Annotated in this window: 49 protein-coding genes (2 of these 49 cut by a window edge); 26 read left to right on the top strand and 23 right to left on the bottom strand. The window is 71.7% G+C overall.

Features of this window, described 5'->3' with window-relative positions:
• From ACWGJM_RS09640 to ACWGJM_RS09630, 3 genes are all read right to left on the bottom strand, one after another.
• Positions 1 to 1,923 carry the 5' portion of a SpoIIE family protein phosphatase gene (locus ACWGJM_RS09640; RefSeq protein WP_453411095.1) on the bottom strand. Its footprint begins 579 nt before the window's first position, so the window shows 1,923 of its 2,502 coding nt (coding positions 1-1,923); its start codon is at positions 1,921 to 1,923; the stop codon falls past the left edge of the window.
• Between the two features lie 180 nt (positions 1,924 to 2,103).
• A complete protein-coding gene (locus tag ACWGJM_RS09635) occupies positions 2,104 to 4,497 on the bottom strand; it encodes an MFS transporter (RefSeq protein WP_453411094.1) in 2,394 nt (797 codons plus the stop codon).
• 138 nt (positions 4,498 to 4,635) lie between these two features.
• Complete coding sequence (locus ACWGJM_RS09630; protein WP_453411093.1) at positions 4,636 to 5,079, bottom strand: SRPBCC family protein; 444 nt, start codon at positions 5,077 to 5,079, stop codon at positions 4,636 to 4,638.
• 179 nt (positions 5,080 to 5,258) lie between these two features.
• Here ACWGJM_RS09630 and ACWGJM_RS09625 point away from each other — a divergent pair, with 179 nt between their 5' ends.
• The 4 genes from ACWGJM_RS09625 (at position 5,259) to ACWGJM_RS09610 (ending at position 9,033) form a co-directional block, all read left to right on the top strand.
• A complete protein-coding gene (locus ACWGJM_RS09625) occupies positions 5,259 to 6,311 on the top strand; it encodes an Rv2578c family radical SAM protein (protein WP_453411092.1) in 1,053 nt (350 codons plus the stop codon).
• 135 nt (positions 6,312 to 6,446) lie between these two features.
• Positions 6,447 to 8,033 (top strand): alpha/beta hydrolase, encoded by a 1,587-nt coding sequence (locus ACWGJM_RS09620; protein ID WP_453411091.1) that lies wholly within the window; start codon positions 6,447 to 6,449, stop codon positions 8,031 to 8,033.
• 62 nt (positions 8,034 to 8,095) lie between these two features.
• Entirely contained in the window at positions 8,096 to 8,512 is a 417-nt protein-coding gene (locus ACWGJM_RS09615; protein WP_453411090.1) for a Rid family hydrolase, read from the top strand.
• 20 nt (positions 8,513 to 8,532) lie between these two features.
• On the top strand, positions 8,533 to 9,033 hold the full coding sequence (locus ACWGJM_RS09610; protein WP_453411241.1) for an N-acetyltransferase family protein: 501 nt from the start codon (positions 8,533 to 8,535) through the stop codon (positions 9,031 to 9,033).
• A 7-nt stretch (positions 9,034 to 9,040) separates the two neighbouring features.
• On the opposite strand, the gene ACWGJM_RS09605 is transcribed toward ACWGJM_RS09610, so the two are convergent.
• Positions 9,041 to 9,616: an adenylosuccinate lyase gene (locus ACWGJM_RS09605; protein WP_453411089.1), complete on the bottom strand. Its 576-nt coding sequence runs from the start codon at positions 9,614 to 9,616 to the stop codon at positions 9,041 to 9,043.
• A gap of 390 nt (positions 9,617 to 10,006) precedes the next feature.
• Between ACWGJM_RS09605 and ACWGJM_RS09600 the strand changes: the two genes are divergently transcribed.
• The 9 genes from ACWGJM_RS09600 (at position 10,007) to pssA (ending at position 20,965) form a co-directional block, all read left to right on the top strand.
• Complete coding sequence (locus ACWGJM_RS09600) at positions 10,007 to 11,812, top strand: 3-hydroxyacyl-CoA dehydrogenase family protein (RefSeq protein WP_453411088.1); 1,806 nt, start codon at positions 10,007 to 10,009, stop codon at positions 11,810 to 11,812.
• Between the two features lie 163 nt (positions 11,813 to 11,975).
• Positions 11,976 to 12,785 (top strand): TetR family transcriptional regulator, encoded by an 810-nt coding sequence (locus ACWGJM_RS09595; protein WP_453411087.1) that lies wholly within the window; start codon positions 11,976 to 11,978, stop codon positions 12,783 to 12,785.
• A 440-nt stretch (positions 12,786 to 13,225) separates the two neighbouring features.
• Positions 13,226 to 14,563, top strand: coding sequence for a crotonyl-CoA carboxylase/reductase (gene ccrA, locus ACWGJM_RS09590; protein ID WP_453411240.1), 1,338 nt, complete (start codon positions 13,226 to 13,228; stop codon positions 14,561 to 14,563).
• Between the two features lie 9 nt (positions 14,564 to 14,572).
• Positions 14,573 to 16,600, top strand: coding sequence for a protein meaA (locus ACWGJM_RS09585; RefSeq protein ID WP_453411086.1), 2,028 nt, complete (start codon positions 14,573 to 14,575; stop codon positions 16,598 to 16,600).
• Complete coding sequence (locus ACWGJM_RS09580; RefSeq protein WP_453411085.1) at positions 16,597 to 17,556, top strand: HpcH/HpaI aldolase/citrate lyase family protein; 960 nt, start codon at positions 16,597 to 16,599, stop codon at positions 17,554 to 17,556. Before ACWGJM_RS09585 ends, ACWGJM_RS09580 begins: the two co-directional genes overlap by 4 nt.
• Before the next feature lie 5 nt (positions 17,557 to 17,561).
• A complete protein-coding gene (locus ACWGJM_RS09575; RefSeq protein ID WP_453411239.1) occupies positions 17,562 to 18,089 on the top strand; it encodes a MaoC family dehydratase in 528 nt (175 codons plus the stop codon).
• A 3-nt stretch (positions 18,090 to 18,092) separates the two neighbouring features.
• Positions 18,093 to 19,298: an acyl-CoA dehydrogenase family protein gene (locus ACWGJM_RS09570; protein WP_453411084.1), complete on the top strand. Its 1,206-nt coding sequence runs from the start codon at positions 18,093 to 18,095 to the stop codon at positions 19,296 to 19,298.
• 169 nt (positions 19,299 to 19,467) lie between these two features.
• On the top strand, positions 19,468 to 20,124 hold the full coding sequence (locus ACWGJM_RS09565) for a phosphatidylserine decarboxylase (protein WP_453411238.1): 657 nt from the start codon (positions 19,468 to 19,470) through the stop codon (positions 20,122 to 20,124).
• A 22-nt stretch (positions 20,125 to 20,146) separates the two neighbouring features.
• Entirely contained in the window at positions 20,147 to 20,965 is an 819-nt protein-coding gene (gene pssA, locus ACWGJM_RS09560) for a CDP-diacylglycerol--serine O-phosphatidyltransferase (RefSeq protein ID WP_453411237.1), read from the top strand.
• Positions 20,966 to 21,523: 558 nt separating this feature from the next.
• Here pssA and ACWGJM_RS09555 read toward each other — a convergent pair.
• Complete coding sequence (locus tag ACWGJM_RS09555) at positions 21,524 to 22,642, bottom strand: glycerate kinase (RefSeq protein ID WP_453411236.1); 1,119 nt, start codon at positions 22,640 to 22,642, stop codon at positions 21,524 to 21,526.
• Positions 22,643 to 22,834: 192 nt separating this feature from the next.
• Here ACWGJM_RS09555 and ACWGJM_RS09550 point away from each other — a divergent pair, with 192 nt between their 5' ends.
• The 4 genes from ACWGJM_RS09550 to ACWGJM_RS09535 all read left to right on the top strand — a co-directional run bounded on the left by ACWGJM_RS09550 (position 22,835) and on the right by ACWGJM_RS09535 (position 25,753).
• Complete coding sequence (locus ACWGJM_RS09550) at positions 22,835 to 23,935, top strand: ADP-ribosylglycohydrolase family protein (RefSeq protein WP_453411083.1); 1,101 nt, start codon at positions 22,835 to 22,837, stop codon at positions 23,933 to 23,935.
• Positions 23,936 to 24,430 carry an NUDIX domain-containing protein gene (locus ACWGJM_RS09545; protein ID WP_453411082.1) on the top strand — a complete coding sequence of 165 codons (495 nt, stop codon included), beginning with the start codon at positions 23,936 to 23,938 and terminating at the stop codon, positions 24,428 to 24,430.
• Positions 24,431 to 24,565: 135 nt separating this feature from the next.
• The gene (locus tag ACWGJM_RS09540; RefSeq protein WP_453411081.1) at positions 24,566 to 24,955 is read left to right on the top strand and encodes an SseB family protein; all 390 of its coding nucleotides are present in this window, start codon (positions 24,566 to 24,568) and stop codon (positions 24,953 to 24,955) included.
• A 57-nt stretch (positions 24,956 to 25,012) separates the two neighbouring features.
• On the top strand, positions 25,013 to 25,753 hold the full coding sequence (locus tag ACWGJM_RS09535; RefSeq protein WP_453411080.1) for an SIR2 family NAD-dependent protein deacylase: 741 nt from the start codon (positions 25,013 to 25,015) through the stop codon (positions 25,751 to 25,753).
• On the opposite strand, the gene ACWGJM_RS09530 is transcribed toward ACWGJM_RS09535, so the two are convergent.
• Positions 25,750 to 26,235, bottom strand: coding sequence for a methylated-DNA--[protein]-cysteine S-methyltransferase (locus ACWGJM_RS09530; RefSeq protein WP_453411079.1), 486 nt, complete (start codon positions 26,233 to 26,235; stop codon positions 25,750 to 25,752). The two genes, ACWGJM_RS09535 and ACWGJM_RS09530, sit on opposite strands and share 4 nt — an antisense overlap.
• A 96-nt stretch (positions 26,236 to 26,331) precedes the next feature.
• The gene (locus ACWGJM_RS09525) at positions 26,332 to 27,801 is read right to left on the bottom strand and encodes an AlkA N-terminal domain-containing protein (protein WP_453411235.1); all 1,470 of its coding nucleotides are present in this window, start codon (positions 27,799 to 27,801) and stop codon (positions 26,332 to 26,334) included.
• On the opposite strand from ACWGJM_RS09525, the gene ACWGJM_RS09520 reads away from it, so the two are divergent.
• Positions 27,796 to 28,062 (top strand): hypothetical protein, encoded by a 267-nt coding sequence (locus ACWGJM_RS09520; protein ID WP_453411078.1) that lies wholly within the window; start codon positions 27,796 to 27,798, stop codon positions 28,060 to 28,062. The two genes, ACWGJM_RS09525 and ACWGJM_RS09520, sit on opposite strands and share 6 nt — an antisense overlap.
• Positions 28,063 to 28,080: 18 nt before the next feature.
• Here ACWGJM_RS09520 and ACWGJM_RS09515 read toward each other — a convergent pair whose 3' ends face one another.
• From ACWGJM_RS09515 to ACWGJM_RS09500, 4 genes are all read right to left on the bottom strand, one after another.
• A complete protein-coding gene (locus ACWGJM_RS09515; RefSeq protein WP_453411077.1) occupies positions 28,081 to 28,590 on the bottom strand; it encodes an O-acetyl-ADP-ribose deacetylase in 510 nt (169 codons plus the stop codon).
• Entirely contained in the window at positions 28,587 to 29,996 is a 1,410-nt protein-coding gene (locus ACWGJM_RS09510; protein ID WP_453411076.1) for a phytoene desaturase family protein, read from the bottom strand. Before ACWGJM_RS09510 ends, ACWGJM_RS09515 begins: the two co-directional genes overlap by 4 nt.
• Before the next feature lie 108 nt (positions 29,997 to 30,104).
• A complete protein-coding gene (locus ACWGJM_RS09505) occupies positions 30,105 to 30,962 on the bottom strand; it encodes an inositol monophosphatase family protein (protein ID WP_453411075.1) in 858 nt (285 codons plus the stop codon).
• Positions 30,963 to 31,065: 103 nt separating this feature from the next.
• The gene (locus ACWGJM_RS09500) at positions 31,066 to 32,877 is read right to left on the bottom strand and encodes a gamma-glutamyltransferase family protein (protein WP_453411074.1); all 1,812 of its coding nucleotides are present in this window, start codon (positions 32,875 to 32,877) and stop codon (positions 31,066 to 31,068) included.
• 234 nt (positions 32,878 to 33,111) lie between these two features.
• Between ACWGJM_RS09500 and ACWGJM_RS09495 the strand changes: the two genes are divergently transcribed.
• Positions 33,112 to 34,062: a glycoside hydrolase family 11 protein gene (locus ACWGJM_RS09495; protein ID WP_453411073.1), complete on the top strand. Its 951-nt coding sequence runs from the start codon at positions 33,112 to 33,114 to the stop codon at positions 34,060 to 34,062.
• Here the strand turns inward: ACWGJM_RS09495 and ACWGJM_RS09490 are convergent.
• Both ACWGJM_RS09490 and ACWGJM_RS09485 read right to left on the bottom strand, forming a co-directional pair.
• A complete protein-coding gene (locus ACWGJM_RS09490; protein ID WP_453411072.1) occupies positions 34,059 to 34,733 on the bottom strand; it encodes a response regulator in 675 nt (224 codons plus the stop codon). The two genes, ACWGJM_RS09495 and ACWGJM_RS09490, sit on opposite strands and share 4 nt — an antisense overlap.
• Positions 34,730 to 35,842, bottom strand: a complete 1,113-nt coding sequence (locus ACWGJM_RS09485; protein ID WP_453411071.1) for a sensor histidine kinase — start codon at positions 35,840 to 35,842, stop codon at positions 34,730 to 34,732. Before ACWGJM_RS09485 ends, ACWGJM_RS09490 begins: the two co-directional genes overlap by 4 nt.
• Before the next feature lie 166 nt (positions 35,843 to 36,008).
• Here ACWGJM_RS09485 and ACWGJM_RS09480 point away from each other — a divergent pair, with 166 nt between their 5' ends.
• From ACWGJM_RS09480 to ACWGJM_RS09470, 3 genes are all read left to right on the top strand, one after another.
• Positions 36,009 to 37,010 carry a carboxymuconolactone decarboxylase family protein gene (locus ACWGJM_RS09480; RefSeq protein ID WP_453411070.1) on the top strand — a complete coding sequence of 334 codons (1,002 nt, stop codon included), beginning with the start codon at positions 36,009 to 36,011 and terminating at the stop codon, positions 37,008 to 37,010.
• On the top strand, positions 37,007 to 37,843 hold the full coding sequence (locus tag ACWGJM_RS09475) for a class I SAM-dependent methyltransferase (RefSeq protein ID WP_453411069.1): 837 nt from the start codon (positions 37,007 to 37,009) through the stop codon (positions 37,841 to 37,843). The genes ACWGJM_RS09480 and ACWGJM_RS09475 overlap by 4 nt, the downstream gene beginning before the upstream one ends.
• A gap of 127 nt (positions 37,844 to 37,970) precedes the next feature.
• Entirely contained in the window at positions 37,971 to 38,642 is a 672-nt protein-coding gene (locus ACWGJM_RS09470) for a hypothetical protein (RefSeq protein WP_453411068.1), read from the top strand.
• 18 nt (positions 38,643 to 38,660) lie between these two features.
• Here ACWGJM_RS09470 and ACWGJM_RS09465 read toward each other — a convergent pair whose 3' ends face one another.
• From ACWGJM_RS09465 to ACWGJM_RS09425, 9 genes are all read right to left on the bottom strand, one after another.
• A complete protein-coding gene (locus ACWGJM_RS09465; RefSeq protein WP_453411067.1) occupies positions 38,661 to 40,199 on the bottom strand; it encodes an NCS1 family nucleobase:cation symporter-1 in 1,539 nt (512 codons plus the stop codon).
• A 116-nt stretch (positions 40,200 to 40,315) separates the two neighbouring features.
• Positions 40,316 to 41,335, bottom strand: coding sequence for a TIGR03842 family LLM class F420-dependent oxidoreductase (locus ACWGJM_RS09460; RefSeq protein ID WP_453411066.1), 1,020 nt, complete (start codon positions 41,333 to 41,335; stop codon positions 40,316 to 40,318).
• 11 nt (positions 41,336 to 41,346) lie between these two features.
• Positions 41,347 to 42,750, bottom strand: a complete 1,404-nt coding sequence (hydA, locus tag ACWGJM_RS09455; RefSeq protein ID WP_453411065.1) for a dihydropyrimidinase — start codon at positions 42,748 to 42,750, stop codon at positions 41,347 to 41,349.
• Positions 42,751 to 42,781: 31 nt separating this feature from the next.
• A complete protein-coding gene (locus ACWGJM_RS09450; RefSeq protein WP_453411064.1) occupies positions 42,782 to 43,624 on the bottom strand; it encodes a nitrilase-related carbon-nitrogen hydrolase in 843 nt (280 codons plus the stop codon).
• 155 nt (positions 43,625 to 43,779) lie between these two features.
• Complete coding sequence (locus ACWGJM_RS09445; RefSeq protein ID WP_453411063.1) at positions 43,780 to 45,354, bottom strand: PucR family transcriptional regulator; 1,575 nt, start codon at positions 45,352 to 45,354, stop codon at positions 43,780 to 43,782.
• Between the two features lie 47 nt (positions 45,355 to 45,401).
• On the bottom strand, positions 45,402 to 46,688 hold the full coding sequence (locus ACWGJM_RS09440; protein ID WP_453411062.1) for an aspartate aminotransferase family protein: 1,287 nt from the start codon (positions 46,686 to 46,688) through the stop codon (positions 45,402 to 45,404).
• Positions 46,685 to 47,527: a nitrilase-related carbon-nitrogen hydrolase gene (locus ACWGJM_RS09435; RefSeq protein WP_453411061.1), complete on the bottom strand. Its 843-nt coding sequence runs from the start codon at positions 47,525 to 47,527 to the stop codon at positions 46,685 to 46,687. The genes ACWGJM_RS09440 and ACWGJM_RS09435 overlap by 4 nt, the downstream gene beginning before the upstream one ends.
• 172 nt (positions 47,528 to 47,699) lie before the next feature.
• On the bottom strand, positions 47,700 to 49,346 hold the full coding sequence (locus ACWGJM_RS09430) for a hypothetical protein (RefSeq protein WP_453411060.1): 1,647 nt from the start codon (positions 49,344 to 49,346) through the stop codon (positions 47,700 to 47,702).
• A gap of 104 nt (positions 49,347 to 49,450) precedes the next feature.
• Positions 49,451 to 49,717 (bottom strand): helix-turn-helix domain-containing protein, encoded by a 267-nt coding sequence (locus ACWGJM_RS09425; protein WP_453411059.1) that lies wholly within the window; start codon positions 49,715 to 49,717, stop codon positions 49,451 to 49,453.
• A 32-nt stretch (positions 49,718 to 49,749) separates the two neighbouring features.
• On the opposite strand from ACWGJM_RS09425, the gene map reads away from it, so the two are divergent.
• Both map and ACWGJM_RS09415 read left to right on the top strand, forming a co-directional pair.
• A complete protein-coding gene (map, locus tag ACWGJM_RS09420; protein WP_453411058.1) occupies positions 49,750 to 50,517 on the top strand; it encodes a type I methionyl aminopeptidase in 768 nt (255 codons plus the stop codon).
• Positions 50,518 to 50,733: 216 nt separating this feature from the next.
• Positions 50,734 to 53,289: an ATP-dependent Clp protease ATP-binding subunit gene (locus tag ACWGJM_RS09415; protein ID WP_453411057.1), complete on the top strand. Its 2,556-nt coding sequence runs from the start codon at positions 50,734 to 50,736 to the stop codon at positions 53,287 to 53,289.
• A gap of 22 nt (positions 53,290 to 53,311) precedes the next feature.
• Here ACWGJM_RS09415 and ggt read toward each other — a convergent pair whose 3' ends face one another.
• On the bottom strand, positions 53,312 to 55,111 hold the full coding sequence (ggt, locus tag ACWGJM_RS09410) for a gamma-glutamyltransferase (protein WP_453411056.1): 1,800 nt from the start codon (positions 55,109 to 55,111) through the stop codon (positions 53,312 to 53,314).
• A 104-nt stretch (positions 55,112 to 55,215) separates the two neighbouring features.
• Here ggt and ACWGJM_RS09405 point away from each other — a divergent pair, with 104 nt between their 5' ends.
• Both ACWGJM_RS09405 and ACWGJM_RS09400 read left to right on the top strand, forming a co-directional pair.
• Positions 55,216 to 55,980 (top strand): hypothetical protein, encoded by a 765-nt coding sequence (locus tag ACWGJM_RS09405; protein ID WP_453411055.1) that lies wholly within the window; start codon positions 55,216 to 55,218, stop codon positions 55,978 to 55,980.
• Positions 55,981 to 56,096: 116 nt separating this feature from the next.
• Positions 56,097 to 56,850, top strand: partial view of a CocE/NonD family hydrolase gene (locus ACWGJM_RS09400; RefSeq protein WP_453411054.1) — the 5' end (the start) only. Its footprint extends 815 nt past the window's final position; only the first 754 of its 1,569 coding nucleotides appear in the window; its start codon is at positions 56,097 to 56,099; its stop codon lies off the right edge, out of view.

The following is a 56,850-nucleotide window of genomic DNA, read 5'->3' as shown; positions in this document are numbered from 1 at the left end:
GCACAGCACCAGCCGGTCGCCGGGCGAGACCCGGACGACGGTGGACTCGAAGGGGACGCCGCCCACGCCGATGGGGGCGCCGGTCGGCAGGTCGAGCAGTTCGCTGCGACCGTCCGCGGCGCGCACCAGGACGGGCGGGATGTGCCCGGCGTTGGCGAGGTGCATCTCGCCGCGGATCGGGTCGTACACGGCGTACAGGCAGGTGGCGAGGTAGTTCTCGCCGAGCCGGCGGGCCAGGTCGTCGAGGTTGCGCAGGAGTTGGGCGGGCGGGGTCTCCATGGCGGCCATGGTCTGTACGGCGGTGCGCAACTGGCCCATCATCGCGGCCGAGTTCAGGCCGTGTCCCATGACGTCGCCGACGACGAGGGCGGTGCGCGAGCCGGGCAGCTTGATGGTGTCGAACCAGTCGCCGCCGATCCGGCCGAGCCGGGTGCCGGGCAGGTAGCGGGTGGCGACGTCGCAGCCGGCCATGCGCGGGGCGACCTGCGGCAGCATGCTGTCCTGGAGGGTGTCGGCGACGTTCTCCTGGTACGTGTACATGCGGGCGTTGTCGAGTACGAGGCCTGCGCGGGCGGCGAGTTCGGCGCCCGTGGTGCGGTCCATGTCGTCGAACGCCGGGCGGTCGGGGCGGCGCATCAGCACCATGAAACCGAGGACGACGTTGCGTGCCTTGAGCGGCACGATCAGCAGGGAGCGGCCGGTGATGAGCGGCCTGAGGTCGCGCTTCTCGAACTCGCCGGAGATACGGCCCGCCAGTTCGTCGGTGACCCTCGGGATCAGGACCGGTTCGCCCGTGACCATGCACTTGTAGAAGGGGGTGTGCTCGGGGAAGGCGAAGGTCTCGCCGACCGGCACGGTGTCGTCCCAGCGGCCGGGTTCGTCGTTGTGCTCGACCCAGACGCGGTGCATCACGGTGTGCGCGTCCGGCGGGCCGTCCGGGAACCCCTCGCCCGCGAGGACGGCGGCGCGCAGATGGGTGCCGGCGAAGTCGGCGAAGCGCGGCACGGCGGCGCTGGTGACCTCCCGGATGGTCTCGCCGAGGTCGAGCGAGGTGCCGATGCCGGAGCTGACCTCGTTGAGGAATTCCAGCCGTTCGCGGACGGCCGCGTACTCCAGGTCGTGCTCGGCGCCGACGGGGACGGGGACGACGGCCACCGGCCGCCCCTGCGGGGTGGCCCCGGTCTCGACGGGGCGGCGTCCCGCGCGGCGCGGCACTCCCCAGTCGGGGGTCACGGGCACCCGGTCGTACTGGCTGAACTCCAGTACTGGATAGCCCAGTTCGAGGACCTGGGAGACGATGCGGCTGCTGAGGCCGGGGCCCATGTTGGGCAGGATCTCGGGCAGCCGCCGGGCGAGTTCGTCGAAGGCGGGGAGTTCGGTGTGGCGGACGAAGCCGGGCCCGATGCGTTCGGCGGTCTCGTCGTCGTAGCCGCGCTCCATGTGCAGCCGGGTGGCGTCGGCGGCGAGCACCAGGAGGCGGGCGGGCCCGGGGCCGACGAGTGGGTAGGCCCACCACAGGATGTCGAGTCGTTCGCCGCCGGTTTCCGGCTGCGCGGGCCCCTCGGTGTGCTGTCCGGAGAGCCGGGCCCGGCCCGCCGTCGGGTAGGCGGTCCGGCCGCCGAGCGAGGCCTCGAGGTCGGGGCCCAGCCCGTTGTATGCCTCGTAGGGACCATAGGCGTCCAGCAGTGGTTCGGTTTCGAGGCCGTCGGGCAGGGCGCCGGAGACCGGCAGCAGGTCGGCGGCGGGCCGGCCCACGGCCTCCTCCCGCTCGACGCCGAACAGCCGCCGGGCGCCCGTGCTCCAGTGCGACACCAGGCCGTCGCGGTCGACGACGACCACGGCGAGCGGAATCCGGCCGGCCCCCGCAGGCCACTGCGCGCCGCCCTCCCCAGGGTCTACGTCCACTTCCGTGCCACGGTCCATGGCCCTGACCCTCTCCCCCTCGATTGCGCGGGCTCCCCGTCGGCACCGCACGATCCACGTCATGATCTGTGCTGCCTACTCCACGGTACGGCCGCCGCACGGCGTGTGTGCGGCAATTGGTGAATTGCCGTGCGCGACGCCCCGGCGCACGCTATGCACCGGTACGGGCAGTCGAAGACGTCAGTCCTCGTGCCCCAGTTGGAGGTCTCGTTCGGTCCTGCCGCCGCCCGCCACCTGGAGCACGGTGGCCACGGGCGGGTATCCCGCCGCGATGACGGTGTACTCGCCGGAGGAGAGGTCGACGAACCGGAACGTCCCGTCGCCGCCCGTGGTGAGCGTGTCGACGACGTTGCCGGCGGCGTCGAGGAGGGTGACGCGGGCGTCCTCGACGGGGCGTCCGCCGCCGGCCCGGACGGTGCCGCGCAGCAGGGCGCCGCCGGCGAGTTCGACGTCCTGGCGGGTCTCCCGGGAGGCTTGGACGGTGACGGGGAGCGCGGCGGGCCGGAAGGCGGGCGCGCTGGCGGCGAGGGTGTACTCGCCGGCCACGAGTTCGGTGATGACGTAGCCGCCCTCGCGTCCGCTGCGGGTGCTCGCGACGACCTCGCCGTGCACGTTGGTGAGGGTGACGGTGGCGTCCCGTACGGGGGTGCCGTCGGCGGTGAGCACCGCACCGGCGAGGCGTCCGGCGCCGCCGAGGACGACGTCGAGTTCGACGGGGCGTTCGCCGACGGTGACGGAGACGGCCTGCGGCTGGTGGCCGCCCGCGGCGGCGATCAGTACGTACGAGCCCGGGCCGGGCGTGGCCAGCGCGTACCGTCCGTCCTCGCCGCTGGCGCCCCGGCCGACCTGCTGTCCGGCGACGTCGATCAGGGTGAGTGCCGCGCGGGGCACCACGGTCCCGTCGTGGTGCTGCACCGTGCCGCAGACCGGGATTCCGGCGGTGTACGGCGAACGGGCGTGCGGGATCTGGGCGGTCACCGACGCGGTCTCCTGGTCGGTGGCGGAGGCGATGTGGGACACCAGTGGTTTCTCCTTGAGGAAGAAGGCGAGCAGCAGGCCGAGGACGAGCACCGGGACCAGGTAGAGGAAGATCCGGGGCATCGCGTCGGCGTAGGCGGCGACGCAGGCGTCGCGCAGCGCGGGCGGCAGCGCGTGCACGAGCCGTGGGGTGAGCGACTCCGGGTCGGGGAGGCGGGCACCCGCGCGCGGGGGGAGGCGCCGGTGCAGGGCGTCGGTGAGCCGGTCGGTGAGGAGGGTGCCGAAGACGGCGGCGCCGACGCAGCCGCCGATCTGCCGGAAGTAGTTGTTGGCGCTGGTGACGGTGGAGAGGTCGGCGGGGCGTGCCGAGTTCTGCACGGCGAGGACGAGGACGGGCATCACCATGCCGATGCCTGCGCCGAGGACGGCCATCCAGATGCCGTAGTGCAGCCGGGGCGTGTCGGTCTCGAGCCGGGACAGCAGCCACATGCCGGCCGCGGAGAGGGCGCCGCCGAGCACGGGGTAGATCTTGTAGCGGCCGGTGCGGCTGATGAGCTGGCCGGCGACGACGGAGGCGCCGACGATGCCGCCCATCATGGGCAGCATGAGCAGGCCGGACTCGGTGGCGGAGGCGCCGTCGACCATCTGGAGGAAGGTCGGCAGGTAGCCGGCGGCGCCGAACAGGGCGACGCCGACGACCAGTCCGATCAGGCCGGTGACGGTGAAGACGGAGTCGCGGAACAGCCGCAGCGGGATGAGGGGTTCGGTGGCGCGGTGCTCGGCGAGGACGAACAGGGCGGTGGCCGCCGTCGCGCCGGCGCCGAGGCCGAGGACGACGCGTGAGTCCCAGGCGTACTCGGTGCCGCCCCAGCTGGTCAGCAGCACCAGGCAGGTGGAGGCCGCCGTGAGCAGCAGTGTGCCGAGCAGGTCGAAGCGGCGGCCCCGGGAGGGCGGCTTGGGCAGCTTGAGCACGGCGGTGACGACGGCCAGCGTGAGCAGGCCGAAGGGCACGTTGACGTAGAAGCACCAGCGCCAGGAGAGGTGGTCGGTGAAGTAGCCGCCGAGCAGGGGTCCGGCGACGGAGGCGAGGCCGAAGGCGGCGCCGATCAGGCCGAGGAAGCGGCCACGCCGGCGGGGCGGCACGATGTCCGCGATGATCGCCTGCACGCCGGTCATGAGCCCGCCGGCGCCGGCGCCCTGCACGGCGCGGAAGGCGATCAGCTGGTCCATGCTCTGCGCCCGCCCGGCGAGGGCGGAGCCGGCGACGAAGACGAGGATCGCGCACTGGAAGACGCCCTTGCGGCCGACGAGGTCGCCGAGCTTGCCGTAGACGGGCAGGCCCACGGTGGAGGTGAGCAGATAGGCGGTGATCGCCCAGGACATGCGGTCCAGGCCGTGCAGTTCGCCGACGATCCTGGGCAGCGCGGTGGCGACGATCATCTGCTCCAGGGCGGCGAGGAGCAGGGCGAGCATCAGCCCGGCGAAGATCAGCCGCACGCGGCGGGGGCTGAGTGCGGTGGCCGGTGCGGGCGGTGGGGCGGATGGCCGGTCGGGTGTCACGGCCGGCCCGTCCTGCACCAGAATCGTCCCGCCCACGTGCCGCTCCCCTCGTCGCGCTGCCGCACGATTCCCCGCGTAACCACTCATCGGGGACAACTACGAGCAAGCGCGACGAGTTACGGCACCGTACCGGGCCGTGTGGACATCCACTCGAACCGGTGAGGGAGGCTCGGGTTACTTCTCGACCTCGGCGGCGAGCTTGGCGAGGACGGCGTCGTAGATGCGGGCGAGACCCTTGGGGGCGAAGGTCTTCTCGAAGAAGCCGCCGATGCCGCCGGCACCCTTCCAGGTGGTGGTGACGACGACGCGGGACTTCCCCTCTCCGGCGGGGGTGACGCGCCAGGTGGTGACCATGGAGGAGTTGCGGTCCTTCTCGACCAGCTCGCCGTCGGTGGGCTCGCTGACCTCGAGGAGGCAGTCGCGGACCCGCTTGCTGGTGGCCTGGAGCTTCCAGTGGACGAGGGTGCCCTCGCCGTCGCCGCCCTCGCGCACCTCGTACTCGCTGAAGTGCTCGGGCAGCAGCCTCTCGCGCGTGCCGGTGTAGTCGGCGAGGGCGTCGAACACCTTCTCCGCGTCCGCTGCGACGACCCGCTCCGTGGTGGCCTCGACCTGCGCCATTGCGTTCCTCCAGGACCTGTGTTCTCGGGGTTGGGGCAAGCCAACCACCCCGGTCCCCGGCCACCCAAATCGGGGTGCCCGCGGCTGTCCGATGCGGTTGTCATGCGGTCGGAAACCACTCTTGCACGATCATGGGAACAGGTGTTCTATTCTGTGCTCAGCGCTACCGAGGAGGCCTGATGCGCTGGGAGAACCTCACAGCCGAGTCCGAGCACGGCCGGGCCGACACCGCACTGTTCGATGCCGGCACGGTCACCACGCGGACGTTCGACACGCCGGAGTTCGCAGGGATCACCTTCCACGAGGTCCGGGCCCGCTCCATCCTCAACCGGGTGCCGGGCGCCTCTCGCATGCCCTTCGAGTGGACCGTGAACCCCTACCGGGGCTGCACGCACGCGTGCGTGTACTGCTTCGCCCGCAAGACGCACAGCTACCTGGACCTCGACACGGGCATCGGCTTCGACACCCAGATCGTGGTCAAGGTGAACGCGCCCGAGCTGCTGCGCCACCAGCTGGCCTCGCCCCGCTGGCAGGGCGAGCACGTCGCGATGGGCACGAACGTCGACTGCTACCAGCGCGCCGAGGGCCGCTACCGCCTGATGCCGGGGATCATCTCCGCCCTCACCGAGCGCGCGAACCCCTTCTCGATCCTGACCAAGGGCACGCTGATCCTGCGCGACCTCGACCTGCTCACCCGGGCCGCGCGGGTCACGGACGTCGGGATCTCGGTCTCCGTCGGTTTCACCGACCAGGACCTGTGGCGGACCGTGGAGCCGGGCACGCCCGCGCCCGAGCGGCGCCTGGACGTCGTACGGACCCTGGGCGAGCACGGCATCGGCTGCGGGGTGCTGATGGCGCCGGTGATCCCGTTCCTCGGCGACCACCCCGACCAGCTGCGGGCCACCGTGCGGGCGATCGCGGCCGCCGGGGCCACCTCCGTCACCCCGCTGGTGCTGCACCTGCGGCCCGGGGCCCGTGAGTGGTTCATGTCCTGGCTGACCGCCCGCCACCCGCATCTGGTGCGCCGTTACGAGCGGCTGTACGCGGAGGGCGCCTACGCGCCGAAGTGGTACCAGCGCCGGATCACCCGTCAGGTCCACGAGCTGGCCGAGGAGTACGGCATCGGCCCCACGCGCGCGGGCACGCACCGCAGGATCCACCCGCCCGAGCCGGCCGAACCCCTTTCCGCCGGCTCCGGCACGGGGGAGCCGACGCAACTCACCCTGATCTGAGAGCGTTCGAGGGCATCCCACGGCCCAATCGGGTCAAGTATCGGCACAACACGTTCTCGCGGGTGCGCTTGTCGGGACGATCCGGCAAGGACCGTGACCCTCGCGGTCCTTGCCCCCTCCGTCCCGGGAGGACCCATGAGAACCCGCGCAGCCGCGCTGTGGGCTGCCGCCACCGTCCTCGCCGGGTCGGTCACGGCCGTCCCCGCCGGCGCGAGCACGCAGCGGACCGCGCAGCCCGCGGCCGCCGCCCCGGCCGCCGAGCCCGCCTGGAAGAAGTGCGGCACCACCGACTATCCGACGCTTCAGTGCGCGTCCCTGAAGGTGCCGCTCGACCACGCCCACCCGGCCGGACGGCAGATCACGCTCGCCCTCTCCCGCGTACCGCACACCGCGAAGACCTACCAGGGCCCGCTGCTGGTCAACCCCGGCGGCCCCGGCGGCAGCGGTCTGACACTGGCCGGCTTCGTCGCCTCGGTGCTGCCCAGGGCGGTGGCCGGCCAGTACGACGTGATCGGGTTCGACCCGCGCGGCGTCGGCAGGAGCAGCCCCGCGCTGGACTGCGCGTCCGGCTCCTTCGGTCCCGTACGCCCCGACACCGTCCCCGCCACGCCCGCGCTGGAGAAGGCGGGCGTCACCCGCGCGAAGGCCTTCGCCGCCGCCTGCGGCAAGAAGTACGCGAGTGTGCTGCCGTACATCGACACCGTCAGCGCCGCCCGGGACCTGGAGACCGTCCGGCAGGCCCTCGGCGCGCAGAAGGTCAGCTACTTCGGCTACTCCTACGGCACCTACCTCGGAGCCGTCTACGCCAAGCTCTACCCGCAGCGGGTGCACCGTCTGGTCCTGGACTCCGTCGTGGACCCGACCGGCGTCTGGTACGACGACAACCTCGGCCAGGACTACGCCTTCGACGACCGCCACCGCGCCCTGATGGCGTGGATCGCCACGTACGACTCGACCTACGGGCTCGGCACCGACCCCGCGAAGGTCGAGGCCGCGTGGTACGCGATGCGGGCGGCGCTCGCGAGGAAGCCCGCGGGCGGCAGGGTCGGCGCCGCCGAGCTGGAGGACACCTTCATCCCCGGCGGCTACTACAACGGCTACTGGCCCTACCTCGCCGAGGCGTTCGCGGCCTACGTCCACGACAGGGACGCCGGCCCGCTCGTCGAGGTGTACGACAAGCTGGGCGCGGTCGACTCCTCGGACGACAACGGCTACAGCGTCTACTCCGCGGTGCAGTGCCGTGACGTCTCCTGGCCGCGCGACTTCGACCAGTGGCGCAAGGACACCTGGGCGGTGTACGACCGCGCGCCCTTCATGGCCTGGAACAACGCCTGGTACAACGCACCGTGCGCGTTCTGGCCGACGGACACCCTGCGCCCGGTGAACGTGGCCAACGGCGAACTGCCGCCCGCCCTGCTGTTCCAGGCGACGCACGACGCGGCCACCACCTACCAGGGCGCCGTGACGGTCCATCGCCTCCTCGCCGGCTCCAGCCTGGTGGTCGAGCAGGGCGGCGGCAACCACGGCATCACGCTGAGCGGCAACACCTGCCTGGACACCTACCTGTCCGCCTACCTCGCCGATGGCGAGCTCCCGCACGGCGGCGGCGAGGCCGACGCGGTGTGCCGGACCCTGCCCGACCCCAAGCCGCTCGCCGCGAGGACGGCGTCCACCTCGTCCCGCGGGGCACGCCTGCACCGGCTGCTCGGCTTCAGGGGCTGACCACGCCCCTGCCCGACGGGCCGTCAGGGGCGGTGTCGCACCTCATGGTTCACCATTGACGCATGAGTGAGCCCACCAGGATCGCCGCCCCCGACGGAGTCGCGCCCGCCACCCGGTACAGCCATGCCGTCCTCGGCACCGGCCGTTTCGTCGCCGTCTCCGGCCAACTCGCCCTCGGCGAGGGCGGCGAGCTCGTCGACGAGGACGGCGAGCTCGTCGGCGAGGGCGGCCCGGCGGCCCAGGCACGCCAGGTCTTCGAGAACCTGAGGTGCCCGGCCGCGGCCGGGGCGGCCTTCGAGGACGTCGTCAGGCTCACCTGTTTCGTCACGGACATCGCGCACCTGCCCGCGATCCGGGCGGCCCGTGCCGCACACATACCCGACGACCGGCCGCCCGCCGCCTCGGCCGTCCAGGCGGCCGCGCCGGCCGCTCCGCAGTTCCTGATGGAGGTCGAGGCGCTCGCCGTGGTGGCGCCGTGAGCGACGCGCTGGTCCGGGACATGACCCTCGCCGACTGCGACCGTGTCTCCGGGATACGCGTCCGCGGCTGGCAGACCGCCTACCGGGGGCTCATGCCGCAGTCGTATCTCGACGCGCTCAGCGTGGCCGAGGACGCGGCGCGGCGCCGGGCCCGGTTCGGGCAGGGGAACGGGAGCGTGGTGAACCTGGTCGCCGAGCGGGGCGGTGAAGTTCTCGGGTGGGCGGCGCTGGGCCCGTACCGGGATGGGGACGCGCACACCGGAGACGGTGAACTGTATGCGATTTATGTAGACGATCGGCATTCCGGAACCGGCATCGGCCGGGCCCTCCTGCACGAGTCGCTGCGGCGCTCCGCGGCCGCCGGGCACCCGCGGATGTTCCTCTGGGTCCTGAAGGAGAACACCCCCGCCCGCCGCTTCTACGAGCGGGCGGGTTTTCGCGCGGACGGCGCCGCGGGGCCCTTCGAGGTGGACGGGGTGGACGTGCCCGAGGTGCGGTACGTGCGCGAGCCGGCCGGCTGACGCGGGCTCACCGCTGCTTCGGGATCCGGGCCAGCGCGTGCACCGCCGCCTCGGCGAGCGCCGGGTGCGCCAGGGACTCGTTCAGTACCCGCCTGGCCCGGTCGTCCCCCAGCTCGCCGAGCCCCTCCACGCAGGCGAGGGCCACCCGGCGATAGGGGTCGTTCGGGCGCAGCCGCCGCTCCAGGGTGGTGATCAGCGCGGGCACGGACTCGGGGGCGCGCAGCTGAACCAGGAGCCGTACCGGGTGCAGGGCGTAGGCGACGCGCAGTTCGTTGGTGGCCAGCGCCGCGGCGGCGCGGGCGGTCCGCGGGTCGCCCAGGCGGGCCAGGGCGTGGGCGGCGGAGGCGCAGCGCGGCGGGTCACGGTGGTTGAGCAGCAGCACGAGGGACTCGAAGGCGCGCCGGTCGCCCGCCAGCCCGAGCCTGAAGGCGGCCAGTTCCCTGGCCCACAGCGGCTGTCCGGCCGCGGTGAGCACGTCCGCCAGTTCGTCGAGGTCGCCGGTCGCCGCCAGGCGCTCGTACGCCGCCGAGTCCCCGGACTCCTGCCGTATACGCTCGGTGAGCGATCGCAACTCTTCGTCCACGAAGCCCAGCGTAGGGGTGTTGTCCGGCGAGAGGGACCTACATCACAAACTCAGGGGGCTGGCGTGCTCGTTACCGGCGAGTTAAGCTCAGACGAGCGAGTTACCCACTCGCATTCGCTCGCGACGGTTTGGTGACGCGGCCGTCGTGAGCGCTGGTCGGTTCGGTACACCGTGTTTCGGTACATCGTGTACCGCAGTACGACTCGGCTTCGGGACAGAGCCGGTCGGATCCGCCGTTCCCCGGGCGCTCCTGCCCGCCGCGACGGCACCGGGCGTGTGCGCTAGTCAGCCCGGCGAACACCCGCATTCACGCAGCTCTGCACGCCCCGGTGTGCGCCCCTCGGCGCACCCGGCGCGCTCTCGTCGTCACCCTCATTCCTGGAGTCCGCGATGGCCACTCCCCTGTCCGACACCCCTCTGTCCCAGCTCAAGACCATTGCCGTCGTCGGCCTCGGCACCATGGGCACCGGCATCGCCGAGGTCCTCGCCAAGGCCGGCCGCGAGGTGATCGGCATCGACATCAGCGAGGCCCAGGCCGCGAGGTCCGTCGCCGCGCTGGAGTCCTCCACCGCCCGCGCCGTGCGGCGCGGGAAGCTCACCGAGCAGGACCGCGCGGACCTCCTCGGCCGGGTGCGCACCGCGACCGAGCTCACGGCCGCCGCCGACGCCGACCTGGTCATCGAGGTGGCCCCGGAGTCGTACGAGGTCAAGCACCAGATCTTCCGTGAACTCGACGGCGTCGTGCGGCCGGAGACGATCCTGGCGACCGGCACCAACGCCCTGTCGGTGACCCGCCTGGCCGCCGACTCCGCCCGTCCGGAGCGCGTGCTGGGCCTGCACTTCTTCAACCCGGCCCCGGCGATGAAGCTGGTCGAGGTCGTCTCCTCCGTGCTGACCGCGCCGACGGCCGTCGCCGCGGTCACGAATCTCGCCCTCGACCTGGGCAAGGAGCCCGTCGCGGTCGGTGACCGCCCCGGCTTCGTCGCGGACGGCCTGCTGTTCGGCTACCTCAACCAGGCCGCCGCGATGTACGAGGCGAAGTACGCCTCCCGCGAGGACATCGACGCCGCGATGCGGCTCGGCTGCGGCCTGCCGATGGGCCCCCTCGCTCTGCTGGACCTGATCGGCATCGACACCGCGCGGACCGTCCTGGACGCCATGTACGCCGAGTCCCGCGACCGGCTGCACGCCCCCGCCCCGATCCTGAAGCAGCTCAGCGAGGCGGGCCTGACCGGCCGCAAGTCGGGGCGCGGTTTCTACACGTACGAGGCGCCGGGCAGCGCCACCGTCGTGCCGGACGCCCTGACACCCGGTTCCGCCGGCTCCGGGACCTCCGGCCGTCCGGTCCGCTCCGTGGGTGTCGCGGGCTCCGGCACCATGGCCTCCGGCATCGCCGAGGTCTTCGCCAAGGCCGGGTACGACGTCGTTCTGGCCGCCCGCAGCGAGGAGAAGGCGCAGACCGCGAAGGCCCGCATCGGCAAGTCCCTGGCCCGCTCTGTCGACAAGGGCCGGCTGACCGCCGAGGCCGCCGCCGAGACCCTGGACCGGATCACCCCGGCGGGCTCCTACGACGCCTTCGCGGACGTGGACCTGGCCGTCGAGGCGGTCGCCGAGGACCTGGAGGTCAAGCAGCAGCTGTTCGCGACGCTGGACAAGGTCTGCAAGCAGGGCGCGGTCCTGGCGACCACGACCTCCTCGCTGCCGGTCGTCGCCTGCGCCCGCGCCACCTCGCGTCCGCAGGACGTGATCGGCATGCACTTCTTCAACCCGGCGCCGGCGATGAAGCTGGTCGAGGTCGTCCGTACGGTGCTGACGGCCGAGGACGTCCACGCCACGGTCCGCGAGGTCTGCGTCAGGATCAGGAAGCACGCGGTGGACTGCGGTGACCGCGCGGGTTTCATCGTGAACGCGCTGCTGTTCCCGTACCTGAACAACGCGGTCAAGATGGTGCAGGAGCACTACGCGTCCCTGGACGACATCGACGCGGCGATGAAGCTGGGCGGCGGCTACCCGATGGGCCCCTTCGAGCTCCTGGACGTGGTCGGGCTCGACGTCTCCCTGGCGATCGAGAAGGTGCTGCACCGCGAGTTCCGTGACCCGGGGCTGGCCCCGGCGCCGCTCCTGGAGCACTTGGTGGCCGCGGGCTGCCTCGGCCGCAAGACCGGCCGCGGCTTCCGCGAATATGCCCGCCGCTGACCGTCCCGGGGACTGGGGCGGACTGCTCGACTCGGCTGCGTCTCCTCCGCCCACCCGACCCGGCGGCCCCCCGTCCACCCGACCCGGCGGCCCCCCGCCCTCCCAGGGCGGGGGAAACCCCGGACCTGCGCATCGAGCTGCGCGCATGCAGTACGTTCGGGTCATGTCCCAGCCCGCCAAGTCCTCCCGTACACCAGCCACGCCCGACGCGCCGGAGAGTGCCGCAGGCGGCCGTGCCGCCGCCCAGCGGCTCAAGATGCGCCGAGAACTGGCGGCAGCCGCGATGGAGCTGTTCGCGACCAAGGGGTACGAGGCGACCACCGTCGACGAGATCGCGGCCGCGGCCGGGGTCGCGCGCCGCACCTTCTTCCGCCACTTCCGCTCCAAGGAAGAGGCGATCTTCCCCGACCACGACGACACACTGATCCGCGCCGAGGCGGTCCTCAACGCCGCCCCCGCCCACGAGCACCCGCTCGACACCGTGTGCCGCGGCATCAAGGAAGTCATGAAGATGTACGCGGCCCGGCCGGAGATCTCGGTCGCCCGCTACAAGCTGACGCGCGAGGTGCCCACCCTGCGTGAGGCGGAGATCGCGTCGGTGGCCCGCTACGAGCGTCTGTTCACCCGCTACCTCCTCGGCCACTTCGACGAGCACGCGCACGACGACGACGCCAACGACGACCCGCTGCTGGCGGAGGTCGCCGCGTCCGCCGTGGTCACCGCCCACAACCACGTCCTGCGCCGCTGGCTCAGGGCCGACGGGCAGGGCGATGTCGAGGCCCAGCTCGACCACGCCTTCGCGATCGTGCGGAAGACCTTCGGCACCGGCATCGGCGCCGGCCGCGACACCGCCCCCAGGCCGGCCCCGGCGGCGGTCGCCTCGGGCGGCGAGGTGCTGGTGACGGTCGCGCGCACCGACGCCCCGCTGGACGAGGTCATGCGGGCCATCGAGGAGGCTCTCAAGGACCGCTGAGCGCGCCCTCCGGCACCCTTCGCCGCTGTGATGACGGCCACCCCACCGGGTGGCCGTTTTGGCATGTCAGGGCACCTTTTCGCGCGGATTTCAGGGCCCGTTCGATCGATCATCGCTCATTTGTTACGTAAAGATTTCAGGTGAGAGGAAGTTCTGGCACTCAGTGCCTTGCGACATGACACGGGGTGTCATACGTTGAAGGAGTCCGGGCGGCCGGCGCGCAGCGACCTTTCGCGCGTCGGCTGTCCCCGCAAGCCGGACGGCCTGCGCGCCCGGACGCCTGCGTCACAGGCAACCTCCCGCGCCACAAAGCGCTGCCGAAGCACCACCGCCGAACCGACGGCACTCCTCACCAACCCTCAGCAGCACTCATCGCAGCACCGACGAACCCTCAGCGCCCCTCCCTCAGGGCGCTCACCGCCGGAGGCAACACCGTGACCGTGAAGGACATCCTGGACGCGATCCAGTCGAAGGACGCCACGTCCGCCGACTTCGCCGCTCTGCCGCTCCCCGAGTCGTACCGCGCGATCACCGTGCACAAGGACGAGACGGAGATGTTCGCGGGCCTCGCGACCCGCGACAAGGACCCGCGCAAGTCGATCCACCTCGACGAGGTGCCGCTGCCCGAGCTCGGCCCGGGCGAGGCCCTGGTGGCCGTCATGGCCTCCTCGGTCAACTACAACTCCGTGTGGACGTCGATCTTCGAGCCGCTGTCGACGTTCGGCTTCCTGGAGCGCTACGGCCGCACCAACGAGCTGGCCAAGCGCCACGACCTGCCGTACCACATCATCGGCTCCGACCTCGCGGGCGTCGTCCTGCGCACCGGTCCCGGCGTCAACGCCTGGAAGCCCGGTGACGAGGTCGTCGCGCACTGCCTGAGCGTGGAGCTGGAGTCGAGCGACGGCCACAACGACACCATGCTCGACCCCGAGCAGCGCATCTGGGGCTTCGAGACCAACTTCGGCGGCCTCGCGGAGATCGCGCTCGTCAAGTCGAACCAGCTGATGCCCAAGCCGGACCACCTCAGCTGGGAGGAGGCCGCCGCCCCGGGCCTGGTCAACTCCACCGCCTACCGGCAGCTGGTCTCCCGCAACGGCGCCGGCATGAAGCAGGGCGACAACGTGCTCATCTGGGGCGCGAGCGGCGGCCTCGGCTCGTACGCCACGCAGTTCGCGCTGGCCGGCGGCGCCAACCCCATCTGTGTCGTCTCCAGCCCGCAGAAGGCGGAGATCTGCCGCTCGATGGGCGCCGAGGCGATCATCGACCGCACCGCCGAGGACTACAAGTTCTGGAAGGACGAGCACACCCAGGACCCGAAGGAGTGGAAGCGCTTCGGCAAGCGCATCCGCGAGCTCACCGGCGGCGAGGACGTCGACATCGTCTTCGAGCACCCGGGCCGCGAGACCTTCGGCGCCTCCGTGTACGTCACCCGCAAGGGCGGCACGATCGTCACCTGCGCCTCCACCTCGGGCTACAACCACGAGTACGACAACCGCTACCTGTGGATGTCCCTGAAGCGGATCATCGGCTCCCACTTCGCCAACTACCGCGAGGCCTGGGAGGCCAACCGCCTCATCGCCAAGGGCAAGATCCATCCGACGCTGTCCAAGGTCTACTCCCTGGCGGAGACCGGCCAGGCCGCCTACGACGTGCACCGCAACCTCCACCAGGGCAAGGTCGGCGTCCTGTGCATGGCGCCCGAGGAAGGCCTGGGCGTGCGCGACGAGGAGAAGCGCGCCAAGCACATCGACGCCATCAACCGCTTCCGGAACATCTGAGAGGCGCACATGAGCGAGCGTCAGAAGGACCGGCCGTGGCTGATGCGGACCTACGCCGGTCACTCCACCGCCGAGGCGTCCAACGAGCTGTACCGGCGCAACCTCGCCAAGGGCCAGACCGGCCTGTCGGTCGCGTTCGACCTGCCGACGCAGACCGGCTACGACTCCGACCACATCCTCGCCCGCGGCGAGGTCGGCCGGGTCGGTGTGCCGGTCGCGCACCTCGGTGACATGCGCCGGCTGTTCCAGGACATCCCCCTGGAGCAGATGAACACCTCGATGACGATCAACGCCACGGCCATGTGGCTCCTGGCGCTCTACCAGGTCGTCGCCGAGGAGCAGGGCGCGGACATCACCAAGCTCCAGGGCACGACCCAGAACGACATCGTCAAGGAGTACCTGTCCCGGGGCACCCATGTGTTCCCGCCGGCGCCGTCGCTCCGTCTGACGACCGACATGATCGCGTACACGGTCTCCCACATACCGAAGTGGAACCCGATCAACATCTGCAGCTACCACCTGCAGGAGGCGGGCGCCACGCCGGTCCAGGAGATCGCGTACGCGATGTCCACCGCGATCGCCGTCCTCGACGCCGTGCGCGACTCCGGGCAGGTGCCGCAGGAGCGCATGGGCGATGTCGTCGGCCGTATCTCCTTCTTCGTGAACGCGGGCGTCCGCTTCGTCGAGGAGATGTGCAAGATGCGCGCCTTCGGCCGGATCTGGGACCGGATCACCCGCGAGCGCTACGGCATCGAGGACCCCAAGCACCGCCGCTTCCGCTACGGCGTCCAGGTCAACTCCCTCGGCCTGACCGAGGCGCAGCCCGAGAACAACGTCCAGCGGATCGTGCTCGAGATGCTGGCCGTGACCCTCTCCAAGGACGCACGCGCGCGTGCCGTGCAGCTGCCCGCCTGGAACGAGGCCCTGGGCCTGCCCCGGCCCTGGGACCAGCAGTGGAGCCTGCGCATCCAGCAGGTGCTCGCGCACGAGAGCGATCTGCTGGAGTACGAGGACATCTTCGAGGGCTCGACGGTGATCGAGGCGAAGGTGGGCGAGCTCGTCGAGGAGTCCCTCGCGGAGATCGAGCGGATCCAGGAGATGGGCGGCGCGATGGCCGCCGTGGAGTCCGGCTACCTCAAGTCGCAGCTGGTCGCCTCGCACGCCGAGCGCCGGGCCCGGATCGAGTCCGGGCAGGAGAAGATCATCGGCGTCAACATCTTCGAGACCACCGAGCCGAACCCGCTCACCGCCGACCTGGACACCGCGATCCAGACCGTCGACCCGGCGGTCGAGGCCCGCGTCATCGCCTCGCTCCAGCACTGGCGCGACACGCGGTACCAGCCGCCCTTCAACCACCCGCGCCCGTGCAAGGCGCTGGAGCGGCTGAAGGAGGCCGCCAAGGGCACCGACAACCTGATGGAGGCCACCCTGGAGTGCGCCCGCGCCGGGGTCACGACCGGCGAGTGGGCGGGTGCGCTGCGCGAGGTGTTCGGGGAGTTCCGGGCGCCGACCGGGGTCTCCTCGGCGCCGGTGGCCGTCGCCGCCGAGGCGGGCTCGGCCCTCGCCGACGTCCGCGCCAAGGTGGACGCCACCGCCCGTGAGCTGGGCGTCGGCAAGCTGCGCTTCCTGGTCGGCAAGCCCGGTCTGGACGGGCACTCCAACGGCGCCGAGCAGATCGCCGTACGGGCCCGTGACGCCGGCTTCGAGGTGGTCTACCAGGGCATCCGGCTCACGCCCGAGCAGATCGTGGACGCGGCCCTCGCCGAGGACGTGCACGCGGTGGGTCTGTCGATCCTGTCCGGTTCGCACGCCCAGCTGGTCCCGGACGTGCTCGAACGGCTGCGTGTGGCCGGTGCCACAGATATACCGGTGATCGCCGGTGGCATCATCCCCAACGGTGATGCCGAGCAGCTCAGGGCCGCCGGAGTGGCCGCGGTGTTCACCCCGAAGGACTTCGACATCACCGGAATCATCGGCCGCATAGTCGACGAGATCCGGAAAGCGAACAAGCTCGACCCCCTGGAGGTCCCCGCATGACCGTCAACCGTCTTCGTCCACGGCGCTCCTGCCTCGCCGTGCCGGGCAGCAATCCCCGCTTCCTGGAGAAGGCGCAGGGCCTCCCCGCCGACCAGGTCTTCCTGGACCTGGAGGACGCGTGCGCGCCGCTCGCCAAGCCCGAGGCGCGGCACACCATCGTCAAGTTCCTCAACGAGGGCGACTGGACGGGCAAGACGCGGGTCGTGCGCGTCAACGACTGGACGACCGAATGGACGTACCGCGACGTCGTCACGGTCGTCGAGGGCGCCGGCCAGAACCTCGACTGCATCATGCTGCCGAAGGTGCAGACGGCCCAGCAGGTCGTCGCACTGGACCTGCTGCTGACGCAGATCGAGAAGACGATGGGCTTCGAGGTCGGGAAGATCGGCATCGAGGCGCAGATCGAGAACGCGCAGGGCCTCAACAACGTCAACGAGATCGCGCAGGCCTCCCCGCGCGTCGAGACGATCATCTTCGGCCCGGCCGACTTCATGGCCTCGATCAACATGAAGTCGCTGGTCGTGGGCGAGCAGCCGCCCGGCTACCCGGCGGACGCCTACCACTACATCCTGATGAAGATCCTGATGGCCGCCCGCGCCAACAACCTCCAGGCGATCGACGGCCCCTACCTCCAGATCCGCAACATCGACGGCTACCGCGCGGTCGCCCAGCGCGCCGCGGCGCTCGGCTTCGACGGCAAGTGGGTGCTGCACCCGGGCCAGGTCGAGGCGTCCAACGAGATCTTCTCCCCCTCCCAGGAGGACTACGACCACGCGGAGCTGATCCTGGACGCGTACGACTACTACACGTCCGAGGCGGGCGGCAAGAAGGGCTCCGCGATGCTCGGCGACGAGATGATCGACGAGGCCAGCCGCAAGATGGCCCTGGTCATCTCCGGCAAGGGCCGCGCCGCTGGCATGCAGCGCACCAGCAAGTTCGAGATCCCGGAGGCGTGAGGACGATGCAGTTCGGGCGCACCTACGAGGAGTTCGAGGTCGGGGCGACGTACAAGCACTGGCCGGGCAAGACGGTCACCGAGTACGACGACCACCTGTTCTGTCTCCTCACCATGAACCACCACCCGCTCCACATGGACGTCAACTACGCCGAGAAGACCACGGACTTCGGCAAGAACGTCGTCGTGGGCAACTACATCTACTCCCTCCTGCTCGGTATGTCCGTCCCGGACGTCTCGGGGAAGGCGATCGCCAACCTGGAGATCGAGTCGCTCAAGCACGTGGCGCCGACCTTCCACGGCGACACGATCTACGGCGAGACGACCGTCCTCGACAAGTGGCCGTCGAAGTCGAAGAACGACCGCGGCATCGTCTACGTCGAGACCAAGGGCTACAAGCAGGACGGCACCCTCGTGTGCGTATTCCGCCGCAAGGTGATGGTGCCGACCGAGACGTACATCAAGGAGCGCGGCGGCGAGCAGCCGGGCCGCCCGGAGCTGACCGCGCCTGCGGAAAAGAAGTCGGAGAAGTAAGCCATGGCCCGTCTCGCCCAGACCGCCGGTCTGACCGACGTCCAGCAGGAGATCCTCTCCACCGTTCGGGACTTTGTCGACAAGGAGATCATTCCGGTCGCGACCGAGCTCGAGCACCGCGACGAGTATCCGCAAGCGATCGTGGACGGCCTGAAGGAACTCGGCCTCTTCGGTCTGATGATCCCCGAGGAGTACGGGGGCCTGGGCGAGTCGCTCCTCACCTACGCCCTGTGCGTCGAGGAGATCGCCCGCGGCTGGATGTCGGTCTCCGGCATCATCAACACGCACTTCATCGTGGCGTACATGCTCAAGCAGCACGGCACGCAGGAGCAGAAGGACCACTTCCTGCCCCGGATGGCGGCCGGTGACATCCGGGGCGCGTTCTCGATGTCCGAGCCGGGCCTCGGTTCCGATGTGTCGGCGATCACATCGAAGGCGGTCAAGGACGGCGACGAGTACGTCCTGAACGGCCAGAAGATGTGGCTGACGAACGGCGGTACCTCGTCCCTGGTGGCCGTCCTGGTCCGAAGTGACGAAGGACACCCCGAGGGCACGGCGCCCCACAAGTCGATGACGACCTTCCTGGTGGAGAAGGAGCCCGGCTTCGGCGAGCCCCGCCCCGGCCTCACCATCCCGGGCAAGATCGACAAAATGGGCTACAAGGGCGTGGACACCACCGAACTGATCATGGACGGGCTGCGGATTCCGGCCAATCGGGTGCTCGGAGGCGTCACCGGTCGAGGTTTTTACCAAATGATGGACGGCGTGGAGGTCGGCCGCGTGAATGTGGCGGCGCGTGGCTGCGGCGTCGCACAGCGTGCGTTCGAGCTGGGTGTCCGGTACGCCCAGCAGCGGCACACCTTCGGCAAGCCGATCGCCCAGCACCAGGCGATCCAGTTCAAGCTCGCGGAGATGGCTACCAAGGTCGAGGCCGCGCATGCCATGATGGTCAACGCCGCACGCAAAAAGGACTCCGGCGAGCGAAACGACCTCGAGGCAGGGATGGCGAAGTACCTCGCCTCCGAGTACTGCAAGGAAGTCGTGGAGGACTCTTTCCGGATCCACGGCGGCTACGGCTTCTCCAAGGAGTACGAGATCGAGCGCCTCTATCGTGAGGCTCCGATGCTGCTCATCGGTGAAGGCACCGCCGAGATCCAGAAAATGATCATCGGTCGCAGATTGCTCGAAGAGTATCGGTTCCAAGGCTGATTGTCCGGATGCGGGGTGTTTTCTTCGAGAAGAAGATCACACCCCGTCAACGCTCTTCGGCCGCCGACTCGGCTTCCTGGCTTGCCCAGTTGCGGCCCGCGACCGGTACCATCCGGTAAAGCCGCCGTCCCCCGTTCCAGTGCGGCATCATCCGCTACGAAGGTCATCCATGCCCCACAGCCAAACCTCTGCACCTCGCGACAGCCTGGTCGGCACACGCCTCGCGCGCGGAGCATCGCCGTGGCTTCTCCCGACCGTCGCCACCGCAGCCCTCAGCCTGGCCCGCGCACGCCGCTCCGGCGCCGCCAAGGCCGTCGCCGTGCCCGCCACCGCGCTCGCCGCGGGCATGCTGTGGTTCTTCCGCGACCCCGAGCGCGAGATCACCCAAGGCCGGGTCATCTCGCCCGCCGACGGTGTGGTGCAGAGCATCATGCCGTGGAAGGACGGGCGTACCCGCGTCGCGATCTTCATGAGCCCGCTCAACGTCCACGTCAACCGCGCGCCCCTGTCGGGCACGGTGACGTCGGTCGAACACATCCCCGGTGGCTTCGTTCCCGCCTTCAACAAGGAGAGCGAGAACAACGAGCGCGTAGTCTGGCATTTCGACACCGAACTCGGCGACATCGAGATGATCCAGATCGCCGGCGCGGTGGCCCGTCGCATCGTGCCGTACATCCCGCAGGGGACGAAGGTCGAGCAGGGCGACCGTATCGGTCTGATCCGCTTCGGCTCGCGTGTCGACCTCTACCTGCCCGAGGGCGTGGAGGTCGCGGTCGAGGTCGGCCAGAAGACCGTGGCTGGGGTGACTCGCATTGACCGTGATTGATCCGGAGACACAGGCGGGCTGGGTGCCCGAGGCGGATGAGGTGGACGAAGAGGAGGAGATGCCCCTCTCTCTCCGCCTCTCGATAGCGGACACCCTCACCCTCGGCAACGCCACGTGCGGGTTCATGGCGGTGTACTTCACCACCACCGGCATCCTGATCCCGCACCTCACGGGTGACCAGGAAACGGGCATGGGCCGCCACAGCGCGGCCACGGCGGTCATCCTCATGTGCTGCGCGGCGGTCTTCGACCTGTTCGACGGCCTGGTGGCGCGCAAGCTGCGCTCCTCCCCGATGGGCGCGGAGCTGGACAACCTCTCCGACCTGATCAGCTTCGGCCTGGCGCCGGCATACTTCGTGCTGGTCTACGGCATGGTCGCGGACGACGCGCACCAGAGAGTCGCGGCGCTGGGGGCGATCGTGGTGCTCCTGGCCGTGGTGCTGCGCCTGGCGCGCTTCTCGTGCGTGACACCGGCGAACGGCATGTTCCAGGGCATGCCATCGCCGTTCGGCGCGCTGACGGTGGTCTCCATCGTCCTCCTGGAACTCCCCTTCGTGGCGACGCTCCTCGCCATCCTGGGCACGGCGTGGCTGATGGTGAGCCGCGTGGAGTACCCGAAACCGCGGGGCCGCCTCGCGGTCGCGATGCTCTCCTGGATCGTCCTCTCCATGGGTCTCCTGGCCGCCTGGGCCTTCGACGCCCCCAGCGGCCAGCTTCTCCTCCAGACGGGCTGCGCCCTGCAACTCGTCATGGGCGCGGTGATCCCGCTGTTCGCCACGGCCCGCCGGGTGAACAACTTCCGCGACAACCGGCGGGAGGCGCGGGCGGCCCAACTGCCGTAGCGCACACACCGACGTTGGCCCTGGACCCCACCGGTCCGGGGCCTTCCGTCTTTTCCACCCCGCGCGGCACGCCCCCCGCCTGCCAGGAACCCCGCCCATTCCATTACGAGCCAGTCCAGGACGCCGACACGGCAGCCCAGGACGAATCCCCGCACAAGACGAGCCCCAGGCCCGCAGCCCCACGCCAAAAAGAGAGGGCAAATCCCTGAGGGAGGCGCAGGGAACGCAGTCCCGCCGGGGGTCTGGGGCGCAGCCGCGGGAGGAGCGCAGGGGACGCAGTCCCCGCCTGGGGCCAGGGGCGCAGCCCGGCAGAGGGACAGGGGCGGAGCCCCGCAGGGGGTCTGGGGCGCAGCCCCGGCAAAGGTGCAGGGGACGCAGTCCCCGCCGGGGCGCGGGCGTGCCGGTGGCCGCCGCCGACCGCTGCGGCGGGACCACGGCAGAGGCACAGGGGACGCAGTCCCCGCCCGGGGTCTGGGGCGCAGCCCCGGTGGGGTTGAAGGGGCGGAGCCCCTGGGGATGGGAAAGGGCAGGGGCGGCGGGGGCGAGGAACGCCTGGGGTCAGGCCAGGAAGTCCTGGGCGATGGCCTCGGCCACGCGTTCGAGGATCGGACCCGCGTCCGCGATGCACACGGCGACGTCCGGCTCGACGCCGGTCAGCGGGTAGGCCCGCCGGATCCCGGCCCGCCCGAGCGCCTCCGGCGGCAGGGCCAGCCGGCCGCACACCGCGACGACCTCCTTGCCCGCGGCCCGCGCCGCGGCGGCCACCCCCGCGGGCGCCTTCCCGTGCAGGGTCTGCTCGTCCAGGGAGCCCTCACCGGTGATCACCAGCTCCGCCCACGCCAGCGCCGGCGCGAAGCCGAGCACGTCGAGCATCACCTCGATGCCGGGACGGAACACGGCACCGAGGAGCAGAGCACCGTATCCGATGCCACCCGCCGCACCCGCCCCCGCGGACGCCGCGTACTCCGCCGCCTCCGGCCCGACCGCCGCTTCCAGCACCTTCGCGTAGTGCGCCAGCGCCGCGTCCAGCGCCTCCACATCGTCCGGCGAGGCTCCCTTCTGCGGCCCGTACACCGCGGGCGCCCCCTTCGGCCCGGTCAGCGGATTGTCCACGTCGCTGGCCAGCACGAACTCGACCGAGGACAGCCGCGGGTCCAGACCCGACAGGTCCGCGCGCGCGAGATCGGCCAGACCGCCCCCGCCCGGCGGGACCGGCTCCCCCTCCTCGTCCAGGAACCGCGCCCCCAGCGCCGTCAGCATCCCGGCCCCGCCGTCCGTCGTCGCGCTGCCGCCGACGCCGAACACGATGGTCCGCGCCCCCGCGTCCAGCGCGGCCCGCAGCAGCTCCCCGGAGCCGTACGTGGAGGCCGTGAGCGGCGCGAAGACCCCGGCCGGCAGCCGCTGCAACCCGCTCGCCTCGGCCATCTCCACCACCGCGGTGCCGCCGCGCAGCGCGAACGCGGCGGTCACGTCCTGCCCCAGCGGCCCCGCGACCCGGACCTCGCGCCGTTCGAAGCTGGCGGCCACCGCCGCGTCCACGGTCCCGTCACCCCCGTCGGCGACGGGCAGCGCCTCCACCTCGACGTCCGGCACGACCCGGCGCAGACCGGCCGTCACCCGCTCGGCGACCTGCACGGCCGTCAGCGAGCCCTTGAACTTGTCCGCGGCGACGAGCACCCGCCGGGTCCCGTCCACAGAAGCGTCCGCCACCTTGTATTCCCCTTGCTCTCCGGGCCCGTCGCACGTCAGGGCCAGTCGCGCCGCTGTGACCTTAACCGGGGAAGCCCCCCGCCGTCATGCCCAGCCAAAACCCTGGGAACCTCCTGGCACCAAGCTGTGCGCGCCCGGTAAACCGGGTACACCTCAGCCATGACAGCTGTGGGCACCGAGCCGGAACTCGCCGACCGCGTCCTGGGCGGCTGGCTGGGGCGGATCGCCGGGAACATGCTCGGCAAGCCGGTCGAACAGGGCGAGGTGTGGACGCGCGACCGCATCGACCGCTACCTGCGGCTGGCCGCCGCCCTGCCGCTCACCGACTACCTTCCGGAACCGGCCGACGAGACCGACGGCCTCGAACTGCGCCCCGAGTGGCGCGAGTGCGTGCGCGGCCGTATCCACGGCAGCTGCCGCGACGACGACGTCGACTACGCGATCCTCGGCCTGCACCTGCTGGAGACCCACGGCTTCGACTTCAGCACCGAGCAGGTCGGCGATCTGTGGCTGCTGCGGCTGCCGTACCTTCAGACGTTCACGGCGGAGCGGGCCACGTACCGCAACCTCGCCAACGGGCTCAAGCCGCCACTGACGGCCACGTACGACAACCCGTACCAGGAGTGGATCGGCGCCCTGATCCGCGCCGACGTCTACGGCTGGACCTGCCCGGGCGCCCCGCGCCGTGCCGCCGATCTGGCCCGCCGGGACGCGGTGCTGTCCCACACCGGCAACGGCGTGTACGCGGCGATGTTCGCGGCGGCGCTGATCTCGGCCGCGTTCACCGCCCCGACCGTGCGCCACGCCCTCGACACGGCGCTCACCGTCGTCCCGGCGAGCAGCCGCCTGGCCCGTACCGTACGCCGGGTCGCCACCCTGCACGAGACCCGGATGACGTGGCAGGACACCCTCGCCACGGTGTCCGAGGAGACAGCCGGGCTCGGCTGGATCCACACCGTCCCGAACGTGGCCGTACTCACCGCCGGCCTGCTGTACGGCGACGGCGACTTCACCCGCACCATCACCCTCACCGTCCGCGGCGGCCTGGACACCGACTCCAACGGTGCCACGGCCGGGTCGGTGGCCGGGGTCCTGAACGGTGCGGCGGCCATCCCGGCCCAGTGGAAGGACCCACTGGAGGACACCGTCCGCAGCGCGGTGTTCGGCTTCGACGGCGTACGAATCAGTGCGCTGGCGGAACGCACCCTGCGCCTGGCCACGGCGGACGGCCGGCGGGCGGCGTCTGGTTACCCTGCTTGAATGACCACCACCGAAGACTTCGCCACGTACATCGCCGGCCTGCCGCGTGTCCTCGCCGGTGCCGCCGCCCTCTTCCGGGACGCCGAGGGGCGGGTACTGCTCGTCGAGCCGAACTACCGCGAGGGCTGGGCCCTGCCGGGCGGCACCGTCGAGTCGGACGACGGGGAGACACCGCGCCAGGGGGCGCGCCGCGAGACGCTGGAGGAGATCGGGCTCGACGTGGAGCTCGGCCGGCTGCTGGCGGTGGACTGGGTGCACGGGACGGGACGGCCGCCGCTGGTGGCGTACCTCTACGACGGCGGAGTGCTCGCCGAGGACGACTTCAAGGCGATCCGCCTCCAGGAGGAGGAACTCCTGTCCTGGCGTCTCGTCCCCCGCGAGGAGCTCACCGCCCACCTGCCCGGCTCCCTGGGCCGCCGCGTCCTCGCCGGCCTGGACGTGCTGGCGGAGGGTGCGGGGACGGCGGAGCTGGAGAACGGCCACCGCGTCGGCTGACCGGCCTTCCGATATATCCCATTCATCTCATTTGTCGGCCAAGATCGGTTTAAGGGCGGGCTGCGCAGGGACTCGGGCCGTCGGGCGCGCATATGGACGCAGGCGCGCGTGGACGCGATGGAGGAGGACGATCCCATGAGCACCCCGCATCCCGAAGGCGACGCACAGGTCGACGCGACCGCGGCGGCCGAGGACACCCAGGCAGCGCTGATCGATCTCGCGAACAGCGTCGCCCTGGTCCCGCAGGCGCTGCCACCCGAAGGTGAGCAGCCACCCGAAGGCGCTCTCGCCCTGCCGGTGATCGAGCAGGACGGCAACCGGTACGTCCCCGTCTTCACCTCGGACGACTCGCTGGCGGCCGCCGGGGCCGACCCGGCCACGGCGATCAGGATCCCGGTCGTCGAGCTGGCCGCGAACTGGCCCGACGACGACCTGTGGCTGGCGGTCGACCCGTCCACCGAGGACGGCATCGCCCTCCCCTCCGACCTGGTACGGGCCCTGCCCCGGTTCACCGGGCTCACCTGACCGCCGGCGCCCGATAACCGTTCGCCGCGCCGGGTCCCCCGCCCTACCCTCGCTCCCATGACCAAGCCCCTCGTCGCCCTCCTCAGCGGCGCCGGTATCTCGACCGACTCCGGCATCCCGGACTACCGCGGCCCGGGCGGGCTGTGGCGGCGGGATCCGGAGGCCGAGAAGCTCGTGACGTACGAGTTCTACATGGGCGATCCGGAGATCCGGCGGCGGTCGTGGCAGATGCGGCGGAAGAACCGGACGCTGAAGGCGGAACCGAACGCCGCGCACCGGGCGGTGGCGGAACTGGAGCGGGCCGGGTTCCCGGTGCGGGTGATCACGCAGAACGTGGACGGGCTGCACCAGCTCGCCGGGCTGCCCGCCCGCAAGGTGCTGGAGCTGCACGGCACGGCGCGGAGCGTGGTGTGCACCAACTGCCACGCGCGGGGGCCCATGGAGGACGCCCTCGCCCGGGTCGAGGCCGGTGAGGAGGATCCGCCGTGCCGGGAGTGCGGCGGCGTTCTGAAGTCGGCGACCGTGATGTTCGGGGAGCGGCTCGACCCGGTGGTACTGGGTGACGCCCTGGCGGTCTCCAAGGCCTGCCAGGTGTTCATCGCCGTCGGCAGCAGCCTTCAGGTGCAGCCGGCCGCCGGGCTGGTCGGCGTCGCCGCCGACCACGGCGCCCGGCTGATCATCGTCAACGCCGAGCCGACGCCGTACGACGAACTCGCCGAGGAGGTCGTGCGGGAACCGATCGGCACGGCGCTGCCCCGGCTGCTGTCCGCGATGACGCAGGAGTACGGCGAGGGCTAGAACAGTGCCGTTCCCCGCTCGAAGTCCAGCAGGCGCTGCTTGCGGTTGAGGCCGCCGCCGTAGCCGGTGAGGGATCCGCCCGCGCCGATCACCCGGTGGCAGGGGACGATGATGCCGATCGGGTTCCTGCCGTTGGCCAGGCCCACGGCCCGGGAGGCGCCGGGGTTGCCCAGGGCCTCGGCGAGTTCGCCGTAGGAGCGGGTCTCGCCGAAGGGGATGCGGCGCAGCTGCTCCCAGACGCTGCGCTGGAACGGGGTGCCGTTCAGGCGCAGTTCGAGGCTGAAGTCCTTCAGTTCCCCGGCGAAGTAGGCCTTGAGCTGGTCCTGCGCCTCGGCGAAGGGCGTGTCGTCGCGGTCGCCGAAGGTCTCCTCGGGTGGGCGGTGGCGCTGGTCGGTCATGTAGAGGCCGCACAGGACGCCGTCGTCGTCGGCGACGAGGGTGAGCGGGCCGTAGGGGCTGTCGATGACGGTGTGCTGCTTCATCAGAGGTCCTTAGTGGTCCTGGAAGGTCCTGGTAGATCCTGGAGGTCCTGGAATCCTTGGAGGTCCTTGGAGGTCCTTGCGTGGGCTCGTACGGGCTTATACGGGGAGGAAGTTGATGGGGTGGCTGTCGGTCGCCCACAGGTACTGCACGGCGTACGCCCGCCAGGGCCGCCAGGCCCCCGCGCGGGCGGTGAGGGCGGCCGGGGTGGAGGGCAGGCCCAACTCCTGGGCGGCACGCCGGATTCCGAGGTCGGTGGGGAGGAAGGCGTCGGGGTCGCCGAGGGCGCGCATCGCGATGACGTCGACCGTCCACGGGCCGAAGCCGGGGAGGGAGAGCAGCCGGGCGCGGGCTTCGGCCCAGTCGCTCTCCAGGCCCAAGTGGAGTGATCCGTCGGTGAGTTGGCGGATCAGGTTGGTGAAGGTGGTGCGCCGGGTGCGGGGCATCGCCAGTGCCTCCGGGTCGAGGGCCGCAAGGGCCTCCGGGGGCGGGAACAGGTGGGTGAGGCCGCCTTCGGGGTCGTCGACGGGCTTGCCGTGCGCGGTGACCAGGCGGGCGGCGTGGGTGCGGGCGGCCGCCGTGGAGACCTGCTGGCCCAGCACGGCCCGCATGGCGAACTCCGCCTCGTCGACGGTTCGTGGCACGCGCCGGCCGGGGGCCTTGTCGACCAGGGGCGCGAGGAGCGGGTCGGCGCGCAGCTGGTCGTCGACGGCGACCGGGTCGGCGTCCAGGTCGAGCAGTCGGCGGCAGCGGCTGATGGCGACGGTCAGGTCGCGCAGGTCACTGAGGGTGAGGCGGCAGGCTATGTGGTCCGGCGCGGGAGTCAGCGCGACGATGCCGTGGCCGTACGGCAGCCGGAGCGTGCGCCGGTAGGCGCCGTCCCGCCACTCCTCCACGCCGGGGACGGCGGTGGCCGCGAGGTGCCCGAAGAGGTTGTCGGGGTTGAGCGGGGCGCGGAAGGGCAGGCGCAGCGAGAGTGTGCCCGCTGTGCCGGGGGCGTTCTTCTTCGGTACCCGGGCGCGCAGTTCGCTGGGCGCGAGGGCGAAGACCTCACGGACGGTGTCGTTGAAGGTGCGGATCGAGGAGAATCCGGCCGCGAAGGCGATCTCCGCCATGGGCAGCGGGGTGGTCTCGATGAGCAGGCGGGCGGTCTGGGCGCGCTGGGCGCGGGCGAGCGCGAGCGGGCCGGCGCCCAGCTCGGCGAGGAGCTGGCGCTCGACCTGCCGGGTGCTGTAGCCGAGGCGGCCGGCGAGGCCGGGCACGCCGTCGCGGTCCACGACCCCGTCGGCGATCAGCCGCATGGCGCGGGCCACCAGGTCGGCGCGCTGGTTCCACTCCGGGGAGCCGGGGCTGGTGTCGGGGCGGCAGCGCTTGCAGGCCCGGAAACCGGCCTGCTGGCAGGCCGCCGCGCTCGGGAAGAAGGTCATGTTCTCGGGCTTGGGCGGCACGACCGGGCAGCTGGGCCGGCAGTAGATACGGGTGGTCAGGACGGCGGTGAAGAACCAGCCGTCGAAGCGGGCGTCCTTCGACTGCACGGCGCGCACACAGCGCTCCCGGTCGGCGTGCATCCCTGTCTGCATGCGTCCAGGATCGCGCAGCCGCCCCGGCCGGGCTGGCGGGAATCCGACATCGACCTCGCGTGTGCTGCGTCTGCCCGGATCGCAGGACTCGGCGAGGAAGAGCCGTACGACACGGTCGTCGTCCCGGGCCAGGCGTGCGACGACGATTCCACCGGATGGAAGCCGGCCAAGGAGCGTCCCATGTGGCCCTGGGTGGTCCTGGCGGCGGTCGCGATCGGCGTCGGCATCAACGTCCTTCTCACCGTCTGAGCGCCACCGCGGCCTCCGTCAGCCGAGTCGCCGGGTGAATGCCTCGTACGCCCGTTCGTCGAAGAGGACGAACCGGACCTCCTCGACGGTCGTGTCCGTGGCGCGGACCGTCTCGACCGCGATGCGGGCGCCGTCGTCCATCGGCCAGCCGTAGACGCCGGTGGAGACGGCCGGGAAGGCGACCGTGCGGGCGCCGAGTCCACCGGCCACCCTGAGTGATTCGCGGTAGCAGGAGGCGAGCAGTTCGGAGCGGTCCTCGGTGGAGGACCAGACCGGGCCGACGGTGTGGATCACCCAGCGGGCGTCCAGGTCACCGGCCGTGGTGGCGACCGCCTGGCCGGTGGGCAGGCCCTTGCCGTAGGGGGAGGCCCGGAGTTTCCGGCACTCCTCGAGGATCGTGGGGCCGCCGCGGCGGTGGATCGCGCCGTCGACGCCTCCGCCGCCCAGGAGGGAGGAGTTGGCCGCGTTGACGATCGCGTCGGCGGTCTGCCGGGTGATGTCGCCGCGCACGAGGGTGATGGTGGTCATGACTGCCGCAGCCTCCTCCACACGGCCTTGGCCGCGTTGTGCCCCGACATGCCGTGCACGCCGGGCCCCGGCGGGGTGGCCGACGAGCAGATGAAGACGGCCGGGTGCGGGGTGTGGTACGGGAACAGGGACAGTCTGGGCCGCAGCAGGAGCTGTAGCCCGGAGACCGCGCCGGAGGCGATGTCGCCGCCGACGTAGTTGGCGTTGCGGGCGGCCAGTTCGGGCGGGCCGGCGGTGGCGCGGGCAAGGACGCGGTCGCGGAAACCGGGGGCGAAGCGCTCCAGCTGGCGCTCTATGGCGTCCGTGAGGTCGCCGGTCCAGCCGTGCGGCACATGGCCGTACGCCCAGAAGACCTGTTTGCCCTCGGGGGCCCGGGTGGGGTCGGCGACGCCGGGCTGCACGGTGATGAGGAACGGCGGGTCGGGTGCCCGGCCCTCCCGGAACACCGCGCGCAGGGCGGTGCCGATCTCCGCGCTGTTCGCGCCGATCTGCACCGTGCCGGCGCGGCGTGCCTCGGGCGCGGTCCACGGCACCGGGCCGTCCAGCGCGTAGTCGATCTTGAAGACGCCGGGGCCGTAGCGGTAGCGGTCGTAAGTGCGGCCGAAGCCGGCGATGCGGGCCAGCGCGGTGGGCGAGGTGTCGAAGACGTACGCGCGGGCGGGCGGCAGGTCGTCCAGGCGCTTGACCTCGTAGTCGGTGTGCACGGTGCCGCCGAGGTCCTCGAGGTAGGCGGCGAGGGCGTCGGAGATGGACTGGGAGCCGCCGCGGGCCACGGGCCAGCCGCGGGCGTGCGCGGACAGCGCGAAGACCAGGCCGATGGCGCCGGTGGCGAAGCCGTCGAGGGGGGCCATGACGTGGGCGACGAGACCGGCGAAGAGGGTCTTGGCGCGCTCGTCGCGGAAGCGGCGCATCAGCCAGGTGGAGGGCGGCAGCCCGGCCAGGCCGAACCGGGCGAGGGTGACGGGGTCACGGGGCAGCGCGGTGAGCGGCAGCGACATGAAGTCGCGGGCCAGGGTGTCCCACCGGCTGAGGAACGGCTCGACCAGCCTGCGGTACGCGCCCGCGTCGCGCGGCCCGAAGGAGGCGGCCGTCTCGGCGACGGACCGGGCCAGCACGGCGGCCGTGCCGTCCGGGAAGGGGTGCGCCATGGGCAGGTCGGGTTGCAGCCATTGCAGGCCGTACCGCTCCAGGGGCATCGCACGGAAGGCGGGCGAGTTGATGCCGAGGGGGTGGGCCGCGGAGCAGGGGTCGTGGCGGAAGCCGGGCAGGGTGAGCTCTTCGGTACGGGCTCCCCCACCCACGGTGTCGCGGGCCTCGAAGAGGGCGACGGAGAAGCCGCGGCGGGCCAGCTCCACGGCGGCCGTCAGGCCGTTCGGTCCCGCACCCACCACGACCGCATCGAGCATCGACGGCACCTTGGGACCCCTTCGTCAGCCGATGGCCACTCGGCCTCAGCATATGCCGGGGCACCGACAGTGCCCGGCGCGGGTGGGTTCGGCCGGGTGACGGGGCGGTCAGGCCGAGGTGCGCAGCACTTCCACCACGCGGCGGGCCGTGGCCGTGTCCCGGGCGGCGGTGAAGGGCAGGGCGTTGCCGCCCGTGATGCGGAACGGCTCGCCCGCGAGCGTGCGGTGGTCGCCGCCCGCCTCCTCGACCAGCAGCAGGCCTGCCGCGTGGTCCCAGGCCGCCTCCCAGGAGAAGGCGGTCGCGTCCAACTCGCCGCGGGCGAGGGCCAGGTACTCCAGGCCCGCCGAGCCGCACGGGCGCGGGGCCACGCCCGGGGTCCACAGGCCGAGCAGGGCGCGCTTCTGCTCGTCCGTGGTGTAGTCCGGGTGGGAGGTGGCGACACGCAGGTCCCGGCCGGGGTCGGGGGTGCCGGCGTGCAGCGGCTCGCCGTCCAGGAAGGCGCCCTTGCCCCGTGCGGCGGTGGCCAGTTGGTCGAGGGCGGGTGCGTAGGTCCAGGAGGCGAGTGTGACGCCTCGGTGGGCGAGCGCGACCAGTGTGCAGAAGCCGTCCTCGCCGTGCACGAACTGCCGGGTGCCGTCGACGGGGTCGACGATCCAGACCGGCGCGTCGCCCTGGATCGCCTCGTACGTCGCCGGGTTGGCGTGCACCGCCTCCTCGCCCACGACGACGGAGCCGGGCAGCAGCGCGCCGAGCCTGTCCGTGAGGTACAGCTCCGCCAGGCGGTCGGCGTCGGTGACCAGGTCGTGCGGTCCGCTCTTCTGGTCGACCTCGTGCGCGGCGAGCCGGCGGAAGCGGGGCAGGATCTCGGCGGCCGCCGCCTTGCGGATCGCCTCCTCCACGTCGGCCGCGTGGCGGGTGAGGAACGTGTCGAGAAACTCGTCGATGGTTTCCGTGTGTCCGATCATGCCTCCATGAGAGCACGTGGCACTGACAATCCCCGCCGGGTTGGTGGACGCCGGGTGGAATCGGGTTGAAGAAGCGGGGTGTCACCTTGCGGAAGAGGCGGTGTCACCGCCCCACCGCATACCCCTGCATTCCCCGCGGATTGGCCGCCGCCGACAGGATCCCGCTCTCCGGATCCCGGGCCACCGCGCACAGGCGGCCCTCCGACCAGGCGGGACCGACCGTGACGTCGTGGCCGCGGCGCCGGAGTTCCTCGACGGTCCCGGGGTCGAGGCGGGACTCGACGGTCACGCTGCCGGGGCGTCTGCCGCGGGGGTGGAAGGAGCTCGGGAAGCTGTCGTTGTGCCAGTTGGGGGCGTCGATGGCGCCTTGGAGGTCGAGGCCGCCGCGGACGGGGGCGCGCAGGGCGACGGCCAGGAAGAAGTGCAGCTGCCACTGGTCCTGCTGGTCGCCGCCGGGGGTGCCGAAGGCCATGACGGGCACGCCGTCGCGCAGCGCGAGGGAGGGGGTGAGGGTGGTGCGGGGGCGGCGGCCGGGGGTGAGGGTGTTCGGCAGGCCCTCCTCCAGCCAGGTCATCTGCAACCGGGTGCCGAGCGGGAAGCCGAGTTCGGGGACGACCGGGTTGGACTGGAGCCAGCCGCCGCTGGGCGTGGCGGCGATCATGTTTCCCCAGCGGTCGACGACGTCGAGGTGGCAGGTGTCGCCGCGGGTGCCGCCGTGGGCGGTGATCCCGGGCTCGCCCGGGATCTTCATCACGGTGGGCTCGCCGACGCCCAGCGGGTCGAATCCGGGTTCCGCGTCGGCCGTCACGCGCGCGTGGACGGGCAGCCGGGGCGCCCGCCCGCCGGGGCTGCCGGGCCGCAGCTCGTACGAGGCCTCCGGACCGACGAGCCGTCGCCGCTCGGCGTTGTACGCCTGCGACAGCAGCGTGCCGAGCGGCACCTCTGCCGCGTCGCCGTACCAGGCCTCCCGGTCGGCCATGGCGAGTTTGCAGCCCTCGACGAGCAGGTGGACGTAGTCGGCGGAGCCGTACGGGGGCAGCCCGGGCGGAAGCAGGGCGAGCTGCTGGAGGAGGGCGGGGCCCTGGCTCCAGGGGCCGGCCTTGCACACGGTCCAGCCGTTCCAGTCGTACGTCACCGGCGCCTCGTAGCTCGCGGACCACCCGGCGAGGTCGGCGGCGGTGAGCGTTCCGGTGTGCCACCCGCCGCCGGCGTCCAGGGTGGGCCGGGCGGCCTGCCGGACGAGCGCCTCGGCGATGAAGCCCGTGCGCCACACCTCGCGCGCGGCCTCGATGCGCGCCTCGCGGTCCCCGGCCCCTGCGGTCTCGGCGAGCAGCCGTTTCCAGGTGGCGGCGAGCGCGGGGTTGCGCAGCAGCTCGCCGGTCCGGGGTACCCGGCCGCCGGGGAGGTACAGCTCCGCCGAGGAGGTCCACTCCGTCTCGAACAGCTCCCGTACGGTCTCCACGGTGGCGACGACGTTCTCCACGGGCGCGTGCCCGTGCTCGGCGTATCCGACGGCGTACTTCAGGACGTCGTCGAGGGACTTGGTGCCGTGGTCGCGCAGGAGCAGCATCCAGGCGTCGAACGCGCCGGGGACGGCCGCCGCGAGCGGTCCCGTACCGGGTACGAGATCCAGACCGAGACCCCTGTAGTGGGCGGCCGTCGCCCCGGCCGGCGCCACGCCCTGCCCGCACAGCACGCGGACCTCGCCGCCTGCCGGGGCGAGCAGGATCGGCACCTCGCCGGCGGGTCCGTTGAGGTGCGGCTCGACGACGTGGAGCACGAAGGCGCCCGCCACGGCCGCGTCGTAGGCGTTGCCGCCGTCCTCCAGCACGGCCATCGCCGTCTGCGAGGCCAGCCAGTGCGTGGACGACACCATGCCGAAGGTGCCCTGGAGGGTGGGCCGGGTGGTGAACATACGGCGCAGGCTATCGAGTTGCCCCGCGAGGTCGTCTGGACGCAGAACTTCGAATGTTTCGGAGCCATCGCTTCGTATTTCGATCTACAGGCCGCCGCATGGCAACGTCCCAGGAAACGGCACTGATCAACGACTCCTTTCCCACGCGAACATTTCGAAATATTCACCGAAACTATTGACGCTCGGCAGGGGCAGACCAACACTGGCGCCGTTGTCAGAGAGGAGGAAGCACGTATGCGCACACTCAGGAGTGCCTGGGCCCTCGCGCTGGCCGTCGTGGCCGCGCTGGTCCTCGCCGGCACCGCACGTGCCGACACGGTGATCACTTCGAACCAGACCGGCACCAACAACGGCTACTTCTACTCGTTCTGGACCGACGGCGGCGGATCGACCTCCATGAACCTGGGCTCCGGCGGCAGCTACAGCACCTCATGGAGCAACAGCGGGAACTTCGTCGCCGGCAAGGGCTGGGCCACCGGCGCGCGCCGGACGGTGAACTACTCGGGCAGCTTCAACCCGTCCGGCAACGCGTACCTGTCCCTCTACGGCTGGACGACCAACCCGCTGGTGGAGTACTACGTCGTCGACAACTGGGGCACCTACCGGCCCACCGGCACGTACAAGGGCACCGTCACCACCGACGGCGGCACGTACGACATCTACGAGACGACGCGGTACAACGCCCCCTCCATCGAGGGCACGCGGACCTTCAACCAGTACTGGAGCGTCCGGCAGTCGAAGCGGACCGGCGGCACCATCACCGCGGCCAGCCACTTCGACGCCTGGGCCCGCTACGGGATGAACCTGGGGACCTTCAACTACCAGATCCTCGCCACCGAGGGATACCAGAGCAGCGGCAACTCCAGCATCACGCTGAGCGACGCCGGTTCCGGCGGCGGGTCGGGTGGCGGTGGCGGCAGTGGCTGCACGGCGACCCCGTCCGCGGGCACGGCGTGGAGCGACCGCTACAACCTCAACGTCGCCGTCAGCGGCTCGGGCAACTGGACGGTCACGATGAACGTCCCGTCACCCGAGAAGATCATCGCCACCTGGAACATCAACGCCACCTACCCCAGCAGCCAGCTACTGACCGCCACACCCAACGGCAACGGCAACAACTGGGGCGTGACGATCCAGACCAACGGCACCTGGACCTGGCCGACGGTCTCCTGTAGCGGCGGTTAGCGCCGTTCCTGTCGGCCGCGTGCCGTGACCAGGCCCGACTCGTAGGCGAACACAACGAGTTGGGCCCGGTCGCGGGCGCCGAGCTTCGTCATGGCCCGGCTGACGTGGGTCTTGGCGGTGAAGGGGCTGACGACCATGTGGGCGGCGATCTCCTCGTTGGTCAGGCCGCGGGCCGCGAGGGCGGTGACCTCGCGTTCGCGCGGGGTGAGGCAGTCCAGGGCGGGCGGTGTGGCCCGGTCGGGGGGCCGGGCGGCGAACTCACCGATCAGGGTGCGGGTGACGGACGGGGAGAGGAGAGCCTCGCCGCGGGCGACGACCTCGATGGCCTGGAGGAGGTCGGCGGGCTCGGTGTCCTTGAGGAGGAAGCCGCTGGCGCCCGCGCGCAGCGCCTCGAAGACGTAACTGTCGAGGCCGTAGTTGGTGAGGATGACCACGCGGACGGCCGAAAGGGCGGGGTCGGCGGCGATCCGGCGGGTCGCCTCGATGCCCGTCATGACCGGCATCTGCACGTCGACGAGAGCGATGTCGGGGACGCGCGCGCGGACGAGTTCCAGTCCCTGGGCGCCGTCCGCCGCCTCGCCCACCACCTCGATGCCGTCCTCGGCGTCGAGGAGGGCGCGGAATCCGGCGCGCATCAGCGCCTGGTCGTCGACGAGGGCCACGGTGATCACGCCGTCTCCCCCGGCGACTCCAGGGGCAGTCGGGCATGTACCGAGAAGCCGCCCTCCGCGCGCGGGGCGGCACGCAGGGTGCCGCCGAGGGCGGTGACGCGTTCGCGCATACCGGTGAGGCCGGTGCCGGGCTCCGGCGGGCGGGCCGGATCGGCGATGCCTTCGTCGTCCACCCGGACCGTCAACTCCCTGTCCCCGTAGTCGAGTCCGACGCGTATTTTGGCTTCTCCGGCGTGCCGCGCCGCGTTGGTGAGGGCCTCCTGGACGATGCGGTAGACGGCCCGGTCGACGGCCGCGGCGAGCGGGCGTTCGGTGCCGGTCACGGTCAGGTCGACGGCGAGGCCGGCCGCGCGGGCGCGCTCCACGAGCAGCGCGGGCGTGCCGGTGGGTTCGTCGCTGCGCAGCACCTCCAGCGTGGCGCGCAGTTCACGCATCGCCTCGCCGCTGGCCTCCTGGATGGCGAGCAGGGCGGGCGGCACCTCCTCGCCGCGTTTGCGGGCCAGGTGGACGGCGACGCCCGCCTGGAGCTTGACGATGGAGATGCTGTGGGTGAGGGAGTCGTGCAACTCCCGGGCGATGCGCAGCCGTTCCTCACCCGCGCGGCGCAGCGCGACCTCTTCCCTGGTCCGCTCCGCCTCCACCGCGCGCTGTTCCGTCTGGCGCAGATACGCCTGCCAGTTGCGGTCGGCCAGCCCGGTGACCACCGCGCACAGGAACCAGCCCGCGAGCAGCGCGCCCTTCTCGACGGCCTCCTGCGTCGTCGGGGCCGTCGCGACGGACGCCGCCAGGAAGGCACCGCCCGCCGCGGCCGCGTAGCCCCGGTGTCCGGCGCGGGCCGCCGTGTGCACCGCGGCGAGGACGGGCAGGGCGGACGGAGCTCCCGGGCGGGCGTGCAGGACGTAGGCCGAGCCGCTCGCCGTGGCGACCGCCAGAACGGCCAGAGGGGCCGTGCGGTAGAACGCCAGCGCGCCCGAACTCAGGGCGACGAGCGCGTAGTCGACGGGCCGCGTGTCCGGGTCGAAGGCGGCCGTGGCCACGACGATGGCGCCGACGACGACCGCCAGGGCCGCGTCGGCGAGCCGCCTGCGTGTGACGAAGTGCCCGCTCATGCACGCACAGTAGACGGTCGCACCGACGACGGCGTCAGACCCGTGGACGGCTCCCGGGCTACTCCCCACGGAGTAGCCCGGCGCCGCGCCGGGCCCGGCGTCGTAGGCCCGAGTGCCTTCGCCCGTACGACGACCGCGCCCGCCCCGGCCGCGCATGCTGCTGCGCATGCCCACACCGTTCCGTCACACACAGCCGCCGTCGCCCAAGTCGGCCACCGGCCGGGTCGCCGAGGTCTACCGGCAGATCGCGGACGACTTCGGCATCGACCGGCCACCGACCTTCGTGGTCCTGTCCTCCGCACCCGAACTCCTCGCTCCCACATGGGCGTTGATGCGTGAGTCACTGATCGCGGGACCCGGCAGCCGCACCGGCAAGGAACTCGCGGCCTATGGAGTGTCGCTCGCCAACAAGTGCCCGTTCTGCCTGGACGCGCACACCGTCCTGCTGCACGCCACCGGTGACCACGCCCTGGCCGAGCAACTCGCCCGGGACGAGGACCCGAAGACCCCGGAGCACGCCCGCCTGCTCGACTGGGGCCTCGCCACCCGTGTCCCGGGCGCCGGCCTGCGGCCGTACCCCTTTCCGGACGACCACGCCCCCGGCTACCTGGGCACCGCCCTCGCCTTCCACTTCATCAACCGCGTCGTCTCCGCGCTGCTGACCGAGCAGCTCCTGCCGGGCGGTGCCCAGCGCTTCCGGGCCGTACGCAGCCTCGCGGGCCGCTCACTGAGCCGTACCGTGCGCCGCGATGCCGCGCCCGGAGCGGCCCTGCCCCTGCTCGCGAACACCGGCCCCGGCCCGGACTGGGCGGCGGCGACGCCCGTCGGCCCCGCCTACGCGGCCCTGCGAACGGCGGCACAGGCAGGCGCCGGCCTCCTCGACCCGCACGAGCGGGACCTCGTACGGCAGACCGTGGAGGACTGGGACGGATCGCACCCGCCGGCCGTGCTCCGCGGCTTCCCGCACCGCCGTGAGCGGCCCGGGGCCCGCCTGGCGCTGCTGGCCGCTCTCGCGCCGTACCGCATCACGGACGAGGACGTGGCCGCCTGGCGCGGGCCCGAGTACACCGACCGCTGCCTGGTCCGTCTCGTCGCGTACGGCGCCTTCGCGGCCGTGGACCGGATCGAGAGCGCTCTCGCCCCGCACACCGTCCAGGAGAGGTCATGACCACAGTCGCCGACTCCCGCCAGGCGCAGGCCTGGAACGGCGCCGTCGGGGCCCACTGGGCCGCCCACCAGGAGCGCTACGACGCGCTGCTGGCCGACGTCAACGACGCGCTGTTCGCGGCGGCCGCCATCGCGTCCTGCGACCGTGTCCTCGACGTCGGCTGCGGCGCCGGGGCCACGACCCGGATCGCCGCCCGGCTCGCCTCGCGCGGGCACGCGGACGGCGTCGACATCTCGGCCCCGCTGCTGCGCAGGGCCCAGCGGCTGACGGCCGCCGAGAAGATCCCGAACGTCACGTACAGGGAGGCGGACGCACAGGTCCATCCGTTCCCGGCGTGCGGCTACGACGTGATCATCAGCCGGGGCGGCGTGATGTTCTTCGCGGACCCCGCGGCCGCCTTCCGCAATCTGGCGCGGGCGCTGATGCCGGGCGGCCGGCTGGCGTTCGTGTGCCCCCAGCCGGCCGGCCCGCGGACCGAGGAGGCGAAGGCCTTCCGTCTCTTCGGTGAACTCCTGGACCAACCCGATCCGGAGACCGCCGCCGCGCTCGCGGCCATGCCGTCCCTCTCCGGCCCGGACCGGATCCGGACGGTGCTGGAGGGCTGGGAGGACGTCGAGATCACACCGGTCACCGTGGAGACGGTGTGGGGCGAGGACGCGGCGGACGCGGTCGGCTTCGTCCTGTCCCGCACACCGGGCCGCACCGTGCCCGCCGGCACCCGCGCCGCCCTCGAGGAGTCCCTGCGCCCGTACGAGACTCCAGACGGCGTGCGGCTGCGCGGCGGGGTCTGGCTGGTGACCGCGAACCGCGCGCCGACTGCCCGTCAGCGGTGAGTCTCAGTGATCGCACAGGTACGGAGCGAGTTTTCGCTTCCGTCTCACAGGGACTCATGTGAGACTGGCGCCCCGCCCGCGGTGCGGACCCCCCATCCGCACAACCCTCCCCCACGAGAAGTGCGCCGTGCCCCCTCTTCCTCTGCCGCTCGCCCTGACCGCGCGCCTGTCGCCGGTGGCCGTACTGGCCACGGCCGGCTGGGCGCTGGCGTCCGGTCCGTTCGCCCCGGCGCCGACCGCCGGCCACCAGCCGGCCGCCCAGAAGACGGCCACCCAGTCGCCCTCGGCACCGTCGTCGACGGCCGCGTCGACGACGTACGCCGACGCGCCCGCGCCCTGCGGCAGCGTGACGGCGGCGACGGTCAAGTCGCTGGTGCCGGGCGCCAAGACGGCCGGCAAGGAGATCCCGTCCACCGACACCAAGCTGCGCCGCACCTGCTCCTGGAACGCGCTCAAGGGGTACGACTACCGCTGGCTCGACGTGTCCTTCGAGATAACCGACTCGGACCAGGCGGCACAGAAGGAGTACAAGGAGCGCACAACGGAGAAAAGCGGCGGAGGTGATGTTCCGGGCGTCGGTGACGCCGGGTACTCCGTGGTGAACCTGACCACCGAGGACAAGCAGCAGACGCGTGAGGGCACGGTGCTGGTACGCGTCTCCAACGCGCTGGTGGTGGTCACGTACAACGGCAGCGACTTCGAGACGAAGAAGGCGCCCGGTACGGACGAGATCAACAAGGGGGCCATCAAGGCCGCCAAGGACGCGGTACGGGCCCTGGAGGGCGGCAGGACCAGCTGACCGCCCTCCGGCCGCTCGTCAGACCACGGGGTCCGCGGTGGCGTCCTTCCGCCCGGTCAGCAGCGTCAGCGCCAGGTAGAGCACGAGCGAGGTGCCCAGGCCCACCGCCCAGCCGTAGTCGGCCAGCGAGGACAGCGCCGGGACGGGCCGGCCGTCGATCAGCGGCTTGAAGCTGGCGCCGCCCACGGCCAGCACACCGCCCGCCACGAAGGCGACGACCGCCCGCCAGTTCCAGCCGCCCTCGTACCAGTACCGGCCGCCCGTGCGGTAGAGGTCGGTGAGGTCCAGCCGGGTGCGGCGCAGGATCCAGTAGTCGGCGATGAGGATGCCGGCGACCGTGCCGAGCAGACCGCCGACCAGGCCGAGCCAGGTGAAGATGTAGCCCTGCGGGTCGGAGTACAGCTTCCACGGGAAGATCAGCACGCCGAGCACACAGGTGGCGAGGGCGCCGGTACGGAAACTGATCCTGCGGGGCGCGATGTTGGAGAAGTCGAAGGCCGGCGAGACCAGGTTGGCCGCGATGTTGACGGACAGGGTCGCCACCAGCACGGTCACCAGCGCGTACAGCAGACCCACCACGCTGTCGGTCTGCGCGGCCAGCTGCACCGGGTCCCAGATCGGCTTGCCGTACACCGCCTGCGAGCCCGAGGTCACCAGCACGGAGAGGAACGCGAAGAGGGTCATCGTGGTCGGCAGGCCGAGCGCCTGGCCCCAGGTCTGCGCCTTCTGGCTCTTTCCGTACCGGGTGAAGTCCGGGATGTTCAGGGACAGCGTGGACCAGAAACCGATCATGCCCATGAGGGAGGGCCAGAACAGCTTCCAGAAGTCGCCGCCCCAGCCCAGCTTGGACGGCTGGTCGAACAGCGGGCCGAGGCCGCCGGCCTTGTCGCTCATCCACCACAGCATCACGAAGGCGCCGACCAGCACGAAGGGCGCGGCCCAGTTCTCGAAGCGGCGGATCGTCTCCATGCCCCGGTAGATGATCGCGACCTGGATCGCCCAGAAGATCACGAACGACAGCCACATGGTCCAGGCGTAGCCGCCGATGTGCGAGGCGTTCGACCAGCTGTCGCCGATCAGCTTCCCGGCGAGGAAGTAGATGGCCTCGCCGCCGATCCAGGTCTGGATGCCGAACCAGCCGCAGGCCACCAACGCCCGTACCACGGCGGGCAGGTTGGCGCCGCGCACACCGAAGGAGGCGCGGGCGAAGACCGGGAAGGGGATGCCGTACTTGGGCCCGGCGTGCCCGGTGAGCAGCATCGGCACGAGCACGATCAGGTTGGCCAGGGCGATGGTGAACACCGCCTGCTTCCAGTCCATGCCCACGGCGATGAGCCCGGAGGCGAGGGTCCAGGAGGCCGTGTTGTGGGCCATGCCCACCCACAGCGCGGAGAAGTTGTAGGTGGTCCAGGTGCGTCCGGCCACCGGGACCGGGAGCAGGTCCTCGTTGGCGTAGGGGCCGCTGGGCTGCGGCGCACCGGGGGCGATCTCCACCCGGCCGTCGGCGAGGGTGACTTGGGAGGTCGGCGGTATGGCGGTGGGAGCGGTATCGGTCATGGGCAGGCCAATCGAACGAGGTGGGACGGGAGAGGCCGTGCGGGCACTCGCCCCTCCCCGGGACTGCGGGGAGGGGTGACCAGGAGTGGGGGGTGGGAAGGAGGGACGGCGGAGGATCAGGAGTTGACGGCGGGGATCACCTGCGACCCGTAGGCGTCGATGACGGTTTCCTGCGCGTCGTGCATGTCGTACACCGCGAACTGGTCGACGCCCAGCTCGCGGAGGGCGTTCAGTTTCTCGATGTGCTTCTCGGCCGGGCCGATCAGGCAGAACCGGTCGACGATCTCGTCCGGCACGAACTGGGTGTCGGGGTTGCCGCTGCGCCCGTGGTGGGCGTAGTCGTAGCTCTGCCGGGACTTGATGTAGTCGGTGAGTTCGTCGGGTACGGCCGCAGAGTGCTCGCCGTACTTGGCGACCAGGTCGGCGACGTGGTTGCCGACCATCCCGCCGAACCACCGGCACTGCTCGCGGGCGTGGGCGAGCGCCTCGGGCGAGTCGTCCTCGGTGACGTAGGCGGGGGCGGCGACGCAGATCCTCACCTCGGACGGGTCGCGGCCGGCGGCGCGGGCCGCGTCCTTCACGGCCTTGACCATGTACTCGGTCAGATACAGGTCGGCCAGCTGGAGGATGAACCCGTCGGCCTCCTCACCGGTCATCTTCAGCGCCCTGGGCCCGTACGCGGCCATCCACACGGGCAGTTCGGCGCCCGGCTTGACCCACGGGAACCGGACCACCGTGCCGCCGAGATCGGCCTCCTCGCCCCGGCCGAGCGCCCGGATCACCTTCATGGCCTCGCTGATGCGGGCGAGGGTGTTGGGCTTGCGGCCCGCGACGCGCATCGCGGAGTCGCCGCGGCCGATACCGCAGACGGTTCTGTTGCCGAACATGTCGTTGAGGGTGGCGAAGGTGGAGGCGGTGACCTCCCAGGTGCGGGTGCCCGGGTTGGTGACCATGGGGCCGACCTTCAAGTTGTCCGTGCTGGACAGGATCTGGCTGTAGATCACAAAGGGTTCCTGCCAGAGCACGGCGGAGTCGAAGGTCCAGCCGTAGGTGAAGCCGTTGCGCTCGGCGCGCTGCATCAGGCTGATGACACGGGAGGCAGGGGGGTCGGTCTGGAGGACGAGTCCGAAGTCCATGAGCGCCGCTCCTAGTTGAGGTACTGACAGGTGGAGCGCGGTGTGTAGACACCGTGGCCGGCGTGTCCGGTGTACTCCCGCTCGGTGATGAGGAGTTCGCCGCGCGAGAGCACGGTCTCGACCCGGCCGGTGGTGCGCCTGCCCTCGTACGCCGAGTAGTCGACGTTCATGTGGTGGGTCTCGGCGGACATGACCTGCTCGGCGTGCGGGTCGTAGATGACGACGTCGGCGTCGGCGCCCGGGGCGATGGTGCCCTTCTTCGGGTACATGCCGAACATACGGGCCGGGGTGGCGCAGGCGATCTCGATCCAGCGGCGGCGGCTGATGTGTCCGTCGACGACGGCCTGGTGGAGCAGGTCCATGCGGTTCTCCACCCCCGGCAGGCCGTTGGGGATCTTGGAGAAGTCGCCGCGGCCGAGCTCCTTCTGTCCCACGAAGCAGAAGGGGCAGTGGTCCGTCGACACCACCTGGAGGTCGTTGGTGCGCAGGCCCTTCCACAGCTGGGCCTGGTGCTCGCGGGGCCGCAGCGGCGTCGAGCAGACGTACTTCGCGCCCTCGAAGTCGGGTTCGGCGAGGTTGTCCGTGGACAGGAACAGGTACTGCGGGCAGGTCTCGCCGAACACGTTGAGACCCTCGTCGCGGGCCCGGGCCAGCTCCGCGACCGCCTCCGTCGCCGAGACGTGCACGACGTACAGCGGAGCGCCCGCGACCTGGGCGAGTTTGATGGCGCGGTGGGTGGCCTCGGCCTCCAGCAGGGCCTTGCGGACCTCGCCGTGGTACCTCGGGTCCGTCTCCCCGCGCGCCAGCGCCTGCTCCACCAGCACGTCGATGGCGATGCCGTTCTCCGCGTGCATCATGATCAGGCCGCCGTTCTCGGCGGAGCGCTGCATGGCGCGCAGGATCTGGCCGTCGTCGCTGTAGAAGACGCCCGGGTAGGCCATGAACTGCTTGAAGGAGGTCACGCCCTCCTCCACCAGCAGGTCCATCTCCTTCAGCGTCTCCTGGTTGACGTCGGAGACGATCATGTGGAAGCCGTAGTCGATGGCGCAGTTGCCCTCGGCCTTGGCGTGCCAGGCGTCCAGGCCCTCGCGCAGGGAGTGGCCGACGCTCTGCACCGCGAAGTCGACGATCGTGGTCGTGCCGCCCCACGCGGCGGCCCGGGTGCCGGTCTCGAAGGTGTCGGAGGCGAAGGTGCCGCCGAAGGGCAGCTCCATGTGGGTGTGCGCGTCGACGCCGCCCGGGATGACGTACTTCCCGGTGGCGTCGATGACTCGTTCGGCGGTGAAGGCCTCGGCCGCCGGGGTGCCGGAGGCGGCGAGGGCGGCGATGCGGCCGTCCTCTATCAGGACGTCGGCGTGGATCTCGTCGGACGCGGTGATGACGAGGCCGCCACGGATGACGGTACGGCTGCTCATGATCCCTCTCCTGCCAGGGTGAACGGTTCGGTCAGGGTGCGGTCAGCGGGGAGTAGGCGTCGGGACGGCGGTCGCGGAAGAACTGCCAGCGGTCGCGGACCTCTCGCAGCTTGGCCAGGTCCAGGTCGCGGACGACGAGTTCGGGCTCCTTGTCGGAGGCCACCTCGCCCACGAACTGGGCCTCCGGGTCGACGAAGTACGTCGTCCCGTAGAAGCCGTTGTCGCCCAACTCCTCGACACCGACCCGGTTGATCGCGCCGACGAAGTACTCGTTGGCGACGGCCGCCGCCGGCTGCTCCAGCTGCCACAGGTAGGCGGACAGGCCGCGCGAGGTGGCCGACGGGTTGAAGACGATCTCGGCGCCGGCCAGGCCCAGGGCCCGCCAGCCCTCCGGGAAGTGGCGGTCGTAGCAGATGTAGACACCGATCCTCCCGACCTTGGTGTCGAAGACCGGCCAGCCGAGGTTGCCGGGACGGAAGTAGAACTTCTCCCAGAATCCGGGCACTTGGGGGATGTGGTGCTTGCGGTACTTGCCGAGGTACGAGCCGTCCGCGTCGATCACGGCCGCGGTGTTGTACAGGACGCCGGGCTGCTCCTCCTCGTACATCGGCAGGACCAGGACGATGCCCAGTTCCCTGGCGAGCGTCTGGAAGCGCTTGACCACGGGGCCGTCCGGGACCGCTTCCGCGTACTCGTAGAACGCCTTGTCCTGGACCTGGCAGAAGTAGGGTCCGTAGAACAGTTCCTGGAAGCACAGCACCTGGGCACCCTGCGCGGCCGCGTCGCGGGCCGCCTGCTCGTGCACCTGGATCATCGATTCCTTGTCGCCGGTCCAGGCGGTCTGGAAGAGGGCGGCACGGATCACTCTGCTCATCGGGACCTCCGGTCGCTCGGTGTGCGGCGAGCCTAGGAAGTCCGGAAGTCGACTTTGAGTTGCAGCGTGTCACGTCTGCGGGTGGGCGGCGTGTCACCGTGTCACGTGTTGCTCGGCCCATGTTTCACCGCCGTTTTCGCAGGTCATCGTAAGTTTCAGCTCTGTTGCGCGTCGTGTGCGAGGAGTGCGATGTGTACCGAGGCCGCCTGCTCGAAGTCGTCCAGGTCGACGCCGAGGCGGCCCTGTATCGCTTCCAGCCGGCGGTAGAGCGCGGGCCGGGAGACGTGGTGGAGCTGGGCGGTGCGGGACTTGTTGCGGCCGGTGGCGAGGTAGGTGCGCAGGACGTTCAGCAGGTCCTCGCCGGCGCCGCACAGCAGCCCGTCCAGCTCCCGTTCGGCGAAGGACTGCACGTGCGGGTCGTCCCGCAGCAGCCGGATCAGGCCGCGCAGATGGACGTCCCGGAGGCGGACGACGGCCGGGAGGGCCAGGGCGTCCGAGGAGTCGGCCACGGCGTCGGCCACGTGCTGGGCCTCGCGCAGACCGGCGGGCACGTCGTCCCAGGCGGTCCGCGGATCGGCGGCGGCGACCACCGTGCGGGCCTCCCCGGACTCGGTGCGCAGCCGGGCCGCGAAGTGCGCGGCGAGTGCCTCGGCGTCCTGGTCCCGGGCGAGGCTGAGCAGCACGGCGGTGGCGCCGTCGGCGAGCTCGGCGACGAGCCCGGGCAGGCCCAGCAGCCTGAGCAGGCGGTCGAGCCCGGCGGGTTCCGCGTCCCGGACGACGAGGGGCACGAAGGTGCGCCGGTTGACCGGCAGCCCGGCCGCGCGGGCCCGGGGCAGCAGCTGGCGGGCCGGTACGACGCCGGAGACCAGGTCGGTCAGCAGGCTCTGCGCGGACTGCTCCTCCCAGGTGTGGGCGGAGCCGCCGCCGAGCATGCGGTGCAGGACGAGGGCCTCGGCGGCGCGATCGGCGAGCAGCCGCCCGGTGGCGGTGTCGCCCCGGTGTCCGCACAGCACGATCCACCCCCACCGCTCCCCGCGCCCGCCGAGGTCGGCGCGGATCCAGCCGTCGCCCGCGCCGCCGCCCGCCTGCCGGGCGATGCGTTCCCAGTCGCGCAGTACGTCGTCCACCGCGGACCGCTCCCCCGCCGTGGCCAGGACGCGGTGGGCGAGGTTGGTGACGACGACGGGGCAGCCGCTGTGCTGGGCCACCTCGTCCAGCAGCCGTTGCAAGGGGGCGCCCGCGGTGATGAGCCCGGTGAGGGCGGTGCGTACCGCCTCCGACAGGCTGACGGCGGCGAACTTCCGCCGCACCAGCCGGGACTGCACCTCCTCGGTGAGTTCGGCGAAGGGGAACGGGCGGTGCAGGACGACCAGCGGCAGCCCGCACCGCTCGGCGGCCCGGCGCATGACGTCCGGCGGGGCGGGGAAGGCCCGGCCGAGCCCGAGGACGACGGCGGCGGCCTCCGCGCGGTGCAGCGACTGGATGTACTCGGCCTGCTTGCCCTCGTCGCCGGCGAGCAGCACGCCGGTGGTGAGCACCATCTCGCCGCCGCTGAGCATCACGCCGACGTCGGGGGCCTCGGCGACGTGCACCCAGCGCACGGGCCGGTCGAGCTGGGCGGCGCCGGCCACCACCTCCGGCTCCCCGGCGAGCACCCGCTCCAGATTGAGGACCTGCCGGACCGACAGGGCGGGTTCCAGGCTCTGGAGGGTCTCGAAGGTGGTGGCCATGACCTTGTTCCCTTGCTGATGTGCTGCCCGGGGCAGCTCGGCCGGTGCTACCGGGCGCTCCTCAGAGCGCGTTCCAGGATCGCGGCGCCCTCCTCGGCCTCCGCGACGGTCAGGGACAGCGGCGGTGCGATACGCAGGGCGCTGGTGTTGTGGCCGCCGCCTTTGCCGAGGAGCAGCCCGTCCGCGCGGGCCGCTTCCAGCACCGCGGCGGCAGCCTGCGGATCGGCCCGGTCGGTGCCGGGCTTGACCAGTTCGACGCCGATCATCAGGCCGCGTCCGCGCACCTCCCGTACGCCGGGCAGCTGCGCGGCGACGGCCCGCAGCCGTTCGATGAGCAGTCCGCCCACGCGCCGGGCGTTGCCCTGGAGGTCGTGCTCGAGCAGGTACGTCAGGTTGGCCAGGCCCGCCGCCATGGTGATCTGGGTGCCGCCGAAGGTGGAGATGCTGTTGGCGTCCAGGCAGTTCATGATCTCGGCGCGGGCGACCACACCGCCGATGGACATGCCGTTGCCGATGCCCTTGGCGAAGGTGAGCATGTCCGGCGGCCCGCTGCCGGCGTGCGCCTGCCAGCCCCAGAAGTGGTCGCCGGTGCGGCCCCAGCCGGTCTGCACCTCGTCGGCGATCCACAGGATGCCCTGCTCGCGCAGGACCTCGCGGAACGCGGCGTACAGGCCGTCGGGCGGGGAGGTGAAGCCGCCGACTCCCTGGACGGGCTCGGCGATCAGCGCGGCGGGCGGGCGGGTGTGACCGAGGATGTCCCTGAGGTCCTCGACGCAGGCGGCGATGAACTCGTCGTCGCCCAGCCCGGCGTACGGGCCGCGGGTGCGCACGCCGCCGTGGACGTACAGGGTCTGGAGCGGGGACAGGGAGGTCGGGGACCAGCCGCGGTTGCCGGTGATGCCGACGGCGCTGAAGGAGCGCCCGTGGTAGCTGTTGCGCATGGCGAGGACGGTGTTGCTGCGCCGGTAGGCGGTGGCGAGCAGCAGCGCGGTGTCGTTGGCCTCGGTGCCGGAGGTGGTGAAGAAGACCCGGGCGTCCGGGATGCCGGACAACTGGGCGATGCGTTCGGCGAGTTCGACCATCGGCCGGTTGAGGTAGAGCGTGGAGGAGTGGATGATCCGCCCGGCCTGCTCGCTCACCGCCTTCGTCACCTCCGGCAGCGCGTGCGCGGTCATCGTGGTGAGGATGCCGCCGAAGAAGTCGAGGTAGCGCTTGCCGGCGGCGTCCCAGACGTACCGGCCGTCGCCGTGGGTGAGCTCGATCGGGTCCTCGTAGTAGAGGGCGAGCCAGTCGGGCAGGACGGCCCGGTGGCGGCCCAGCAGGTCCTTGGTCACGGCTGCACCAGCCCTTCGTAGGCGTCGGGGCGGCGGTCGCGGTAGAACGCCCACGTCTGCCGCACTTCTTCGATGAGGTCGAAGTCGAGGTCGCGGACGAGGAGTTCCTCCTTGCTGTCGCCGGCGGTCGCGCCGACGAACTGGCCGCGCGGGTCGACGAAGTAGCTCGTGCCGTAGAAGTCGTTGTCGCCGTACTCCTCGACGCCGACCCGGTTGATCGCGGCGATGAAGTACTCGTTGGCGACGGCCGCGGCGGGCTGCTCCAGCCGCCACAGATGGGAGGAAAGGCCGCGGTGGGTGGCGGACGGGTTGTAGACGAGCTGGGCGCCGTTCAGGCCGAGTTGCCGCCAGCCCTCCGGGAAGTGCCGGTCGTAGCAGATGTAGACGCCGACCTTGCCGACGGCGGTGTCGAAGACGGGCCAGCCGAGGTTGCCCGGCTTGAAGTAGTACTTCTCCCAGAAACCCTTGACCTGCGGGATGTGGTGCTTGCGGTACTTGCCGAGGTACGAGCCGTCCGCGTCGATCACGGCCGCGGTGTTGTAGTAGTGACCCGACTGCTCGATCTCGAACACCGGGACGACGATCACCATGCCGGTCTCGCGGGCCAGTTCCCGCATCCGGCTGACGGTCGGCCCGTCGGGCACCGGCTCGGCCCAGCGGTAGTGCTCCGGCTCCTGGACCTGGCAGAAGTAGGGGGCGTTGAAGACTTCCTGGAACCCGATGACCTCGGCGCCCTGCCGGGCGGCCTCGCGGGCGTGCTCCTCGTGTTTCGCCACCATGGACGCGGTGTCGCCGGTCCAGGTGGCCTGGACCAGTGCGGCGCGGACGACGTTCGCCATGAGCTGCTCCTTCGACGGGACGTTCATCCCTCTACGCCCGTAGACGCTGGGCCGTAGAGGGACGAACGTAAGCCTCCCGGACGGCCTTGCCAAGACCATCGCCGTCAACCCGCTGAGTCGATCGTGTTTCGCACTCCAGTGGAGTGATCGGGCTTTACGCGCGGTACGGCGCTCAGGCGGTGAAGCCGGCGACGCGGACGGCATGCAGCAGGTCCCAGTGCCGCTCCTGAGAGACGCCCCGCGCGGCCTGGAGCAGCAGCGGAACCAGACGCTGCGGGTCGGCGGCGACGCTGCTCACGGCCTCCTCGGGGGCGCGCACCCGGACGTAGGCGTCCAGCAGGACCCGCACCTCGCGCCCGCGGCCCTGCGCGTCCAGTGCCAGCACGGCCTCGGCTATCTCGGCGGCGGGGCGGGCGACGCCCTGCCGCAGGATCTGCTGCCCGTCGGCGGAGCGCCCCGCCGCGTCCAGGGCGTCGGCCGCGGCCACCAGCCGGTCGGCGGGCAGCGAGGCGGCCTCCCACAGCAGGGTCGCCCAGTCGGCGCCGAGCCCGGCGCGCCGGAGTTCCGCCGCGAGCGGCGGCAAGCGGGTGACGGGCCAGTACGCGGCCTCGGCCAGCAGGGCGTGCGCCTCGCCGCTGCGGCCCTCCGCACGCAGCCGGACGAGCCGTTCGACGGCCTCCGCGACGACCCGCGCCGCCTCCGCGTCGGCCGGCTCGGCCCGCGGCGCCGGCCGCCGCACCTCCGGCGCGGCTCCGGCGAACCGGGCACCGCGCGGGGTGCGCCGGGGCGCGGGCGCCGGGTCTGCGGCGAGCGGCTGCGCCGGGGCCTGCGCCACCTCCGGCATGACGGCCGGCGCCGCCTCGTCCTCGGCCATCCCGGCGAAGCGGGCACTGCCTCGGCGGCGCTTGCGCTGCTTGGGGGTGACGAGGGACGGCTCGGCAGCGGGGGCCCACTCGGGCGTGGGGTGCGCGGACGGGGCCGGGGTGGTGGCTGTGGCGGCGGGTTCGGGCGGGGCGGGGTGCTCGTGGTCGGCGGCCGGTGTCCGGTCGGGGCGGCGGAAGGGGTGGAAGGCGGTGGGGTCGGCGGTGGGATCGGCGGTGGGGTCGAGGGTTGTGGCCCGCTGGGCGTCGGCCAGGGAGCGGGGCGTACGGGACGGCTGGAGGTCCCCCGCCGCGGTCCGTGCCGACGGCTCGCGATACGGGCCTCCCGCCTCGGCCGGGGCCGCCGCCCTGCCGCCCGTCGGGGACCCTGCCTCGACACGGAGCACATTCCCGTCCGCGCCCCGCCGGACGGCCGGCGCGCCGCGTGCCGCGCGCCGGTCCAGGTCGGCCATGCGGGACCGGAACTCCGCGCACCGCGCGGTGGCGCGTTCGTGGTCGTCGTGGGCCCAGGCGAGGTCGAGGCGGAGGACGTCGGCCTCCTCCGGTGTGATGGCCGCGGCGAGCAGCCGGTCGAGTTCGGCGTGCCGTTCGGCGGCGTACCGCTGCTCGCGCAGCATCACGTCGAGCCGGTCGCCGAGTTCCGCCCGGGCGCCCGGCAGGGAGTCGTACGCGGCGAGGGCGGCCACGTGCAGGACCCTGGCCCGTTCCTTCTCGGCCTCCGCCGCCGGGGCGCCGTACGTCACCGCGAGGTCGTGCAGGAGCGCGTCCACCACGTCCCACGGCGGCACCTCACGCCCGCCGAGGCAGGCCCGCATGCCTTCGGGGTCGCGCTGCCAGAACACCCCGCACCAGCCGCCGCCCTGATCCAGGCGCGCCAGCAGACCATCCAGGTAGCTCGCGAACTCCCGCACCTGCCCAGGGAGTTGATCCACAGCCATCGCCCAACTCCCGCCAGACCGGAGCACTCCGGTCAGTCAGGCAACACCAGTCGTGTTACAGCGCTGCTACGTCCAGTTTTCGGAGAAGGTGCGCGAGCCGCCCATTACGGGTTCTTGACCGGCGCACCGGCGAGCTCGCACCGCCCCGCCACCTCGTCCATCGACAGGCCGAGCGCCCGGGCCAGCGCGGCCACCGTGAAGAACGCCGGAGTGGGAGCACGGCCCGTCTCGATCTTGCGGAGGGTCTCGGCGGAGATGCCCGCCTCGGCGGCGACATCCGTCATGCTCCGCGCGCCGCGCGCGTCACGAAGCAACTGCCCGAGCCGCTCGCCGCGCTCGCGCTCCTCGGGAGTGAGAGGGGTACGCACCATGCCACCATTTTAATACCGGTATAATAATTGGCATGGTGGAGCTGAAGACGGACACGTCGATCGAAGCGATGCACGCAGCGGGCCAGGTCGTGGGGCGGGCCCTGACGGCTGTACGGAAGGCCGCGGCCGTCGGCGTCACCCTGCTGGAACTGGACGAGGTGGCCCGGGAGGTACTGCGCGAGGCGGGCGCCTCCTCACCGTTCCTCGGCTACCGCCCCTCCTTCGCCCCGACCCCGTTCCCCGCGGTGATCTGCGCCTCGGTCAACGACGCGATCGTGCACGGAATCCCGGACCGGTACCGGCTGCGCGACGGCGACCTGGTCTCCATCGACTGCGGTGCCGTACTGGACGGCTGGGCCGGCGACTCGGCGATCAGCTTCACCGTGGGACGGGCCCGCCCGGCCGACGTACGGCTGATCGAAACGGCCGAGCGGGCCCCGGCGGCGGGCATCGAGGCGGCGGTCGTCGGCAACCGCATCGGCGACATCGCCCACGCCGTCGGCACGGTGTGCCGGGCGGCGGGATACGGCATCCCGGACGGTTTCGGCGGCCACGGCATCGGCCGCCGCATGCACGAGGACCCACCGGTACCGAACGAGGGCCGCCCCCGCCGGGGTCTTCCCCTGCGCCACGGCATGGTCCTGGCGATCGAGCCGATGCTGATCGCCGGCGGAACCGACGGCTACCACGAGGCTCCGGACGGCTGGACGCTCCGCACGAACGACGGTTCGCGGGCAGCACACGCGGAACACACGGTGGCGATCACAGAGGCGGGCCCGCGCATTCTCACGGAGCGGTAGCCCAGCCCGTCCCAGGGGCGCGGGGCCGTATCCATGCGGCTCCGCCTCGTGGGCGCGACCAGCCCCCACGCAGCCGCACTCGCAAAACGACGTGAAAACCCCGAAACACAGGTGCTCCGGACATGCCCCGCGAAACAGAACGTGCCATCGTGGCATGAGCGCACCGCATCCCGGTTACCCGGCGGGAGCCACACGTCAGCGAAGGAAACGGAAACGATGACCAGCGGCTTCATCGGCCCGGAGGGCGACCCCTTCGGCGAATTCCTCGCCCGCTTCTTCGGCGGAGCCGGCCCCAACACCGGACCCCGCCAGATCGACATCGGCCGGCTGCTGAGCCAGCCGGCCCGGGAACTGGTGAGAGGCGCCGCCCAGTACGCCGCCGAGCACGGGAGCCGGGACCTGGACACGCAGCACCTGCTGCGCGCGGCGCTCGCCGCCGAACCCACCCGGAGTCTGCTCAGCCGGGCCGGCGCGAACCCGGACTCGCTCGCGACGGAGATCGACGAGCGGTCCGGCCCGGTCCAGCATCCGCCGGGCGAGACACCGCCGCCGACGACGCTGTCCCTGACCCCGGCGGCCAAGCGCGCCCTGCTGGACGCGCACGACCTGGCCCGCTCGCGCGGCGCCGGGTACATCGGCCCCGAGCACGTGCTGAGCGCGCTGGCCGCGAACCCGGACTCGGCCGCCGGGCACATCCTGCACGCGGCCCGTTACGCGTCGTCCCCTCTTCCGCCCGGGGCTCCCGAGGCCGAGCGGACGCAGACCGCCGAGCGGCAGGGCCCGACGTCGACGCCGACGCTGGACAAGTACAGCCGCGACCTGACCGACCTGGCCCGGCAGGGGGGCATCGACCCCGTGATCGGGCGGGACAACGAGATCGAGCAGACCATCGAGGTGCTCTCCCGGCGCGGCAAGAACAATCCGGTCCTGATCGGTGACGCGGGCGTCGGCAAGACCGCGATCGTGGAGGGCCTGGCCCAGCGGATCGCCGACGGGGACGTGCCCGACGTCCTCCTCGGGCGCCGGGTGGTCGCCCTGGACCTGACCGGAGTGGTCGCGGGCACCCGCTTCCGCGGCGACTTCGAGGAACGGCTGAACAACATCGTCGGCGAGATCCGCGCCCACTCCGACCGCCTGATCGTCTTCATCGACGAGCTGCACACCGTCGTCGGAGCGGGCGGTGGCGGCGAGGGCGGGGCGATGGACGCGGCCAACATCCTCAAGCCCGCGCTGGCCCGCGGCGAGCTGCACATCGTCGGCGCGACCACGCTGGAGGAGTTCCGGCGGATCGAGAAGGACGCGGCGCTGGCCCGCCGCTTCCAGCCGATCCTGGTGCCCGAGCCGACCGTCGCGGACGCCCTCGAGATCCTGCGCGGGCTGCGCGACCGGTACGAGGCCCACCACCAGGTCCGCTACGCCGACGAGGCGCTGGTGGCCGCGGTGGAGCTGTCCGACCGCTATCTCGCCGACCGCCGCCTGCCCGACAAGGCGATCGACCTGATCGACCAGGCGGGGGCACGGGTGCGGCTGGGTGCCCGGACCAAGGGCACGGACGTACGCGCCATGGAACGCGAGGTCGAGCAGCTGACCCGGGACAAGGACCAGGCGGTCGCGGACGAGCAGTACGAGCAGGCGACCCAGCTCAGGGACCGCATCACCGGGCTGAAGCAGCGGATCGCGGAGACCGCCGGCGAGGACCGGGCCGACGAGGGCCAGGACCTGGAGGTGACGGCCGAGGCCGTCGCCGAGGTGGTGTCCCGGCAGACCGGCATCCCGGTCAGCCGTCTCACGCAGGAGGAGAAGGAGCGCCTGCTGGGCCTGGAGCAGCACCTGCACCAGCGGGTGGTCGGCCAGGAGGAGGCGGTCGCGGTGGTCGCCGAGGCGGTGATGCGCTCGCGTGCCGGGCTGGCGAGCCCCGACCGGCCGATCGGCAGCTTCCTGTTCCTGGGCCCGACCGGTGTCGGCAAGACCGAGCTGGCCCGGGCGCTGGCGGAGGCCCTGTTCGGCAGCGAGGAGCGGATGGTCCGCCTGGACATGAGCGAGTACCAGGAGCGGCACACCGTCTCCCGGCTGGTCGGCGCCCCGCCCGGGTACGTCGGCCACGAGGAGGCCGGCCAGCTCACCGAGGTGGTGCGCAGGCACCCGTACTCGCTGCTGCTCCTGGACGAGGTGGAGAAGGCGCATCCGGACGTCTTCAACATCCTGCTTCAGGTGCTGGACGACGGACGGCTGACCGACTCGCAGGGCCGCACCGTCGACTTCACCAACACCGTCATCGTGATGACCAGCAACCTCGGTTCCGAGGCGATCAACCGGCGCGGCGCCGGCATCGGCTTCGGGCCGGGCGGCGCAGAGGCCGACGAGGAGGCGCGGCGGGAGCAGATCCTCAGGCCGCTGCGCGAGCACTTCCGGCCGGAGTTCCTGAACCGCATCGACGAGATCGTCGTCTTCCGTCAGCTCACCGCCGAGCAGCTGCGGCGGATCACGGATCTGCTGCTGGAGCGGACCCGCCGGATGCTGCACGCGCAGGGCGTCACGGTGGAGTTCACCGACGCGGCCGTGAACTGGCTCGCCGAACGCGGCTACGAGCCGGAGTACGGCGCGCGGCCGCTGCGCCGCACCATCCAGCGCGAGGTGGACAACCAGTTCTCCCGGCTGCTGCTCGACGGCCGGATCGGGGAGGGCAGCCGGGTGACGGTGGATGTGACGGACGGGCGGCTGGTGTTCCGCACCGAGGACCTGGCCGAGAGGCCGCCCGTCCCGGAGTTGTGAGCCGGTGGGCCCGGCCCGGCGCTCAGCGCGCCGGGTCCACCACCATCGCCGAGCCGCCGCCGCGCCGTACCTTCTCGGCGGCGGCCAGCCATTCACCGTTGCCCAGCCGCTGCACGCCGGTCGCCGCGCCGATCTCGGGGTTGAGCGAGAAGGAGTGCCCGATGGCCTCCAGCTTGCCGCGCAACTCGCCGTTGTAGAGGGCGGGTTCGAGTTCGGTCTTGGCCGCGTTGCGCTGGCTGGCGCGGGGTGCGGCGATGGCGTCGACCAGGGGCATGTGCCGGTCGAGGAACTCGGTCAGGGTCTGGAGCACGGTGGTGATGATGGTGGCGCCGCCGGGCGATCCCAGCGCCACCACCGGCTTGTCGTGCCGGTCGAGCACGATGGTCGGCGAGATCGACGACCGCGGCCGCTTGCCGGGCCCCGGCAGGTTCGGGTCGTGCACGGCCGGGTTGGCCGGGGTGAAGGAGAAGTCGGTCAGCTCGTTGTTGAGCAGGAATCCGCGGCCGGGCACGGTGATGGCGCTGCCGCCGGTCTGTTCGATGGTGAGCGTGTAGGAGACGACGTTGCCCCACTTGTCGGCGACGGTGAGGTGGGTGGTGTTCTCGCCCTCGTACGTCGTCGGGGCTGCGGTGCCGCCGGCGGCGCAGGCCGCGGGGTGGCGCGGGTCGCCGGGGGCGAGCGGGCTGGTGAGGACCGAGTCGTCCTGGATCAGGCAGGCGCGCGAGTCGGCGTACTTCTGCGAGAGCAGTTGCCTTGTCGGTACGTCCTCGAAGGCGGGGTCGCCGACCCAGCGCCCGCGGTCGGCGAACGCGATACGGCTCGCCTCGATGAAGTGGTGCAGGTACTGGACGTCACCGGCCTTGGAGAGGTCGGTGTTCTCCAGGATGTTGAGGGCCTCGCCGACCGTGGTGCCGCCCGAGGAGGAGGGGGCGATGGAGTACACCTTCAGTCCGCGGTACGAGGTCTTCGTGGGCGCGTGGAGCTTGGCACCGTAGGCCGCGAGGTCCTTGGCGGACAGCTTGCCGGGGCGGGCGTTCCAGCCGGAACTGCTGTCGACCGGCGGGTGGTTGACGGTGGAGAGGACGTCCTCGCCGAGGTCGCCGTGGTAGACCGCGCCGACGCCCTTCCTCGCCAGTTCCTCGTAGGTGCGGGCGAGGTCGGGGTTCTTGAAGGTGGAGCCGACGGCCGGGAGCTTCCCGTTCGGCAGGAACAGCTTGGCGGTGTCCGGGAAGTAGCGGAAGCGGGTCTCGTTGGCCGCCGTCTGGGAGCGGAAGGTGTCGTCGACGGTGAAACCGTCGCGGGCGATCCGCTCGGCGGGCCCCAGGACCGTGCCGAGTTTTCTGCTGCCCCACTTGTCCAGCGCCGTCTGCCAGGTGGCGGGCGTGCCGGGCGTGCCGACGCTCAGGCCGCTGCTGACGGCGTCGGCGAAGGCGAGGGGCTTGCCGTTCTCCGTGAAGAGGTCGGAGCCGGCGGTCAGCGGCGCGGTCTCCCGGCCGTCGATCGTATGCACCGTACGGGACTTGGCGTCGTAGTAGACGAAGTAGCCGCCTCCGCCGATGCCGGAGGAGTAGGGCTCGGTGACGCCGAGCGCGGCGGCTGTGGCGACGGCGGCGTCCACCGCGTTGCCGCCCTTCTTCAGCACCTCGATGCCGGCGGCCGAGGCGTCGGCGTCGACGCTGGCGACGGCACCGCCGTACCCGACGGCGACCGGGACCTTCCCGGGGACGGCGCCGGCCGCGGAGGGTGGCGCTGCCGCCCCCACCGACACCATGGCGGCCGAGACCGCCAGGACCGACAGTTTCCGTGCGACGGGGCGACGCATCCGCACCTCCAGCCAGAGACCGTTCGGGCAGCTTAGTGCATCGGCATGATCACGTCAGGAACGCGTCGAACACCGGTACGCCGGACCCGCTACCATGCGCGGCCATGAACGACGACGTGCGCAACATCGTACTGGGCGTGGTGGCGGCCGGCATCAGCGCCGGGCTGGGCTGGATCGCCCGCACGTATCTGTGGAAGCGGAAGCTCCGCCGCAAGCAGGCCTTCTTCGGCCTGCCGGAGAACTCGGAGACGCTGCTCGTCGTCAACCGCGACCCCGCCACGTCCGAGCCGGCCGTCCACCGCTTCGACGTGTTCGCCCTCCTGGAACTCGCCGCGCTGATCAAGGACTGCGGGGCGAACCTCCAGGTGGCGACCCAGGACACCGTCCGGCAGGGCTTCGGCGAGCGCACCGAGTTCTGCGTGGGCGGTCCCGGCTCGAACCGGCGGATGCTGGCCCACATGTCGGCGATGCTGCCCGGCATACGCGTCAACGTGGACCCGGAACCGGGCCCGGACCGCGGCGCCTTCCAGATCGGCGGTGAGCGCCACCGTATGGAGCCGGGCGTGACGGAGTACGTCCTGCTGGCCCGGCTCACCGCGGGCGAGCGGCGGGAGGCACGGCCGGTGTTCCTGTTCTGCGGGCAGCGGGCGATCACCAACCAGGCGGCGACCCGGTACCTCGCCCGCAACCACGAACGGCTGGCCCGCAAGCACGGCAACAACTCCTTCGTGCTGCTGCTGAAGGTCGTCAACTCGCAGGCCTACGGCCCCGACGTGGTGGAACTGGTCGCGGACGTGACGCGGGCGGCACAGGCGCCGCTGCCGGCTCCGGAGGCCTCCCCCACACCCTCCTCGCACCGCGCCTCCTGAATTCGTTCGCACGACAACAATCTTTACTCGCACGTAACTTACCGACGGGTTACCTAGAGTAAGGCGCCTCGGTTACCGTCTGGTCACTTTGCACTGACACGAGTGAGGAGTGGCCCGTGGGAACCCATCGCCAGGCCCTGCGTACGACCGCCGTGGGCGCCGTCTCCGCGACACTGATCGCCGGTGGCGTTCTCGGTCTCGCCCCGACCGCCCAGGCGGCACAGGACAGCGTCCGTTTCGTCGACATCACCGGCGACGGCGGCACGGTGCTCAAGGGGAACGTCGTCACGCCCGCGGGGGCCGACGGCACCCGCCGCTACCCGCTGATCGTGCTGCCCACGAGCTGGAGCCTGCCCCAGGTCGAGTATCTCGCCCAGGCCCACAAGCTCGCCGACTCCGGCTATGTCGTGCTCACCTACAACGTGCGCGGATTCTGGCAGTCCGGCGGCGAGATAGAAGTGGCGGGGCCACCTGACACGGCCGACGCCTCCAAGGTGATCGACTGGGCGCTCGCCAACACCCCGGCGGACCCGGAGCACGTGGGGATGGCGGGGGTCTCCTACGGCGCGGGCATCAGTCTGCTGGCCGCCGCCCACGACAAGCGGATCAAGGCCGTCGCCGCGCTGAGCGGCTGGTCGGACCTGACCGGCTCCATCTACTCCGGCCGGACCCAACACGTCCAGGCAGCCGCCCTGCTGGACGGCACGGCCACCGTCACCGGCCGGGAGAGTCCCGAACTCCGCCAGGTCTTCGACGACTTCTACGCCTCGAACCTGGCCAAGGAGCCGGATCTCATAGCCTGGGGAAAGAAACGTTCCGCCGCGACCTACCTCGACCAGCTGAACAAGAACCACCCGGCGGTCATGATGG

The sequence above is a fragment of the Streptomyces sp. NPDC054834 genome (genome assembly GCF_053611185.1).
This window is presented reverse-complemented; position numbering and strand designations above follow the sequence as displayed.

Coding starts and splice junctions, on each gene's coding strand:
- ACWGJM_RS09595 (WP_453411087.1), top strand. CDS start 11,976: ATGTCCCAGCCCGCCAAGTCCTCCCGTACACCAGCCACGCCCGACGCG.
- ACWGJM_RS09500 (WP_453411074.1), bottom strand. CDS start 32,877: ATGTTCACCACCCGGCCCACCCTCCAGGGCACCTTCGGCATGGTGTCG.
- ACWGJM_RS09575 (WP_453411239.1), top strand. CDS start 17,562: ATGCAGTTCGGGCGCACCTACGAGGAGTTCGAGGTCGGGGCGACGTAC.
- ACWGJM_RS09445 (WP_453411063.1), bottom strand. CDS start 45,354: ATGGCCACCACCTTCGAGACCCTCCAGAGCCTGGAACCCGCCCTGTCG.
- ACWGJM_RS09465 (WP_453411067.1), bottom strand. CDS start 40,199: ATGACCGATACCGCTCCCACCGCCATACCGCCGACCTCCCAAGTCACC.
- hydA (WP_453411065.1), bottom strand. CDS start 42,750: ATGAGCAGCCGTACCGTCATCCGTGGCGGCCTCGTCATCACCGCGTCC.
- ACWGJM_RS09550 (WP_453411083.1), top strand. CDS start 22,835: ATGACAGCTGTGGGCACCGAGCCGGAACTCGCCGACCGCGTCCTGGGC.
- ACWGJM_RS09615 (WP_453411090.1), top strand. CDS start 8,096: ATGAGTGAGCCCACCAGGATCGCCGCCCCCGACGGAGTCGCGCCCGCC.
- ACWGJM_RS09430 (WP_453411060.1), bottom strand. CDS start 49,346: ATGGCTGTGGATCAACTCCCTGGGCAGGTGCGGGAGTTCGCGAGCTAC.
- ACWGJM_RS09505 (WP_453411075.1), bottom strand. CDS start 30,962: ATGATCGGACACACGGAAACCATCGACGAGTTTCTCGACACGTTCCTC.
- ACWGJM_RS09610 (WP_453411241.1), top strand. CDS start 8,533: ATGACCCTCGCCGACTGCGACCGTGTCTCCGGGATACGCGTCCGCGGC.
- ACWGJM_RS09600 (WP_453411088.1), top strand. CDS start 10,007: ATGGCCACTCCCCTGTCCGACACCCCTCTGTCCCAGCTCAAGACCATT.
- ACWGJM_RS09495 (WP_453411073.1), top strand. CDS start 33,112: ATGCGCACACTCAGGAGTGCCTGGGCCCTCGCGCTGGCCGTCGTGGCC.
- ACWGJM_RS09625 (WP_453411092.1), top strand. CDS start 5,259: ATGCGCTGGGAGAACCTCACAGCCGAGTCCGAGCACGGCCGGGCCGAC.
- ACWGJM_RS09525 (WP_453411235.1), bottom strand. CDS start 27,801: ATGCACGCCGACCGGGAGCGCTGTGTGCGCGCCGTGCAGTCGAAGGAC.
- ACWGJM_RS09515 (WP_453411077.1), bottom strand. CDS start 28,590: ATGACCACCATCACCCTCGTGCGCGGCGACATCACCCGGCAGACCGCC.
- ACWGJM_RS09540 (WP_453411081.1), top strand. CDS start 24,566: ATGAGCACCCCGCATCCCGAAGGCGACGCACAGGTCGACGCGACCGCG.
- ACWGJM_RS09475 (WP_453411069.1), top strand. CDS start 37,007: ATGACCACAGTCGCCGACTCCCGCCAGGCGCAGGCCTGGAACGGCGCC.
- ACWGJM_RS09460 (WP_453411066.1), bottom strand. CDS start 41,335: ATGGACTTCGGACTCGTCCTCCAGACCGACCCCCCTGCCTCCCGTGTC.
- ACWGJM_RS09405 (WP_453411055.1), top strand. CDS start 55,216: ATGAACGACGACGTGCGCAACATCGTACTGGGCGTGGTGGCGGCCGGC.
- ACWGJM_RS09530 (WP_453411079.1), bottom strand. CDS start 26,235: ATGAAGCAGCACACCGTCATCGACAGCCCCTACGGCCCGCTCACCCTC.
- ACWGJM_RS09450 (WP_453411064.1), bottom strand. CDS start 43,624: ATGAGCAGAGTGATCCGTGCCGCCCTCTTCCAGACCGCCTGGACCGGC.
- ACWGJM_RS09585 (WP_453411086.1), top strand. CDS start 14,573: ATGAGCGAGCGTCAGAAGGACCGGCCGTGGCTGATGCGGACCTACGCC.
- ACWGJM_RS09485 (WP_453411071.1), bottom strand. CDS start 35,842: ATGAGCGGGCACTTCGTCACACGCAGGCGGCTCGCCGACGCGGCCCTG.
- map (WP_453411058.1), top strand. CDS start 49,750: ATGGTGGAGCTGAAGACGGACACGTCGATCGAAGCGATGCACGCAGCG.
- ACWGJM_RS09545 (WP_453411082.1), top strand. CDS start 23,936: ATGACCACCACCGAAGACTTCGCCACGTACATCGCCGGCCTGCCGCGT.
- ACWGJM_RS09620 (WP_453411091.1), top strand. CDS start 6,447: ATGAGAACCCGCGCAGCCGCGCTGTGGGCTGCCGCCACCGTCCTCGCC.
- ACWGJM_RS09415 (WP_453411057.1), top strand. CDS start 50,734: ATGACCAGCGGCTTCATCGGCCCGGAGGGCGACCCCTTCGGCGAATTC.
- ACWGJM_RS09630 (WP_453411093.1), bottom strand. CDS start 5,079: ATGGCGCAGGTCGAGGCCACCACGGAGCGGGTCGTCGCAGCGGACGCG.
- ggt (WP_453411056.1), bottom strand. CDS start 55,111: ATGCGTCGCCCCGTCGCACGGAAACTGTCGGTCCTGGCGGTCTCGGCC.
- ACWGJM_RS09565 (WP_453411238.1), top strand. CDS start 19,468: ATGCCCCACAGCCAAACCTCTGCACCTCGCGACAGCCTGGTCGGCACA.
- ACWGJM_RS09480 (WP_453411070.1), top strand. CDS start 36,009: ATGCCCACACCGTTCCGTCACACACAGCCGCCGTCGCCCAAGTCGGCC.
- ACWGJM_RS09535 (WP_453411080.1), top strand. CDS start 25,013: ATGACCAAGCCCCTCGTCGCCCTCCTCAGCGGCGCCGGTATCTCGACC.
- ACWGJM_RS09510 (WP_453411076.1), bottom strand. CDS start 29,996: ATGCTCGATGCGGTCGTGGTGGGTGCGGGACCGAACGGCCTGACGGCC.
- ACWGJM_RS09580 (WP_453411085.1), top strand. CDS start 16,597: ATGACCGTCAACCGTCTTCGTCCACGGCGCTCCTGCCTCGCCGTGCCG.
- ACWGJM_RS09425 (WP_453411059.1), bottom strand. CDS start 49,717: ATGGTGCGTACCCCTCTCACTCCCGAGGAGCGCGAGCGCGGCGAGCGG.
- ACWGJM_RS09570 (WP_453411084.1), top strand. CDS start 18,093: ATGGCCCGTCTCGCCCAGACCGCCGGTCTGACCGACGTCCAGCAGGAG.
- ACWGJM_RS09435 (WP_453411061.1), bottom strand. CDS start 47,527: ATGGCGAACGTCGTCCGCGCCGCACTGGTCCAGGCCACCTGGACCGGC.